The organism is Streptomyces sp. NPDC043876, assembly GCF_056435825.1.
The window spans coordinates 1-41,444 of sequence record NZ_JBWKDV010000024.1; the positions used below are offsets into that span (position 1 = coordinate 1).

The 41,444-nt window shown below is 74.3% G+C and carries 4 protein-coding genes; all 4 read left to right on the forward strand.

Annotated elements, in window-relative coordinates:
* Positions 1-2,382: SDR family NAD(P)-dependent oxidoreductase (locus AC0693_RS37700; RefSeq protein ID WP_478804451.1), on the forward strand; the 2,382-nt coding region annotated here is incomplete at its 5' end.
* Between the two features lie 252 nt (positions 2,383-2,634).
* Positions 2,635-18,291 carry a type I polyketide synthase gene (locus AC0693_RS37705; RefSeq protein WP_478804452.1) on the forward strand — a complete coding sequence of 5,219 codons (15,657 nt, stop codon included), beginning with the start codon at positions 2,635-2,637 and terminating at the stop codon, positions 18,289-18,291.
* Positions 18,292-18,359: 68 nt separating this feature from the next.
* On the forward strand, positions 18,360-34,472 hold the full coding sequence (locus tag AC0693_RS37710; protein WP_478804453.1) for a type I polyketide synthase: 16,113 nt from the start codon (positions 18,360-18,362) through the stop codon (positions 34,470-34,472).
* A gap of 106 nt (positions 34,473-34,578) precedes the next feature.
* Positions 34,579-41,444: type I polyketide synthase (locus AC0693_RS37715; RefSeq protein WP_478804454.1), on the forward strand; the 6,866-nt coding region annotated here is incomplete at its 3' end.

Here is a 41,444-nt window from a genome sequence, read left to right on the forward strand (position 1 = left end):
CGTGAGGCGGCCGTACTCGGGTCGCTGCGCCGTAACGAGGGTGGTCTGGAGCGGTTCTGGCTCTCACTCGGTGAAGCGTATGTGCGTGGTGTCGCCGTGGACTGGGAGGCGGTCTTCGCGGGGACGGGTGCCCGTCGGGTCGACCTGCCCACCTACGCCTTCCAGGAGCAGCGGTTCTGGCCCGAGGCGGCTCCCGTCGAGCCGGACGCCCTGCCCACGGAGAGCGCGGTCGACGCCCGCTTCTGGGACGCCGTCGAACGCGAGGACGTCACAGCCCTGGCCGGAGCCCTGGCCTTGGACACCCCCGACGCCATCCGGTCGCTCGGCACGATCCTGCCCGGTCTGTCCTCCTGGCGGCGCGAGAGCCGGGAGCAGTCCACCGTCGACGGCTGGCGCTACCGCGTCACCTGGAAGCCTTCCGCCGACCCCGCAGAGGCCACGCTCTCCGGTGTCTGGCTGGTCGTCGTGCCCGAGGTGCTCACCGGGCCGGCCGGGGACACCGCAGCCGCTGTGCTGCGTACCCTCGCCGACCGCGGCGCGCAGGTCCGTACCCTCACCGTCGCCGCCGATGCCACCGACCGCGAGACCCTGAAGGCGGCCCTCGACCAGACGCAGGACCCCGCCGGGGTCCTGTCCCTCCTCGCCCTGGGTGGCGAGGGGGCCTTCGCCGCCGGGATCGCGCTGTCCCAGGCGCTCGGTGACGCGGGCGTCGCCGCCCCGCTGTGGTGCCTCACCCGGGGCGCGGTGGCCGCCGGGCGGGCGGACCGGGTCACCGATCCCGAGCAGGCGCTCATCTGGGGTCTGGGCCGGGTCGCCTCCATGGAGCAGGGGGGCCGCTGGGGCGGTCTGATCGACCTGCCGGAGCAGGCCGATGACCGGCTTCTCGTCCGGCTCGTCGGGGTGCTGGCCGGTGACGCTGCCGAGGACCAGGTCGCGGTACGTGCCTCGGGTCTGTTCGTACGTCGTCTGGTACGCGCCCGGCTGGCGGAGGCGGCCCCGGTGCGCGAGTGGCGGCCCACCGGAACCACCTTGGTGACCGGCGGCACCGGTGCGCTGGGCGCGCACGTGGCCCGCTGGCTGGCGGGCAACGGCGCCGAGCACCTGCTGCTCGTCAGCCGCCGGGGTGCAGAGGCCCCCGGCGCGGCCGCTCTGCGGGAAGAACTGGCCGCGCTGGGCGCCGGGGTGACCCTCGCCGCCTGCGACGTCGGCGACCGTGACGCCCTCACCGCACTCCTCGCCGACATCCCCGCCGACCGCCCCCTCGGCGCGGTGGTCCACGCCGCGGCCGTGGTCGACGACGGCGTCATCGAGACGCTCACGCCCGAGCAGATGACCGCCGTCCTACGGGTCAAGGTGGACGCCACGCTCCACCTGCACGAGCTGACCCGTGACCTCGACCTGTCGGCGTTCGTCCTCTTCTCCTCCTTCGCCGCCACCTTCGGCGCGCCCGGCCAGGGCAACCAGGCCCCGGGCAACGCCTTCCTGGACGCCTTCGCCGAGTACCGGCGCGCCGCCGGGCTGCCCGCGACCTCCCTCGCCTGGGGCCCCTGGGGCAGTGCCGACGGAGACGACAGCGCAGCGGGCGACCGCATGCGCCGCCACGGCATCCTGGCGATGTCGCCCGAGCGGGCCCTGGCCTCGCTCCAGCACGCGCTGGACCGCGACGAGACCACTCTGACCGTCGTCGACATGGACTGGAAGCGGTTCACGCTCGCCTTCACCGCCGACCGGGCGCGGCCCCTGCTCCTGGAGCTGCCCGAGGCCCGCCGCGTCATCGAGAGCGCGGAACGGGAGTCCGTCGAGGACCTGTCCGGGGGAGTGCCGCTCACCCAGCAGCTCGCCGGGCTGCCCGAGGTCGAGCAGCAGCGCCTGCTGCTCGACCTGGTCCGCACCGCCGTGGCCGCTGTCCTGGGCCACGCGGACCTGACCTCCGTCGAGGCGGGCCGGGCCTTCAAGGAGCTGGGCTTCGACTCCCTCACCTCCGTCGAACTGCGCAACCGGCTGGGCGCGGTGAGCGGGCTGAAACTGCCGGCCAGCCTCGTCTTCGATCACCCCACCCCGGCTGCTGTCGCCGCGTACTTGCGCGCCGGGATCGTGCCCGACGCGAAGGAGAGCGGGGCACCGCTGTTGGAGGAGATCGACAAGCTGGAGGCCGTGCTGGCCCGGGGGACCGGGGACAACGTCGTACGGGCCCGGGTGACGATGCGCCTGCAGGCCGTGCTGGCGAAGTGGAACGAGAGCGAGGACCCGGCCGGTGTACAGGCCGCCGCGGACACGTCCCCGGCCGCGTCCATGGGCTCGGCCACGGACACGGGGGCTGCGGCCGACGCCAGCGACGAGGAACTCTTCGCGCTCATCAATGAAGGCCTCGGCCGTTATTGACGGCTTGCCGTTTATTGGTGAAGATGGCCCGCCCCCTGTGAATTGACCAGGGGAAACTGCCCTCTGCGCACACCCCCGGTCAGGGGTGCGTAGGGGGCAGTTAGGGGTTGTAGGAGGGATTGATCGGCAAATAGCCTGCCGCCGGGAAGTCGCTCCGCCCGACAGGCGGATCGACGCCTTTTCCGATGACATTCCTCGGCTCCGCGACATGGTTTTCCGATGCCGTCTGCTGCAAATGGGTGGTTGCGTTAAATGGCGAATGAAGAAACGCTCCGGGACTACCTGAAGCTGGCGACGGCGGATCTGCAGCAGACGCGTCAGCGGCTGCGCGAGGTCGAGGCGCGAAACCAGGACCCCATCGCCATCGTGGGCATGGGCTGCCGCTATCCCGGCGGCGCGACCTCTCCCGAGGAGCTGTGGAAGCTCGTCGTGGACGGCGTCGACGCGATCACCGGATTCCCCGCCGAGCGCGGCTGGGACATGGAGATGGTCTACCACCCCGACCCGGAGAACCCGGGCACGAGCTACGCCGACCAGGGCGGCTTCGTCCAGGACTTCGCCCGGTTCGACCCCTCGCTCTTCGGGATCTCTCCGCGCGAGGCCCTCGCGATGGACCCCCAGCAGCGGCTGCTGCTGGAGACCTCCTGGGAAGCCTTCGAGCGTGCCGGGATCGACCCCACCTCGATGCGCGGCAAGCAGGTCGGCGTCTTCGTCGGCACCAGCAACCACGACTACCTGACGGCGCTGCTGAGCTCCTCCGAGAACGTGGAGGGCTACCTCGGCACCGGCAACGCGGCGAGCGTCGCTTCCGGCCGCCTCTCCTACACCTTCGGCCTCGAAGGCCCCGCCGTCACGGTCGACACGGCTTGCTCCTCCTCCCTCGTCGCCCTGCACCTCGCCGTGCAGGCACTGCGCAACGGGGAGTGCTCGCTGGCCCTGGCGGGCGGCGCCACCCTGATGTCCGCGCCGGGTACGTTCATCGACTACAGCAAGCAGCGCGGCCTCGCCACCGACGGCCGCTGCAAGGCCTTCTCCCCGGACGCGGACGGCTTCAGCCTCGCCGAGGGCGTCGGTGTCCTGCTCGTCGAGCGGCTCTCCGACGCGCGCCGCAAGGGCCACCCCGTCCTGGCCGTCATCCGCGGCACCGCCGTCAACCAGGACGGCGCGAGCAACGGTCTGACCGCCCCCAACGGGCCCGCGCAGCAGCGCGTCATCCTCCAGGCGCTGTCCAACGCCCGCCTCACCCCCGACCAGGTCGACGCCGTCGAGGCGCACGGCACGGGCACCGGACTCGGTGACCCCATCGAAGCGCAGGCGATCATCGCCACGTACGGGCAGGGCCGGCCCGACGGGCGGCCGCTGTGGCTGGGCTCCCTGAAGACCAACATCGGCCACGCGCAGGCCGCCGCCGGTGTCGCCGGCGTCATCAAGAGCGTCATGGCGATGCGCATGGGTGTGCTGCCGAAGACGCTGCACGTCACCGAGCCGACCCCGCACGTCGACTGGTCGGCGGGCGAGGTGTCCCTGCTCACCGAGGCGCGGCCGTGGCCGCTCCACGACGGGCCGCGCCGCATCGGCGTCTCGTCCTTCGGCATGAGCGGTACCAATGCACACGTCATCCTGGAGAGCACCGAGGACCCCGTCGGCGCCCCTCCCGCGGCCCCTGTCGGGACCGCGGCCGGTGTCCTGCCCGGCGCCCTGCCCGTCGTCCTGTCCGGCAAGACGGAGGGTGCCCTGCGGGCGCAGGCCGCCGCGCTGCACGCCCACCTCACCGCCCGCCCCGGCCTCGGCCTGGCGGACGTCGCGCACGCCCAGGCGCTCACCCGCTCCGCGCTCGACCGCCGCGCCGCGGTCGTCGCGCAGGACCGCGCCGAACTCCTCGACGGCCTCGCCGCGCTGGCCGCGGGGACCCCGTCGGCCGACGTGATCGAGGGGAGCGCCACGGAGGGCAAGCTCGCGTTCCTCTTCACGGGGCAGGGCAGTCAGCGGCTCGGCATGGGCCGCGAACTGTACGACACCTACCCGGTGTTCGCGGCCGCGCTGGATGCGGTGTGTGCCCGGATGGATCTCGAACTGCCCCTGAAGGATGTTGTTTTCGGGGCGGACGCGGAGTTGCTGGACCGTACGGAGTACGCGCAGCCGGCGTTGTTCGCGGTCGAGGTGGCGTTGTACCGGCTGGTCGAGAGCTGGGGTCTGCGACCGGACTTCGTCGCCGGTCATTCGATCGGTGAGATCGCCGCCGCGCACGTGGCCGGGGTACTGTCGCTGGAGGACGCGTGTGTGCTGGTCGCTGCTCGCGGGCGGCTGATGCAGGCGCTGCCGTCCGGTGGTGTGATGGTCGCGATCGAGGCGTCGGAGGACGAGGTCCTGCCGCTGCTGACCGAGCGGGTCGCCGTTGCCGCCGTCAACGGGCCGCGGTCGGTGGTCGTCTCGGGTGACGAGGACGCCGCCGGTGCTGTCGCCGAGGCCTTCGCGGCCCGGGGCCGCAAGACCAAGCGCCTCGCCGTCAGCCACGCCTTCCACTCCCCGCACATGGACGGCATGCTCGACGCCTTCCGCGAGGTGGCTGAGGACCTCACCTACGACACCCCCCGCATCCCGGTCGTCTCCAACCTGACCGGTGCCCTCGTCTCCGACGAGATGGGCTCGGCCGACTTCTGGGTCCGCCACGTCCGCGAAGCCGTCCGCTTCCTCGACGGCATCCGCTGGCTGGAGAGCCGAGGCGTCACCGCCTACGTCGAACTCGGCCCCGACGGCGTACTGTCCGCCCTCGGCCAGGACTGCCAGAGCGCCACCGGCCCCCGCGCCGCCGCCTTCCTGCCCGCGCTGCGCACCGGCCGCCCCGAGGACCGCACGCTGACCGCCGCCGTCGCCGGTGCCCACGTCCGTGGTCTCTCCCCGGACTGGGCCACCCGCTTCGCCGCCACCGGCACCGCCCACGTCGAGCTGCCGACGTACGCCTTCCAGCGCGACCTGTACTGGCCCCGCGACCCCTTCACCGACCTCGCCGGACCGGCCGACGATCGCGCACTCGGCCTGACCGACGCCAAGTTCTGGGAAGTCGTCGACAGCGAGGACCTGGCCGCCTTCGCCGACACCCTCGGCGTCGACGGCGACGAACCCCTCAGCGGCGTCCTGCCCGCCCTGTCGGCATGGCACCGCCGCCACCGCGACCGCGACACCGTTACCGGCTGGCGCTACCGCGTCACCTGGACGCCGCTCACCGACGCCGTGCCCGCACCCCTCGCCGGGCACTGGCTCCTCGCGGTGCCCGCCGGGCACACGGACGCCCCCTGGACCCTGGCCGCCACCAGCGCCCTGACCGCCCGCGGGGTCACCGTCACCCCCTTCACCGTTGATGCGACCACCGACGACCGGGCCGCCCTGGCCCGGCACCTCACCACAGCCCTGGAGGCGGCGCCCGACGCGCCCGCCGGGGTGCTGTCGCTGCTCGCACTCGACGAGCACCCGCACCCGCAGGACGTGGCGCTGCCCGCCGGGCTCGCCGCCACCCTCGCGCTCGTCCAGGCTCTGGGTGACGCGGGAGTGGACGCCCCGCTCTGGGCCGCCACCCAGGGCGCGGTCTCCACCGGCCGCTCCGACCGGCTCACCAGCACCGCCCAGGCCGCCCTCTGGGGCTTCGGCCGGACCGCCGCCCTCGAACTGCCCGCCCGCTGGGGCGGCCTCGTCGACCTGCCCCCGGCCCCCGACGAGCGCGCCACCGGCCGCCTCGCCGACGTCCTGGGCGGACTCGGCACCGAGGACCACGTCGCCGTACGCTCCACCGGCGTCTTCGCCCGCCGCCTGGCCCGAGCCCCTCAGGACCGCAGCCCCGCCGCCCCGTGGACCGCCTCCGGCACCGTCCTCGTCACCGGCGGCACCGGAGCCCTCGGCGGGCACGTGGCCCGCTGGCTCGTCCGCTCCGGCGCCGCACACCTGCTGCTGGTCAGCAGGCGCGGCCCCGACGCCGAGGGCGCCGCCGAACTCGTGGCGGAACTGCGCGAGATGGGCGCCGAGGTCACCCTCGCCGCCTGTGACGTCTCCGACCGCGACGCCGTGACCCGCCTCCTCGCCACCGTGCCCGCCGAACTGCCACTGACCACCGTCGTCCACGCCGCCGGTGTCCTCGACGACGGTGTCCTCGACGCCCAGACCCCGCAGCGCCTGGCGGGCGTCCTGCGGCCCAAGGCCCACGCGGCCCAGGTCCTGCACGAGCTGACCCGCGACCTGGACCTGACCGCCTTCGTGCTGTTCTCCTCCGTCGCCGCCGTCTTCGGCGCCGCCGGGCAGGCCAACTACGCCGCCGCGAACGCCTACCTGGACGCCCTCGCCGAGCAGCGCCGCGCCGACGGCCTGCCTGCCACCGTGATCTCCTGGGGCGCCTGGGCCGACGGCGGCATGGCCACCGACGAACTCGTCGCCGACCGCCTGCGCTCCGCCGGGCTGCCGGCCCTCGCCCCGGAACTCGCCCTGTCCGCGCTGCATACGGCGCTCGCCCTCGACGAGACCTCCTCCGTCGTCGCCGACATCGACTGGGCCCGCCTCGCGCCCGGCCTCACCGCCGTCCGCCCCTGCCCGCTGATCGCGGCACTGCCCGAAGCCGTCCAGGCCCTCGCCGCCGGACAGACGGCCGACACCCCGGCCGAGGCCGCCGACAGCCTCGCCCGGCGGCTCGCCCGGGCACCGGGCGACGAACGCGACGCCATCGCCCTGGAGTTCGTCCGTACGCAGATCGCCGCCGTCCTCGGCTACCCCGGTCCGCAATCCGTCGACCCGTCCACGGCCTTCCGGGACCTCGGCTTCGACTCCCTGACCGCGGTGGAGATCCGCAACCTCCTCACCGCCCGGACCGGGCAGCGCCTGCCCGCCACCCTGATCTTCGACTACCCCAACTCCGTGGCCCTGGCCGCCTTTCTCCAGGGCGAACTCCTCGGCTCGCACCCCGCCGACGCGGCCGGTGCCACCACGACCGGGACGGGCGGCGGGACCGACGACGACCCCATCGCGATCGTCGCGATGAGCTGCCGCTTCCCCGGCGGCGTCCGCACCCCCGAGGAACTGTGGGAGCTGCTCGCGGACGGGCGCGACGCCATTTCCGGCTTCCCCACCGACCGCGGCTGGGACCTCGACGGTCTGTACGACCCGGAGTCCCTCGCGGAGAACACCACCTACGTCCGCGAGGGAGGGTTCCTCGCCGACGCGGCCGACTTCGACCCCGCGTTCTTCGGGATCTCACCGCGCGAGGCCCTCGCGATGGACCCCCAGCAGCGCCTGCTGCTGGAGACCTCCTGGGAGGCCTTCGAACGGGCCGGCATCGACCCCGCAACCGTGCAGGGCGAGCGCATCGGCGTCTTCACCGGCACCAACGGCCAGGACTACCTCGACGTCATCCTCGCCGCCCCCGACGGCACCGAGGGATTCCTCGGCACCGGCAACGCGGCGAGCGTCGTCTCCGGCCGCGTCAGCTACGTCCTCGGCCTCGAAGGCCCCGCGGTCACCGTCGACACGGCCTGCTCCTCGTCGCTCGTCGCCCTGCACTGGGCCATCCAGGCCCTGCGGGCCGGTGAGTGCACGATGGCCCTGGCCGGTGGTGTGACCGTCATGTCCACCCCCGCCTCCTTCATCGACTTCAGCCGCCAGCGCGGCCTCGCCGAGGACGGCCGGATCAAGGCCTTCGCGGCCGCCGCGGACGGCACCGGCTGGGGCGAGGGCCTCGGCATGCTCCTCGTCGAACGGCTCTCCGACGCCCGCCGCCACGGTCACCCCGTCCTCGCGCTGGTCCGCGGCTCCGCCGTCAACCAGGACGGTGCCTCCAACGGGCTGACCGCTCCCAACGGGCCCTCCCAGCAGCGCGTCATCCGCCAGGCCCTGGCGAGCGCCGGGCTGGCCGCCGCCGATGTGGACGCCGTCGAGGCCCACGGCACCGGCACGACCCTGGGCGACCCGATCGAAGCCCAGGCGCTGCTGGCCACGTACGGGCAGGACCGCCCGGAGGGCCGGCCGCTGTGGCTCGGCTCCATCAAGTCGAACCTCGGCCACACCCAGGCGGCCGCCGGAGTCGCGGGCGTCATCAAGATGGTCCTGGCCATGCAGCACGGGATCCTGCCCCCGACGCTGCACGTCGACGAAGCGACCCCGCACGTCGACTGGACCGCCGGTGACGTCGCGCTGCTCACCGGTGCCGTCGCCTGGCCGGAGACCGGCCGGCCGCGCCGCGCGGGCGTCTCCTCCTTCGGCATCAGCGGCACCAACGCCCACACCATCATCGAGCAGGCCCCCGAGCACGCTGCCCCGGCCCTCGCCCCGGCCGCGCCGGAGCCCGAGTCGGCGCCGGACGCCCCCATGCCGTGGCTGCTGTCCGGCAAGAGCCACGACGCCCTGCGCGACCAGGCCCGCCGCCTGCACGACCACGTCGTCCGCCACCCGGCGGTGAGCGCCGCCGACTTCGGTTTCTCCCTGGCCGCGTGCCGCTCCGCCTTCAAGCACCGTGCGGCCGTGGTGGCCGCGGACCGCGCCGGGCTCCTCTCGGCCCTGGAGGCACTGGCGGAGGACGGCTCGGCCGCCGCACTCGTGACGGGCTCCCCGGCGGGAGGCAGGACCGCGTTCCTGTTCACCGGGCAGGGCAGCCAGCGGCTGGGGATGGGGCGTGAGTTGTACGACGCCTACCCGGTGTTCGCGGACGCGCTGGACGCGGTGTGCGCGCGCATGGACGGCTCGCTCGATCTGCCGTTGAAGGAGGTGTTGTTCGGCGGGGATGCGGTGGTGCTGGATCGTACGGAGTATGCGCAGCCCGCGTTGTTCGCGGTTGAGGTGGCGTTGTTCCGGCTGCTGGAGTCGTGGGGTGTGCGACCGGACTTCCTCGCCGGTCACTCCGTGGGTGAGATCGCGGCCGCGCATGTGGCGGGTGTGTTCTCGCTGGAGGACGCGTGCTCGTTGGTGTCTGCGCGTGGTCGTCTGATGCAGGCGTTGCCTTCGGATGGTGTGATGGTGGCGGTGCAGGCGTCGGAGGACGAGGTCCTGCCGTTGCTGAACGACCGGGTGAGCATCGCCGCCGTCAACGGGCCCACGTCGCTTGTGATCGCCGGTGACGAGGACGCCGTGCTCACGGTGGTGGAGGCCTTCGCCGACCGCAAGAGCAAGCGGCTCACCGTCAGCCATGCGTTCCACTCGCCGCACATGGACGGCATGCTGGGCGACTTCCGTGAGGTGGTGGCGGGGCTGGAGTTCGCCGCTCCCCGGATCCCGATCGTCTCCAATCTGACCGGTGCGTTGGTCTCGGACGAGATGGGTTCGGCCGCCTTCTGGGTGCGACACGTCCGTGAAGGCGTCCGCTTCCTCGACGGTGTGCGGACGCTTGAGGCGGCGGGGGTCACCACGTACGTCGAACTCGGTCCTGACGGTGTGCTGTCGGCTCTGGCCCAGGACTGCACCACCGTCGAGGGCGCCGTCTTCGTGCCCGTCCTGCGCAAGGGCCGCCCTGAGGCGCAGACCCTCGTCACCGCGCTCGCCCGGGCCCACGTCCACGGCGTCCGGGTGGAATGGACCGCTTTCTACGCGGGCACCGGCGCCCGTCGCGTCGACCTGCCGACCTACGCCTTCCAACGCCAGCGCTACTGGCCCGCACTCTCCTCGTACCACCTCGGGGACGTCGAGGCGATCGGCCTCGACGACACCGCCCACCCGCTCCTCACCGCCGGTGTCGCCCTGCCCGACTCCGACGGCATGGTCTTCACCGGACGCCTCGCACTGTCCACGCACCCCTGGCTGGCCGACCACGCCATCCTCGGCAGCGTCCTGCTGCCCGGTACGGCCTTCGTGGAGCTCGCGACCCGCGCCGGTGACCAGCTCGGCTGCGACCACCTCGAAGAGCTGACCCTCGAAGCACCGCTCGTCCTGCCCGAGCGCGGCGGCGTCCAGCTGCGCGTCCGGGTCGGCGCCGACGACGGGACCGGCCGCCGCGCGTTCGCCCTGCACTCCCGCGCCGAGGGCGTCGCCGCAGAGGAGCCCTGGACCCGGCACGCCTCCGGAGTCCTCGCCGAAGGCGCCCGCCCCGCCGCGGACTTCGACCTGACCGCCTGGCCCCCGGCCGACGCCACCGAGATCCCGCTCGACGGCCGCTACGACGCTCTCGACAGCATCGGCTTCGCCTACGGACCCACCTTCAGGGGGCTGCGTACGGCCTGGCGGTCCGACGGAGCCGTCTACGCCGAGGTGGCCCTGCCCGACGGCACGGAGGACCAGGCCGGTCGCTTCGGCCTGCACCCCGCACTGCTCGACGCGGCCCTGCACGCCATCGGGCTCGGCGGCATCGGCGCCGACGACGGCCAGGGGCGGCTGCCCTTCGCCTGGTCCGGAGTGTCGCTGTACGCGGGCGGTGCGAGCGCGCTGCGCGTGCGCCTCACCCCCGCCGGGGCCGAGGGCGTCCGGCTGGAGATCGCCGACGCCTCCGGCGCGCCCGTCGCGGCCGTCGAGTCGCTCGGACTGCGCCCGGTGACCGCCGACCAGCTGCGGGCCGCCCGCGCCACCTACCACGAGTCGGTGTTCCGCCAGCAGTGGTCCGAGCTCGCCGGCCCGAGCGCCCCGGACCCGACGGCCCCGGCCCCGTACGTCCTCCTCGGGGAGACCGAGCCGGGACCCGGCGGGAACGGTGACCTCTACGCCGACCTGGCCGCGCTCGCCGCGGCGGCCGACGCGGGGACCGCCGTACCGGAGGAAGTCTTCTTCCACCTCGCCCCGGCACCGGCCCCGGTCACCCCGGACGCCGTGCACGGCGTCGCACACAGGGTGCTGGCGCTGGCTCAGGAGTGGCTGGCCGACGACCGGTTCGCCGCCGCCCGGCTGGTCGTCGTCACGCGCGGTGCGGTCGCCGCGGCAGCGGGCGAGGACGTGACGGACCTGGCCGGCGCCACCGCCTGGGGTCTGCTGCGGTCCGCCCAGACCGAGAACCCGGGCCGGATCGCCCTCGTCGACGCAGGTCCGGCCGAGGACCGTGCCGGGCTGCGCCGCGCGCTCGCCGCCGCGGAGGAGGAGCGCTTCGCCCTGCGCGAGGGCGCCGTCCTCGTCCCGCGCCTCGTCCGCGTCGAGACCGGCCGGGACGCTGACACCGCCTCCGGAGCCGTCGACGGCGCCCTCGACAAAACGATCGACGGCGCCGACGCCTCCGGCCGGGCCGCTGCCTTCGGGCCCGAGGGCACCGTGCTGATCACCGGCGCCACCGGTGGGCTCGGCCGCCTCGTCGCCCGGCACCTGACCACCGTCCACGGGGTCCGCCGGCTGCTCCTCGTCGGCCGCCGCGGCGCCGACGCACCCGGTACGGCCGAACTGGCCGCCGAGCTCGCCGAGTCCGGTGCCACCGTCACCTGGGCCGCGTGCGACGTGGCCGACCGGGACTCCCTGGCCGCACTGATCGCCGGGATTCCGGCCGACCAGCCGCTGACCGCGGTCGTCCACACCGCCGGTGTCCTCGACGACGGCATCGTCTCCTCGCTCACCCCGGAGCGGCTGTCCGCAGTGCTCCGCCCCAAGGTGGACGCCGCCTGGCACCTGCACGAACTGACCCGCGGCCTGGACCTGTCCGCCTTCGTGCTCTTCTCCTCCACCTCCGGCCTCTTCGGCGGCCCCGGCCAGGCCAACTACGCGGCTGCGAACTCCTTCCTGGACGCCCTCGCCCAGCACCGCCGCGCCCAGGGCCTGCCCGCCGCGGCCCTCGCCTGGGGCCTGTGGTCCGCCGCCGACGGCATGGCGGGCTCCCTCGACGCCGCCGACGTCAACCGGATGCGCCGCGCCGGACTGCCCCCGCTGACGGTCGCCGAGGGCCTGGAGCTGTTCGACACCGCGACCGGACTCGACGAGGCCGCCGTCGCCCTCATGCGGGTCGACGCCGACGCCCTGCGCCCACAGGCCGCCGCGGGCACCATCGCCCCGCTGCTGCGCGGGCTGGTCCGCGGCGTCGCCCGCCGCTCCGCCGCCGCCGGTGCCCTCGCCGCCGGGGCCGAGCCGGAGCTGCGGGCCCGCCTGGCCGGGATGGCCCCGGCCGAACGGGACCGGGCCCTGCTGGACCTGGTCCGTACGCAGGTCGCGGCCGTCCTCGGGCACGCCGGTTCCTCGGCCGTCGAGTCGGGTCGGGCCTTCAAGGAACTGGGCTTCGACTCGCTCACCGCCGTGGAGCTGCGCAATCGCCTGAACGCTGCCACCGGCCTGCGCCTGCCCGCCACGCTGATCTTCGACTACCCGGACCCGACCCTCCTCGCCCGTCACCTGCGCACCGAACTGGTCGACGACACCGAGCAGGACCCCGCACCGGCCACCGGACCGGTCGTCCCCGCCGGCCCCGGCAGCGCCGCCGACGACGAGCCCATCGCGATCGTCGCCATGAGCTGCCGCTACCCCGGTGACGTCCGCACCCCCGAGGACCTCTGGGTGCTGCTGACGGCCGGTCAGGACGGCGTCACCCGGCTGCCCGAGAACCGCGGCTGGGACACCGCGGCCCTCTACCACCCCGACCCGGAGCACCCGGGCACCTCCTACGCCCGCGAGGGCGGATTCCTCCACGACGCCGCGGAGTTCGACGCCGACTTCTTCGGGATCTCGCCCCGCGAGGCCCTCGCGATGGACCCGCAGCAGCGCCTGCTGCTGGAGACCACCTGGGAGGCCTTCGAACGGGCCGGGATCGCCCCGTCCTCGGTGCGCGGAAGCCGTACGGGCGTCTACGCGGGCGTCATGTACCACGACTACGGTGCCCGCCTGCACGCGGTGCCCGACGGTGTGGAGGGCTACCTCGGCACCGGCAGCTCCAGCAGCATCGTCTCCGGCCGCGTCGCCTACACCTTCGGTCTGGAGGGCCCTGCCGTCACCGTCGACACGGCCTGTTCCTCCTCCCTGGTCGCCCTGCACCTCGCGGCGCAGGCGCTGCGTGCGGGTGAGTGCAGCCTCGCCCTCGCGGGCGGTGTCACCGTGATGTTCACGCCGGGCACCTTCATCGAGTTCAGCCGCCAGCGCGGTCTCGCCGCCGACGGCCGCTGCAAGTCCTTCGCGGCCGCCGCCGACGGCACCGGCTGGGGCGAGGGCGCGGGCATGCTCCTGCTGGAGCGGCTCTCCGACGCCCGCCGCAACGGCCACCCCGTCCTCGCCGTGGTCCGCGGCTCCGCCGTCAACCAGGACGGCGCGAGCAACGGGCTCACCGCCCCCAACGGGCCGTCCCAGCAGCGGGTGATCCGCCAGGCCCTCGCCAACGCCCGCCTGACCGGCGCCGACGTCGACGTCGTCGAGGCCCACGGCACCGGCACCACCCTCGGCGACCCCATCGAAGCCCAGGCTCTGCTGGCCACCTACGGCCGCGACCACGCCGAGGACCGGCCGCTGCTGCTCGGATCGGTGAAGTCCAACCTCGGCCACACCCAGGCCGCCGCCGGTGTCGCAGGCGTCATCAAGATGATCATGGCGATGCGGCACGGCGTCGTACCCAAGACCCTGCACGTCGACGAGCCGACCCCGCACGTCGACTGGTCCGCGGGCGCGGTGTCCCTGCTCACCGAGCAGGTCACCTGGCCCGACACGGACCGGCCGCGCCGCGCGGGCGTCTCCTCCTTCGGTATCAGCGGCACCAACGCCCACGCCATCATCGAGCAGGCGCCGGACATCCCGGCCCCCGCCACGGATCCGACCCCGGACCCGGCAGCGGCGCAGCCGCCGTACGTCCCGGTCCTACTGTCCGCCCGCGGCCCGGATGCCCTGCGCGCCCAGGCCCGCCGCCTGCACACCCACGTCCACACCCACGTCCACACCGGCACCGGCACGGGCCCGAGCCCCGCGGACCTCGCCCTGTCCCTGGCCGCCACCCGCTCCGCGTTGGAGCACCGCGCCGCGTTCGTCGCGTCGGACCGTACGGAGCTGCTGCGCGGCCTGGACGCCCTGGCACACGGTGAGGACACGGCCGGGCTGGTGCGCGGCACCGCACGCGAGGGCCGGACCGCGTTCCTGTTCACCGGACAGGGCAGCCAGCGGCTCGGCATGGGCCGCGAACTGTACGACAGCCAACCGGCCTTCGCCGCCGCCCTCGACGAGGTCTGCGCCGAACTCGACCGGCACCTCGAACTCCCGCTCAAGGAAGTGCTGTTCGGAACCGACGCGGCCCTGCTCGACCGTACCGATCACACCCAGCCCGCCCTCTTCGCCGTCGAGACGGCCCTGTTCCGGCTGCTGGACAGCTGGGGCCTGCGCCCTGACGTGCTGGCCGGCCACTCCATCGGTGAGATCACCGCCGCGCACGTCGCGGGGGTCCTCTCCCTCCAGGACGCCGCCGAGTTGGTCGCCGCGCGCGGCCGGCTGATGCAGCAGCTGCCCGCCGGTGGTGCGATGATCGCCGTCCAGGCGTCCGAGGACGAGGTCCTGCCGCTGCTGACCGAGCGGGTCGCCATCGCCGCCGTCAACGGGCCGGCGTCCGTGGTCGTGGCCGGTGACGAGGAGGCGGCTCGGGCCGTCGCCGCCGTCTTCGACGCCCGGGGCCGCAAGACCAAGCGCCTCACCGTCAGTCACGCCTTCCACTCGCCGCTGATGGACGGCATGCTCGCCGACTTCCGCAAGGTCGCCGAGGGCCTCGTCTACGCGGCCCCCCGCGTCCCCGTCGTCTCCCTCCTGACCGGCGCTCCGGTCACGGACGAGATGGGCTCCGCCGACTTCTGGGTCCGCCACGTCCGCGAAGCCGTCCGCTTCCTCGACGGCATCCGCGCCCTGGCCGCCGCCGGGGTCACGGCCTTCATCGAACTCGGTCCCGACGGCACCCTGTCCGCCCTCGCCCAGGACTGCCTCGCCGACGCGGTGGACCCGGCGGACCCGGCCGGTCCCGCCCTCTGCGTCCCCGTCCTGCGCAAGGACCGCCCCGAGGCCGAAGCCCTCATCACCGCCCTGACGCTGGCCCACGTCCACGGAGCCACCGTCGACTGGACCGCGTACCACGCGGGTACCGGCGCCCGCCGCGTCGAGCTGCCGACCTACGCATTCCAGCGCAAGCGCTACTGGCTCGACGTCGGCGTCTCCGTCGAGGACGTCCTCGCCGCGGGTCTCGACACCCCCGGCCACCCGCTTCTCGGCGCCGCCGTCCCGCTGCCGGCTTCCGACGGCCTGGTCCTCACCGGACGCCTGGCCGTGTCCACGCACCCCTGGCTCGCCGATCACACGGTCATGGACACCGTGCTGCTGCCCGGCACCGCCTTCGTCGAACTGGCGCTCCGGGCCGGCGCCGAGGTCGGCTGCGACACCGTCGAGGAACTCGCCATCGAGGCCCCCCTCACCCTCACCGAGCAGGGCGGCGTGCAGCTCCAGCTCGCGGTCGAGGCGGCGGACCCCACAGGTCGGCGGACCCTGACCCTGCACTCCCGCCCCGCCGACGCCCAGACCCAGGAGCCGTGGACGCGGCACGTGAGCGGTGTCCTCGCCCCCGCCGCCCCCGCCCGCCCCGCCGACCTGACCAGCTGGCCGCCGCCCGGCGCCGAACCCGTCCCCACCGACAGCTTCTACCCGGCCGCGGCCGCCGCCGGCCTCGGCTACGGCCCCGTGTTCCAGGGCCTGCGCGCCGCCTGGCGCACCGCGGACGCCCTCTATGCCGAGGTGGCCCTCGACGCCGCCCCCGCCGCCGACGCGGGCGCCTACGGCATCCACCCGGCCCTCCTCGACGCCGCCCTCCAGGCCATCGGCCTCGGCGTCCCCGGTGGGGCCGACCCCGGCGACGGCGCCCGGCTGCCCTTCGCCTGGACCGGCGTCCGGCTGCACGCCGCAGGAGCGGCCGGCCTGCGCGTCCGGCTCACCCCCGGCGCGTCCGGCGGTATCGCCCTCGACGTCGCCGACTCCACCGGCGCCCCCGTCGCCACGGTCGACTCCCTGATCCTGCGCCCGGTCACCGCCGCCCAGCTCGGCGGCGACCGCACCGCCACCCATCACGAAGCCCTCTTCGGCATCGAATGGGCCCGCCTGCCGCTCGTCGCCACGGCGGTCCCCGCCGACGAGCGGTGGGCCGTCCTCGGCGAGGACACCACCGGATTCCGCATCGGTGGCGCCCCCCTCGACACCCACACCGGACTCGCCGCGCTCCGCGGCGCGCTCGCCGCCGGGGCACCCGCCCCGGACGTCGTCATCGTCCCGCTGACCGCCGCCGTGGGTACCGGCGGCCGCGCCGCCACCGCCCGCACCGCCGCGCACCAAGCCCTCGCCCTGGTCCAGGAATGGCTGGCCGAGGAACGCCTGGACGCCTCCCGGCTGGTGCTCCTCACCTCGGGCGCGGTGGCCGCCGTACCCGGGGAGCACGTCACCGACCTGCCCCACGCCCCGGTATGGGGCCTGGTCCGCTCGGCGCAGTCCGAGAACCCCGGCCGGTTCGTCCTCGCCGACACCGACGGCAGCGACGCCTCGCTCGGCGCGCTCGCCGCCGCCCTCGCCGGCGACGAGCCGCAGCTCGCCCTGCGGTCCGGCGAGGCGCACGCCTTCCGCCTGCGCCGGATCGCCCGCACCGCCACCCCGGCCGCCGCCGCCCCGGACAGCGGAGCACCGGAGCTCGACACCACGGGCACGGTCCTCGTCACCGGGGCCACCGGCACCCTCGGCAAGCTCTTCGCCCGCCACCTCGCCCACGTCCATGGCGTACGCAACCTGCTCCTGCTCAGCCGCCGCGGCGACGCGGCACCCGGTGCGGCCGACCTGACGCGCGAGCTGACCGGCCTCGGCGCCGACGTCACCTGGGCGGCCTGCGACGCCGCCGACCGTGACGCCCTCGCCGCCGTCCTGGCCGCCGTACCCGCGGACCGGCCGCTGACCGCGATCGTCCACACGGCCGGTGTCCTCGACGACGGCATCATCGACTCCCTCACGCCCGAACGCCTCGACACCGTCCTGCGGCCCAAGGTCGACGCGGCCTGGAACCTGCACGAGCTGACCGAGGGCCACCCCCTCGCCGCGTTCGTGCTCTTCTCCTCCGTCGCGGGCTCCTTCGGAGCCCCCGGCCAGGGCAACTACGCCGCGGCCAACGCCTTCCTCGACGCGCTCGCCCAACACCGGGCCGCCCGCGGCCTCACCGCCAGCGCCCTCGCCTGGGGCCTGTGGGCGACCGAGGACGGCATGGCCGGCGCCCTCGACGAAGCCGACCTGACGCGCATGGCCCGCGCCGGCGTCACCGGGCTCACCCCCGAGGAGGGCCTCGCCCTCTTCGAGACCTCCCGCACCCTGGACGACGCCGTCCTCGTCCCCATGCGCGTCGAGCAGGCCACCCTGCGCGCGCAGGCAGCCGACGGCACCCTGCCGCCGCTGCTGCGCGGACTCGTCCGCACCCCGGCCCGCCGCGCCGCCGACAGCCCGACCGGCACCCGCCCGGCCGCCGCGGCCTCCGCCACCGAACCGGCCGACGCCCTGAAGGGCCGCCTCGCGGGCCTCCCTGCCGCCGAACGCGACCAGGCCCTGCGCGAGCTGGTCCGCACCCAGGTCGCCGCGGTCCTCGGACACGGCACCCCCGACGACGTCGAGGCCGGGCGCGGCTTCCTCGACCTGGGCTTCGACTCCCTCACCGCCGTCGACCTGCGCAACCGGCTCACCGCCGCGTCCGGGCTGCGACTGCCCGTCACGCTGATCTTCGACTACCCGTCCCCCGCGGCCCTCGCCGCGTACATCGGGGAACGGCTCGGCCAGGGAAACCAGGGCCGCCCGCCGGTCCATGCCGAAATCGACAAGCTCGAATCGATCCTCTCGACCGTCGCCCTCGACGACGTCGACCGCACGGGCATCACCGCCCGGCTGCGAGATCTCCTGGCGAAGTGGAATGACACGCACAGTGCAGCACCGGACACCGCCGCCGACGAGCAGGACATTTCGGCGGCCACGGCCGACGAGCTCTTCGACCTCCTCGACGACGAACTCGGCCTGTCCTGACCGCAGGGACCGGACGACCACCCAGACCACTTTGACCACCACTTCGACCACCGGGATGGCGTAAAGACATGGTGAACGAGGAGAAGTACCTCGATTACCTCAAGCGGGCGACGTCCGATCTCCGCGAGGCGCGCCGACGGCTGCGCGAGGTGGAGGAACGCGACCAGGAACCGATCGCGGTCGTCGCGATGAGCTGCCGCTACCCCGGCGGCGTCGACACCCCCGAACGCCTCTGGGAGCTCGTCGCCGCCGGCACGGACGCGGTCACCCCCTACCCCGACGACCGGGGCTGGCCCGCCGAGGTCCTCTACGACCCCGATCCCGAGAGCAGCATCGAGGCGTACGAGAAGGTCGGCGGATTCCTGCACGACGCCCACCACTTCGACCCCGCCTTCTTCGGGATCTCGCCCCGCGAGGCCCTCGCCATGGACCCGCAGCAGCGGCTCCTGCTGGAGACATCCTGGGAGGCCTTCGAACGCGCCGGGATCGACCCCGTCTCGCTGCGCGGCAGCCGCACCGGCGTCTTCGCCGGCCTCATGTACCACGACTACGCCGCACGGCTGTTCAGCGTCCCCGAGGAGATCGAGGGCTTCCTCGGCAACGGCAGCTCCGGCAGCATCGCCTCCGGCCGGATCTCCTACACCCTCGGCCTCGAAGGCCCCGCCGTCACCGTCGACACGGCCTGCTCCTCCTCGCTCGTCGCCGTCCACCTCGCCGCGCAGGCCCTGCGCAGCGGCGAGTGCGACCTCGCCCTCGCGGGCGGCGTCACCGTCATGGCCACACCGGGAACGTTCACCGAGTTCAGCCGCCACCGCGGCCTGGCGGGCGACGGCCGCTGCAAGTCCTTCGCGGCCGCCGCCGATGGCACCGGCTGGGGCGAGGGCGCGGGCATGCTCGTCCTCGAACGCCTCTCGGCCGCCCGTGCCAACGGCCACCCCGTCCTCGCCGTCATCCGCGGCTCCGCCGTCAATCAGGACGGCGCGAGCAGCGGCCTGACCGCCCCCAACGGCCCCGCCCAGCAGCGCGTCATCCGCGAGGCCCTCGCGGGGGCGCGGCTCTCGGCCGCCCAGATCGACGTCGTGGAGGCCCACGGCACCGGCACCACCCTCGGCGACCCCATCGAGGCCCAGGCGCTGCTGGCCACGTACGGACAGGACCGGCCGCAGGACCGGCCGCTGCTCCTGGGATCGCTGAAGTCCAACATCGGCCACACCCAGGCCGCCGCGGGCGTCGCCGGCATCATCAAGATGGTCATGGCGATGCAGCACGGGATCGTGCCCAGGACCCTGCACGTCGACGAACCCACCCCGAACGTCGACTGGTCCGAGGGCGCCGTCCGGCTGCTCACCGACACCGTGCCGTGGCCGGAGACCGGCGCCCCGCGCCGTGCGGGCGTCTCCTCCTTCGGGATCAGCGGCACCAACGCCCACACCATCATCGAGCAAGCCCCGGCGGAGGGTCCGGCGGCCGCGGAGCCGCAAGCGGCTCCGGCCGCGCCGCCGGTGCCCGTACCGCCGCTGTGGAACCTGTCGGCCAGGACACCGGCCGCCCTGAGGGCCCAGGCCGGGAAGCTCCACGCCCACCTGAGCGCCCACCCCGGCCCGGACGCCACCGACATCGCCGGCTCCCTCGCGAACGGCCGCACCGACTTCGAGCACCGCGCCGTCCTCACGGCCACCGACCGGGCGGGGCTGCTGCGCGGGTTGGAACTGCTCGCAGGGAGCGGCCCGGAGGAGCCCGCACAGGGGGTCACCCGGGGCCGCCCGGTGCCGGGCAAGCTGGCGTTCCTGTTCACGGGGCAGGGCAGTCAGCGGCTCGGGTCGGGGCGTGAGCTGTACGCCGCCTTCCCGGTGTTCGCGGCCGCGCTGGACGCGGTGTGCGAGCGGATGAAGCTCGAACTGCCGCTGAAGAAGGTGTTGTTCGGGACGGATGCCGCTCTGCTGGACCGTACGGAGTACGCGCAGCCCGCGCTGTTCGCGGTCGAGGTGGCGTTGTTCCGGCTGCTGGAGTCGTGGGGTGTGCGGCCTGACTTCCTGTCCGGTCACTCCGTGGGTGAGATCGCGGCTGCGCATGTGGCGGGGGTGTTCTCGCTGGAGGATGCGTGTGCGCTGGTGTCCGCGCGTGGTCGTCTGATGCAGGCGTTGCCTTCGGGTGGGGTGATGGTGGCGGTGCAGGCGTCGGAGGCCGAGGTCCTGCCGTTGCTGAACGAGCGGGTGAGCATCGCCGCCGTCAACGGGCCTGCGTCGGTCGTGATGGCGGGTGACGAGGATGCCGTGCTGGCGGTGGTGGCTTCGTTCGCCGGCCGCAAGACGAAGCGGCTGACGGTCAGTCATGCCTTCCACTCGGCCCACATGGACGGGATGCTCGACGCCTTCCGTGAGGTGGCGGAGTCCCTGACGTACGGGGCTCCGCGGATCCCGGTGGTGTCGAACGTGTCCGGCGCGCGCGTCACCGACGAGATGGGCTCGGCCGAGTTCTGGGTCCGCCACGTCCGTGAGACCGTCCGCTTCGCCGACGGCGTCCGCGCCCTGGCCGCCCACAACGTCGTCCACTTCCTCGAACTCGGCCCGGACGCGGTCCTGTCGGCCCTCGCCCAGGACTGCCTGGCCGCCGACACCGACACCGATGCCGACGACACCGCCGCATTCGTGCCGACGCTGCGCGCAGGACGGTCCGAGACCGAGACCCTGACCGGAGCCCTCGCCCGGCTGCACGTGCGCGGCGCGCCCGTCGACTGGGCCGCCTACTACGCCCACAGCGGTGCCCGCCGCGTCGACCTGCCCACCTACGCCTTCCAGCGCGAGCCGTTCTGGCTCGACGCCGGACGCCCCCACGGCGACGTCTCCGCCGCGGGCCTGGGCACCGCCGACCACCCCCTGCTCGGTGCGGCCGTCGCCCTCGCCGATCTCGACGGGTTCCTGTACACCGGCCGTCTCGCGCTCGACACCCACCCCTGGCTCGCGGACCACAGCGTCATGGGATCGGCCGTCCTGCCCGGCAGCGCCTTCGTCGAACTGGCCGTCCGGGCGGGCGATCAGGTCGGCTGCGACCTGTTGGAGGAGCTCACCCTCCACGCCCCGCTCGTCCTGCCCGAGGACGGCGGCGTCCAGCTCCAGCTGTGGGTCGGCGCCCCCGACGCCACCGGCCGCCGTTCCCTCGGCGTGCACTCCCGCCCGGAGCCCGCCACCGACGCGGCCGACCCCGGCGCGGCCGAGGGGCCCTGGACCCGGCACGCCGACGGCGTCCTCGCCGTCGGCGCCCCGCAGCCCACCTTCACCGCCGAGACCTGGCCCCCGGCCGGCGCCGTGCCACTGGCCGTCGACGGCCTGTACGCCGGACTCGCGGAGGCCGGCCTCCGGTACGGCCCCGCCTTCCAGGGCGTCCGCGCCGCCTGGACGGCCGAAGGCGCGACCTACGTCGAGGTCGAGACGGGGACCGGGACCGGTGGACAGAACGCCGACGCCGCCCTCTTCGGGCTCCACCCGGCGCTCCTCGACGCCGCCCTGCACACCATCGGCGCCGCCGGACTCGTCGAGGACACCGGCCGCGGCCGGCTCCCGTTCTCCTGGAGCGGGGTGGCCCTGCACGCCGTCGGCGCCGCCGCCCTGCGCGTCCGGCTCACTCCGGCAGGCCCGGACACCGTCTCCCTCGCCCTGGCCGACGGCACCGGACAACCGGTCGCCGACATCGCCGCGCTCACCCTGCGCCCGCTCTCGGCGGAGCAGCCGGACACCGGCCGGGGCGGGCCCCACGACTCGCTGTTCGAGGTGGCCTGGCTCCCGCTGGCCCTCCCGGCCCCGGCCGAGGCCGCGGACTCCTCCGACCGGGACGTCCTGGTCCTCGACGGGCCGTCCGCCGACGCCGCCCTCGACACCGCTCTCGACTCCGGCACTCCCGCACCCGCCACCGTCCTGGTACGGCTGCCCGCCGCGCCGGAGCTCACCCCCGAGGCCGTCCACGCGGCCTCCCGCGCCACGCTCCGCCTGCTGCGGCGCTGGCTCTCCGACGAGCGGCTAACCGACAGCCGGCTCGTCCTCCTGACCCGGGGCTCGGTCGCCGTCCGCACCGGCGACCGGGTTCCGGACCCCGTCCACGCGGCCGTCTGGGGGCTGGTGCGCTCCGCGCAGGCCGAGCACCCGGGCTGCTTCGTCCTCGTCGACACCGATGGCGACGACATCGCCGCCCCCGTCCTGGACGCGCTCCTGGCCGCGCGGGAACCGCAACTCGCCCTGCGCGCCGGCACCGCACGCGCCCCCCGCCTGGCCCGGACCACCCCTGGTCGCACGGCCGGGAACACCGGGGAGAGCGTCCCGCAGTACGACGCCGACGGGACCGTCCTCGTCACCGGGGCCACGGGCACCCTCGGTCGGCTCGTCGCCCGCCACCTCGTCGGCGAGCGCGGCGTACGCCACCTGCTGCTGCTGAGCCGCCGCGGCGACACCGCCCCCGGGGCCGCGGACCTGACCCGCGAACTGGCCGGGCTGGGCGCCGAGGTGACCTGGGCGGCCTGCGACGCCGCCGACCGGGAGGCGCTCGCCGCCGCCCTGACCGCGATCCCCGCGGCCCACCCGCTGCGCGGCGTCGTGCACACCGCCGGAGTCCTCGACGACGCCGTGATCGACTCCCTCACCCCCGAACGCCTCGACACCGTCCTGCGGCCCAAGGCCGACGCCGCGCTCCACCTCCACGAACTGACCCGCGGCCTGGACCTGTCGGCCTTCGTCCTGTTCTCCTCGGCCGCGGGCGTGTTCGGCGCCCCCGGCCAGGGCAACTACGCCGCCGCGAACTCCTTCCTCGACGCCCTCGCCCAGCACCGCCGGGCCCAGGGCCTCCCGGCCGTCTCGCTCGCCTGGGGCCTTTGGGAGGACACCGGTGGCATGGCGGGCGCCCTGGACCGGGCCGACCTCGACCGGATGAAGCGCGGCGGCGTGGAAGGACTCTCCGCCGCCGACGGCCTCGCCCTCCTCGACCTCGCCGACGCCCTCGCCGCCGCCGACGGCGGGGCGGACCGGGCGCTCCTCGTCCCCATGCGGCTCATCCCGCCCGCTGCCGGGACGGACGTGGCCCCGCTGCTGCGCGGGCTCGTCCGCACGCCCGTACGACGCGCCGCCGCGGCCGGGACCGGCCGCGGCGGGCGCGCCGGGGCCGAGCTCTCCGCGCTCGAACGCAGCCTCGCCGGCCTCGACGCGGCCGCCCGGGAACGGCTCCTGCTCGACCTCGTCCGCAGCCACGTCGCCGACGTCCTCGGACACGGCACGGTGGACGCCGTCGAACCCGGACAGGCCTTCAGCGAACTGGGCTTCGACTCCCTCACCGCCGTCGAGCTCCGCAACCGGGTCGGCGCGGCCGTCGGCCGCCGCCTGCCCGCCACCCTGGTCTTCGACTACCCGACCTCCCTCGCCCTCGCCCGCCACCTCGCCGCCGAACTCGGCGAGGAACACGCGGCCCCCGCGCGGACGGCACCCACCGCCCCCGCCTCGGCCGGCGCCGGTGACGACCCGATCGCCATCGTCGCCATGAGCTGCCGCTACCCCGGCGGCGTGACCAGCCCCGAGGAGCTCTGGCGGCTGCTGGAGAGCGGCGGCGACGCCATCACCGGCTTCCCCGCCGACCGCGGCTGGGACCTCGCCTCCCTCTACCACCCCGACCCCGACCACGCCGGTACCTCGTACACCCGCCACGGCGGTTTCCTGCACGACGCCGCCGGATTCGATCCCGCCTTCTTCGGGATCAGTCCGCGCGAGGCCGTCGGCACCGACCCGCAGCAGCGCCTGCTCCTGGAGACCACCTGGGAGGCCTTCGAACGGGCCGGCATCCACCCGGCGTCCGTCCGGGGCAGCCGCACCGGTGTCTTCGCCGGTGTCATGTACCACGACTACGCCGCCCTACTGGAACGCTCGGCCGACGGCGCGGACGGGTCGCTCGGATCCGGCAGCACGGGCAGCATCGCCTCGGGACGCGTCTCGTACACCTTCGGTCTCGAAGGCCCCGCCGTCACCATCGACACCGCCTGCTCATCCTCGCTGGTCGCCCTCCACATGGCGATCCAGGCCCTGCGCGCCCACGAGTGCGACCTGGCCCTGGCCGGCGGTGTCACCGTCATGGCCACCCCGGGCACCTTCGTCGGCTTCAGCCGCCAGCGCGGCCTCTCCGCCGACGGCCGCTGCCGGGCCTTCTCGGCCGACGCCGATGGCACGGGCTGGGGCGAGGGCGTGGGCATGCTGCTCGTCGAGCGGCTCTCCGACGCCCGCAGGAACGGCCACCCCGTCCTCGCGGTGGTCCGCGGCTCCGCGATCAACCAGGACGGTGCCAGCAACGGGCTCACCGCCCCGAACGGCCCCTCCCAGCAGCGCGTCATCCGCGCCGCCCTCGCGAGCGCGGGACTCACCACCGCCGACGTCGACGCGGTGGAGGCCCACGGCACCGGTACGACCCTGGGCGACCCGATCGAGGCCCAGGCGCTGCTGGCCACGTACGGGCAGGACCGCCCGGAGGACCAGCCGCTGCTCCTCGGCTCCATCAAGTCGAACCTCGGCCACACCCAGGCCGCCGCTGGCGTGGCCGGTGTGATGAAGATGGTGCTGGCCATGCAGCACGGGGTGCTTCCCCGGACCCTGCACGCCGAGCAGCCGTCCCCGCACGTGGACTGGTCGGAAGGCTCCGTAAGCCTGCTGACCGAGCCGGTTCCGTGGCCCGAGAGGGGCCGCCCCCGCCGAGCCGGTGTGTCGTCCTTCGGCATCAGCGGCACCAATGCCCACACGATCATCGAGCAGGCGCCGCCCGCATCCCCGGCTCCCGCCGACACCGATACCGGGGCCGGAGCCGCCCCGGGCGTCGTCCTGCCCCTGCCGCTGTCGGGCCGCACGGATCAGGCCCTCGCCGACCGTGCCCGCGCTCTGAGCGCGCACCTGGCTGCGCACCCGGGCATCGGGCTGGCGGACCTCGCGTACTCGCTGGCCACGACCCGCGCCGCCTTCGACCATCGCGCGGTGGTACTGGCACGCGACCCCGAGTCCGCCGCCACCGCCCTCGCCGCCCTCGCCAACGGCGGTACCGCCCCCGGGCTGACCCGCGACACGGTGACGAAGACCGGCTGCACCGCCTTCCTGTTCACCGGGCAGGGCAGTCAGCGGCTCGGGATGGGGCGTGAGTTGTATGACGTCTTCCCGGTGTTCGCGCAGGCGCTGGACGCGGTGTGTGCGGCGATGAACCTCGAACTGCCTCTGGAGGAGGTGTTGTTCGGCGGGGATGCGATGGTGCTGGATCGTACGGAGTATGCGCAGCCTGCGTTGTTCGCGGTCGAGGTGGCGTTGTTCCGGTTGCTGGAGTCGTGGGGTGTCACGCCTGACTTCCTGTCCGGTCATTCGATCGGTGAGATCGTGGCCGCGCATGTGGCGGGTGTGTTCTCGTTGGAGGACGCGTGCACGTTGGTGGCTGCGCGCGGTCGTCTGATGCAGGCGCTGCCGTCCGGTGGTGTGATGGTCGCGATCCAGGCCGCGGAGGACGAGGTCCTGCCGTTGCTGAATGACCGGGTGAGCATCGCCGCCGTCAACGGTCCGCAGTCGGTGGTCGTTGCCGGTGACGAGGACGCCGTGCTGGCGGTGGTGGAGGTGTTCACCGACCGGAAGAGCAAGCGGCTCACCGTCAGTCATGCCTTCCACTCCCCGCACATGGACGGGATGCTGGAGGAGTTCCGCACGGTGGTGGTGGGCCTGTCCTTCGCCGCTCCGCGGATCCCGGTCGTCTCCAACCTGACGGGTGCGCTGGTCTCGGACGAGATGGGTTCGGCCGACTTCTGGGTGCGGCACGTCCGCGAGGCGGTTCGCTTCCTCGACGGTGTCCGGACGCTGGAGGCGGCAGGGGTCACCACGTACCTCGAACTCGGGCCTGACGGTGTCCTGTCGGCCCTCGCCCAGGACTGCGTCTCCGGAGAAGGCGCCGCCTTCGCCGCAACGCTCCGTGCCGACCGCCCCGAGGTGGAGACCGTCACCGCCGCCTTCGCCCGGGCCTACGCCCGCGGCGGCGACGCGGACTGGCGGGCACGCTTCGCCGGGACCGGTGCCCGGCGCGTCGACCTGCCCACCTACCCCTTCCAGCGTGAGCGGTTCTGGCCCGAGACCGGTGCCCCACTGCCCGGTGACGCCACCGGCCTCGGTCTCGCGGCCGCCGGGCACCCGCTGCTGGGCGCCGCGGTGTCCCTCGCCGACGCCGACGGGTGCGTCCTCACCGGCCGCCTGTCGCTGCGGACGCACCCCTGGCTGGCCGACCACGCCGTGATGGGCTCCGTACTGGTCCCGGGCGCGGCCCTCGTCGAGCTGGCCCTGCACGCCGGTGAGCGGGCCGGCGCCCCGGCCGTGGAGGAACTGACCCTCCAGGCACCGCTGGTGCTGTCCGACCCCGACGCGGCCGTCCAGATCCAGGTCACCGTGGGAGCCCCCGACCTGTCGGGCCGTCGTACCGTCGCCGTCCACTCCCGGTTCGCGGAGGCCGACGCCGACGCCGACGAGCCGTGGCAGCGCCACGCCGCCGGTCTGCTCACGGCCGAGGTGCGACCCGCGACCGCCGACCTCGGCGTCTGGCCGCCGGTCGACGCGACCCCCGTCCCCGTGGACGATGCGTACGAGCTCCTCGACGCCTCCGGGCTCCACTACGGCCCCCTCTTCCGCGGACTGCGGGCAGTCTGGCGGCGTGACGGCGAACTGTTCGCCGAACTCGGCCTCGCCGGGCGCGGGCAGGCGGACGCCGGGGCCTTCGGGCTCCATCCGGCGCTGCTCGACTCCGCGCTCCACGCCCTGGCACTGGACGCTTCGCTGGCTGCGGGCCCGGATTCCGACAGCGCGGACGGCGCCCGGTTGCCGTTCGCGTGGACCGGCGTACGCCTGCACGCCTCGGGCGCGGCGGCCGCGCGGGTCCGCCTCGCGGGCGCGGGCCACGGCGCGGTCTCGCTCGAACTGGCCGACTCCGCCGGTCACCCCCTCGCCTCGGTGGATTCGCTGGCCCTGCGAGCGATCTCGTCCGGGCAGATCGACGCGGCCGGTGGGGACCGGGGCCCGGACTCCCTCTTCCGGGTCGACTGGACCGCGCCGTCCGCCGATCGGACGGCGCAGGCCGCGGCCGGAGCAGCCGACGACCCGGTCGTCATCGACCTGCGTACGGGCGTCCGCGCGGCCGTGCCGGAAGCCGTGCACGCCGAAACGGCCCGGGTCCTGCGCCTGGTCCAGGACCGGCTGTCGGACCCGTCGGCGGACGGACGCTTGGTGTTCGTGACGCGCGGTGCGGTGGAGGCCGTGCCCGGAGAAGGCGTCCACGACCCGGTCCGCGCCGCGGTGCGGGGCCTGCTGCGGTCCGCGCAGTCGGAGAACCCGGGCCGCTTCGTCCTCGTCGACGTCGACGTCGACGAGGAGCCGGCGGGCCCGCTCGCGGTCGCCCTGGCGACGGGCGAACCCGAGGTGGCGGTGCGGGGAGGCTCGGCGCTGGTACCGAGGCTGGTCCGCGCCGCGCGGCCGGGCCGGACCGGGGAGACGGCCGCCGGTTGGGACACCCACGGCACCGTCCTGGTCACCGGCGCGAGCGGTTCGCTCGGCGCGCTGGTCGTCCGCCACCTGGTCACCGAGCACGGCGTACGGCGCCTGTTGCTGGTCAGTCGCCGGGGCGAAACCCCGCTGCTGTCCGCGGAGTTGGCGGGTCTGGGCGCCGAGGTGACTTGGGCGGCGTGCGACGTCGCCGACCGTGGGGCCCTGGCCGACGTGCTGGCCGGGATTCCGGCGGAGCACCCGCTGACCGGGGTCGTGCACACGGCCGGTGTCCTCGACGACGGGGTGATCGGTTCGCTGACCGCCGAACGGCTGTCGGCGGTGCTGCGCCCGAAGGTCGACGCGGCCTGGAACCTCCACGAGCTGACCCGGGACATCGACCTCACGGCGTTCGTCCTCTTCTCCTCCGCCGCCGGTGTCTTCGGCAACGCCGGACAGGCCAACTACGCCGCGGGCAACGCCTTCCTGGACGCGCTGGCGGCCCACCGGCGGGCCCAGGGCCTGCCGGCGACCTCCCTGGCCTGGGGCCTGTGGTCCGAAGTCGGCGGCATGGGAGCCGCGTTGGGGGCCGACGAGGTCTCCCGGCCCGGTCGCGGCGGCGCCCACGCCCTCACGGCCGCGGAAGGCGTGGCACTGTTCGACGCCGCCTGCGGCGCGCAGGAGCCGCTGCTGGTGCCGGTCAAGCTGGACCTGGCCGCCCTGCGCGCCCAGGCGGGCACCGGCACGCTGCCGCCGCTGCTCACCGGCATGGTCCGGATGCCCGCCCGCCGGGCCGCCGCCTCCGGCACCCCCGCCTCGGCACTGCTCGCGGGCCTGACGGTCGCCGAGCAGCAGTCCCTCGTCCTGGACGTGGTCCGGACCCAGGTGGCGGTCGTACTCGGCCATTCCGGGCCCGAGGCCGTCGAGGCCGACCGGTCCTTCCGCGAGCTGGGCTTCGACTCCCTGACCGCAGTGGAACTCCGCAACCTGATCGGCGCCGCCACCGGGCTGCGCCTGCCCGCCACCCTCGTCTTCGACTACCCGACCCCGACGATCCTCGCCGAGCACCTGCGCGACGAACTGCCCGGCGCCGCATCCGCCGCGCCCGCCGCCCCGGCGACCGCGTCCGCGTCCGCACTCCGCGACGACGATCCCATCGCCGTCGTCGGCCTCGGCTGCCGCTACCCCGGCGGCGTCGAGGGCCCCGACGACCTCTGGCGCCTCGTCCTCGAGGGCCGGGACGTCATCTCCGGATTCCCCGACGACCGCGGCTGGGACGTCGACGGCCTCTTCGACGCCGACCCCGGCCAGGAGGGCACGAGCTACGCCCGCGAGGGCGGGTTCCTCACCGACGCCTCCGCCTTCGACCCCGCCTTCTTCGGGATCTCCCCGCGCGAGGCCGTCGCCATGGACCCGCAGCAGCGGCTGCTGCTGGAAACCGCCTGGGAGGCCTTCGAACGCGCCGGGATCGACCCGAGGTCCCTGCGGGGCAGCCGTACCGGTGTCTTCGCGGGCGTCATGTACCAGGACTACGCGTCCCGGCTCGCGGCCCTGCCCGAAGGAGTGGAGGGCTTCCTCGGCACCGGCAACGCGGGCAGCGTCATCTCCGGCCGACTGTCCTACACGTTCGGCTTGGAGGGCCCGGCGGTCACCGTCGACACGGCCTGCTCCTCGTCCCTGGTGGCCCTGCACCTCGCGGTGCAGGCCCTGCGCAACGGGGAGTGCTCGCTCGCGCTGGCAGGCGGTGTGACCGTGATGGCGACCCCCGCCGCGTTCGTGGAGTTCAGCCGGCAGCGGGGCCTCGCGGTCGACGGCCGCTGCAAGGCGTTCTCCGCCGACGCCGACGGCACGGGCTGGTCCGAGGGAGCGGGAGTGCTCCTCGTGGAGCGGCTCTCGGACGCCCGCCGCAACGGCCACCCGGTCCTGGCCGTCGTGCGCGGTACGGCGATCAACCAGGACGGTGCGAGCAACGGCCTGACCGCCCCCAACGGGCCCTCGCAACAGCGGGTCATCCGCCAGGCCCTCGCCAACGCCGGGCTGTCCGTCGCCGATGTGGACGCCGTCGAGGCGCACGGCACCGGTACGACGCTGGGCGACCCGATCGAGGCGCAGGCGCTGCTGGCCACGTACGGCCAGGAGCGCCCGGAGGGCCGGCCGCTGCTGCTCGGCTCGATCAAGTCGAACATGGGTCACACGCAGGCCGCGGCCGGTGTCGCCGGCGTCATCAAGATGATCATGGCGATGCGGCACGGCGTCCTGCCCAAGAGCCTGCACGCGGACGAGCCCACCCCGCACGTGGACTGGGCCTCCGGGGCCGTGACGCTCCTGGACCGGGCCACCGCATGGCCGGACACGGGACGCCCGCGCCGCGCCGGCATCTCCTCCTTCGGCTTCAGCGGCACCAACGCCCACGCCGTCATCGAACAGGCTCCCGAGCCGGAGGAGCCCGGGACGCGGCCCGCACCCGAGCGGGTGCCGGGCGCCCTGCCGTGGCTGCTCTCGGCGAAGGACCCCCAGGCCCTGCGCGAACAAGCCGCCCGCCTGGCGGCACAGGTCGCCGCGGACCCCGAGTCGTCCCTCACGGACACCGGCTACGCCCTGGCCACGAGCCGGGCCACCCTCGACCGGCGGGCCGCCGTGGTGGCGGAGGACCGCGAGGGCTTCCTCGCGGGCCTGGCCGCACTCGCGGACGGCAGCCGACCCGCCGGAGTGCTGGAGGGTACGCCGTCGGCCGGAAAGCTGGCCTTCCTGTTCACCGGGCAGGGCAGTCAGCGGCTCGGGATGGGGCGTGAGTTGTATGACGCCTACCCGGTGTTCGCGGAGGCGCTGGACGCGGTGTGTGCGGCGATGAGCCTCGGTCTGCCGTTGAAGGAGGTGTTGTTCGGCGGGGATGCGGTGGTGCTGGATCGTACGGAGTATGCGCAGCCGGCGTTGTTCGCGGTTGAGGTGGCGTTGTTCCGGCTGCTGGAGTCGTGGGGTGTCAAGCCTGACTTCCTGTCCGGTCACTCTGTGGGTGAGATCGCGGCTGCGCACGTGGCGGGTGTGTTCTCGCTGGAGGACGCGTGTGCGCTGGTCGGCGCTCGCGGTCGGTTGATGCAGGCGTTGCCTTCGGGTGGGGTGATGGTGGCGGTGCAGGCGTCGGAGGACGAGGTCCTGCCGCTGCTGTCCGAGCGGGTGAGCATCGCTGCGGTCAACGGTCCGCAGTCGGTGGTCGTTGCCGGTGACGAGGACGCCGTGCTCGCGGTGGTGGAGGTGCTCGCCGACCGCAAGACGAAGCGGTTGACGGTCAGTCACGCCTTCCACTCGCCGCACATGGACGGGATGTTGGAGGCGTTCCGCAGGGTGGTGGAGGGTCTGTCCTTCGCCGCTCCGCGGATCCCGATCGTCTCCAATCTGACCGGTGCGCTGGTCTCGGACGAGATGGGTTCGGCGGAGTTCTGGGTGCGGCACGTCCGCGAAGGCGTCCGCTTCCTCGACGGTGTCCGGACGCTGGAGGCGGCTGGGGTCACCACGTACCTCGAACTCGGGCCTGACGGCGTCCTGTCGGCCCTCGCACAGGACTGCGTCTCCGGAGAAGGCGCCGCCTTCGCGCCCGCCCTCCGCAAGGGTCACCCCGAGGAATCCGCCCTCGCCGCAGCCCTCGCCCAGGCGCACCTGCGGGGCATCGCCGTCGACTGGACCGCGTACTACGAAGGCACCGGCGCCCGCCGCGCCGACCTGCCGACCTACGCCTTCCAACGGCAGCGCTACTGGCTGGAGGCCCCGGCCCACGCCCTCGCCGGGGACGTCGCCTCCGCCGGGCTCGGTTCGACCGCGCACCCGCTCCTCGGAGCGGCGGTCGACCTGCCCGACACGGACGGGTTCCTGTTCACCGGGCGGCTCTCGCTGCGCACCCACCCCTGGCTGGCCGGCCACCGCGTCGCGGGCAGCATCCTGCTGCCCGGTGCCGCGCTGGTCGAGCTGGCCGTCCGGGCGGGCGACCACGCCGGCTGCGGCCGGCTGGATGACCTCACCCTCGAAACACCGCTGGTGCTCCCGGAGACGGGCGGGACGCAGCTGCGCCTCGCCGTGGCCGAGGCCGACGCGCACGGCCGACGGGCCTTCAAGGTCTACTCGCGCCCCGAGCAGGCCGCCCCCGACGAGCCGTGGACCCGGCACGCCGCGGGCACCCTGGCCCCCGCCACCGAGGACCCCGGCACCGAGCCCCTGGGCGAGTGGCCCCCCGCCGGGGCCGTCGAATGCCCCGTGGACGAGCTGTACCCCGGCTTCGACGCCATCGGGCTGGGCTACGGCCCCGCCTTCCGCAACCTGCGCCGGGCCCACCGGCTGGGGGACGAGGTGTACGCCGAGGTCTCCCTCGACGAGGACCGCAGCGCAGACGCGGCCCCCTACGGCCTGCACCCGGCCCTCCTCGACGCCGCGCTCCACGCCGTCGCCCTCGGGGACTTCTTCCCCGACGGCCCGCAGGGCGCCCGGCTGCCGTTCTCCTGGGAAGGGGTGCGCCTGTACGCCGCCGGGGCGACCGCGCTCCGCGTCCGGATGGCCCCCGCCGGCCGCGACGCGGTGGCACTGACCCTGTGGGACGCGAAGGGCGAACGCGTCCTCGACGTCGACACGCTGGTCCTGCGGCCCTTCGCCCCGGACACCGGTGCCTCCGGGCCCGTACGGGAGGCGCTCTTCCGGATCGGCTGGACCGCCCTGCCGCTCACCGGAGCCGTGCGGGCGCAGCCGGTCCCCGGCAGCTGGGCCGTGCTCGGCGACGACCCGCTCAAGACGGGCGCCGGTCTGGAACGGGCCGGGGTACTCGACGACGCGGCCGGGTCGGCACATCCCGACCTCACCGCCCTCGGCGAGGCCTTCGACCTGGCCGAGGCCCTCGGTGAGCCCGTTCCCGACACCGTGCTGGTCCCGCTGGCCGCCGACCTCGTCGCCCCGGACGCGCACGCCGCGACCGGCAACGCCCTGGACCTGGTCCACGGCTGGCTGGCGGACGAGCGGTTCGCGGCGGCGCGGCTCGCGGTCGTCACCCGCGGCGCCGTGGCCACCGGCCCCGAGGAGGACGTCACCGACCTCGCGCACGCCGCCGTATGGGGTCTGCTGCGCTCCGCGCAGGCCGAGCACCCGGACCGCTTCGTCCTCGTCGACCTCGACGGGGACGACGCCTCGCACCGGGCCCTGGCCGCCGCGCTCGCCACCGACGAGACCCAACTCGCCCTGCGCGCGGGAACCGTACGGGCCCCCCGGCTGGCCCGCGCCACCCTCACTCCGCCCGCGGACGGCGCCCCCGCCGACCGCGGACCGGACCCCGAGGGCACGGTCCTGATCACCGGGGCCACCGGTACCCTGGGCGGCCTGCTCGCCCGGCACCTCGTCGCCGAGCACGGCGTGCGGCACCTGTTGCTGACCAGCCGTCGCGGAGCCACGGCCGCCGGAGCCACCGAACTCGCCGACGAGCTCACCGCCGCGGGGGCCCGGGTCACCTGGGCGGCCTGCGACGCGGCCGACCGGGACGCCCTGGCCGCCCTGTTGGCCTCGGTACCGGCAGGGCACCCGCTGACGGCCGTCGTGCACACCGCCGGTGTCCTCGACGACGCCACCATCACCTCGCTCGACCGCGAACGGGTGACGAAGGTCCTGCGGCCCAAGGCCGACGCGGCGTGGAACCTGCACGAGCTGACGCGGGACCTGAGCCTCGCCGCCTTCGTCCTGTTCTCCTCCGCGGCCGGTGTCTTCGGCAACGCCGGACAGGCCAACTACGCGGCGGGCAACACCTTCCTCGACGCCCTCGCCCAGCACCGCCGGGCACAGGGCCTGCCGGGCCTCTCGCTCGCCTGGGGCCTGTGGGACGACGAGGCCGGCATGGCGGCCACCCTCGACGAGCAGGACCGCCGCCGCCTCGGCCGCGGCAGCATGGCCGCGCTCTCCGAGGCCGATGGCCTGGCCCTCTTCGATGCGGCCCTGCGGGCGGTGACGGCCGGGCCGGACGAGGACGTCCCCGCGTTGCTGGTGCCCGCCCGCATCGACCTCGCCGGACTCCACGCGCAGGTCGCCGACACCGTCGCGCCCCTGCTGCGCGGCCTGCTCCGTACGCCCGTACGCCGCAGGACCAGCAGCGGGGCGGCGTCCGCCGACGGCCCCGGCACGCTGGCGCGACAGCTCGCCGAACTCCCGCCCGCCGAACGGGACCGGGTGCTCCTCGACACCGTCTGCACCCACGTGGCCCAGGTCCTGGGCCACGTGGGCGCGGCCGCCATCGAACCGGGCAGCGCCTTCAAGGAGCTCGGCTTCGACTCGCTGACCGCGGTCGAACTGCGCAACCGGCTCGGCGCCGCCACCGGCCTGCGCCTCCCCGCCACGCTCATCTTCGACTACCCGACCCCCGAGGGCCTGAGCGCCTACCTGCGCTCCGCGCTGCCCCTCGACGCCGACGGCCCCACCGTCTTCGGTGAACTCGACCGGCTGGAAACCGCGTTGGGCGGGTCCGATGCCGCGGACGCGGACAGCGTCACCCGCTCGCGCATCACGATGCGCCTCCAGGCCCTCCTCGCCAAGTGGAACACCGGCCAGGACACCGGCCGGCACACCGACGACGAGGACCTCGACGGCGACCTCGACACGGCGACCGACGACGAACTCTTCGACCTGCTCGACGACGAGCTCGGCGCCTGAAACCGCCGGGCGGGGCACCTCCGCCCCGCCCGGCCACCTTTTTCGCACCCACCACGGACAGACAGACCCGTACGACCGCCTCTCTGGCATGGAGCCCACGCACATGGTGAACGAGGACAAGCTTCGCGACTACCTCAAGCGGGCGACCGCCGATCTGCGTCAGGCCCGCAGGCGGTTGCGTGAGGTCGAGGAGCAGAACCAGGAACCCGTCGCGATCGTCGCGATGAGCTGCCGCTACCCCGGCGGCGTCCGCACCCCCGAGGACCTGTGGCGGCTCGTCGCCGACGGCGAGGACGCGATCTCCGGATTCCCCGCCGACCGGGGCTGGGACGTGGAGACCCTCTACGACGCCGACCCCGACAGCGCCGGAGCCAGCTACGTCAGCGAAGGCGGCTTCCTCTACGACGCCGCCCGTTTCGACCCCGCCCCGTTCGGCATCTCGCCCCGCGAGGCCCTGGCGATGGACCCGCAGCAGCGGTTGCTGCTCGAATCCTCGTGGGAGGCCTTCGAGCGGGCGGGCATCGACCCCACGTCGCTGCGCGGCAGCCGCACCGCCGTCTTCGCCGGCGTCATGTACCACGACTACACCGCCCGTCTGGACTCCGTTCCCGAGGGCGTCGAGGGCTTCCTCGGCACCGGCAGCTCCGGCAGCATCGCCTCCGGCCGTGTCGCCTACACCTTCGGCCTCGAAGGCCCGGCGGTCACCGTCGACACCGCCTGCTCCTCCTCCCTCGTCACCCTCCACCTCGCGGTGCAGGCCCTGCGGGCGGGGGAGTGCACCATGGCCCTCGCGGGCGGCGTCACCGTCATGGCGACTCCGGCCACCTTCACCGAGTTCAGCCGCCAGCGCGGCCTCGCCGCCGACGGCCGCTGCAAGCCCTTCGCGGCCGCCGCCGACGGCACCGGCTGGGGCGAGGGCGTCGGCATGCTCCTCGTCGAGAAGCTCTCGGACGCACGGCGCCACGGCCACCCGGTCCTCGCCGTGATCCGCGGCTCGGCGATCAACCAGGACGGCGCGAGCAACGGCCTCACCGCCCCCAACGGGCCCTCCCAGCAGCGGGTCATCCACCAGGCGCTCACCAACGCCCGCCTCGCCGCCGCCGACGTCGATGTGGTGGAGGCGCACGGTACGGGTACGACGCTGGGCGACCCGATCGAGGCGCAGGCGCTGCTGGCCACCTACGGCCAGGACCGCCCGGAGGACCGGCCGCTGCTGCTCGGCTCGGTCAAGTCGAACATCGGGCACACCCAGGCCGCGGCCGGTGTCGCGGGCATCATCAAGATGGTCGAGGCCATGCGCCACGGCATCGTCCCGAAGACCCTCCATCTCGACGAGCCGACGCCGCACGTCGACTGGACGGCGGGTGCCGTCTCCCTGATCGCTGAGAACGTCCCCTGGCCGCAGACCGGGGCCCCTCGGCGTGCGGGTGTGTCGTCGTTCGGTTTCAGTGGGACGAACGCGCATGTGATCGTGGAGCAGGCTCCGGTCGTCGACGCCGAGGCCGGGGCCGAGGGTGTGGCGGGGGAGGGTGGGGGTTCGGTTCTGCCGGTTCTGCCGGTGGTGCCGTGGGTGTTGTCGGGTAAGAGTGCGGGTGCGTTGCGGGCGCAGGCGGAGCGGTTGGCCGCGGTGGATGTGGCCGGTGTGGATCCGGTGGATGTGGCGTGGTCGTTGGCGTCGACGCGTGCGGGGCTGGATCATCGTGCGGTGGTTTTCGGTGATCATGTGGCGGGTGTCGCGGCGGTGGCGTCGGGGTCGTTGGCCGCGGGTGTGGTGAGCGGGTCGGTGGTCGGGGGTAAGACGGCTTTCGTATTCCCGGGGCAGGGGTCGCAGTGGGTGGGTATGGCCGAGGCGTTGCTGGGTTCCTCGCCGGTGTTCGCTGCTCGGGTGGATGAGTGTGCGAAGGCGCTGGAGCCTTTTGTCGACTGGTCGTTGGTCGATGTGCTGCGTGGTGTGGAGGGTGCTCCTTCGCTGGAGCGGGTGGATGTCGTGCAGCCGGCGTTGTTCGCGGTGATGGTGTCGCTGGCGGAGGTGTGGCGTTCGGTCGGTGTTCGTCCGGGTGCGGTGATCGGTCATTCGCAGGGTGAGATCGCGGCCGCGTGTGTGGCGGGCATTCTTTCTCTCGATGATGCCGCTCGGGTGGTGGCGTTGCGCAGTCAGGCGATCGGGCGGGTGCTGGCCGGGTTGGGTGGCATGGTGTCGGTGCCGTTGCCGGCCGTGGTGGTCCGGGAGCGGATCGCGCCGTGGGGTGAGGAGAGGATTTCCGTTGCCGCGGTGAACGGGCCTTCCTCGGTGGTGGTTTCGGGCGAGGTGGCGGCGCTGGAGGAGTTCCTGGCCGTCTGTGAGGCGGACGGGGTCCGGGCCAGGCGGATCGCGGTGGACTACGCCTCGCACTCTGCCCAGGTCGATCTCCTGCGTGAGGAGTTGGCCGAGCTGCTTGCTCCGGTCGTGCCGCGGGCGGCGGAGGTGCCGTTCCTGTCGACGGTGACGGGGGAGTGGGTCAAGGGGCCGGAGCTGGACGCTGGTTACTGGTTCCGCAACCTGCGTCAGACGGTCGAGCTGGAGCAGGCCACACGCACGCTTCTGGAGCAGGGTTTCGGGGTCTTCATCGAGTCCAGCCCGCACCCCGTCCTGACCGTGGGCATACAGGAGACCGTGGAGGACAGCGGCCGTGAGGCGGCCGTACTCGGGTCGCTCCGCCGTAACGAGGGTGGTCTGGAGCGGTTCTGGCTCTCGCTCGGTGAGGCCTATGTGCGCGGTGTCGCCGTGGATTGGGAGGCGGTCTTCGCGGGGACGGGTGCCCGTCGGGTCGACCTGCCCACCTACGCCTTCCAGCAGGAGCACTTCTGGCTGGAGTCCGGCATCGCCCCGGACGCCGAGACCACGGCCGCGTACGCGGTCGACACCGCCGACGCCCGCTTCTGGGAGGCCGTCGAGGCGAATGACGTGGCCGCCCTCACCGCCGAGCTGGAGTTCGACGCGGACGACGAGACCCTCGCCGCGCTGCTGCCCGCGCTCTCCTCCTGGCGCCGCCGGTCCCAGGAGCGGTCGGCGGTCGACGGCTGGCGCTACCGGATCACTTGGAAGCCCGCCCCCGAGCCCGCCTCCGCCCGGCTCTCGGGCACCTGGCTGGTCGCACTCCCCGAGGACCGGGACGAGGCCGTCGACGCCGTGCTCCGCACGCTCGCCGAGCACGGCGCCGACGTACGGACCGTCGCCGTCCCCGGCTCCGACGACGCGCGGGCCGTGCTCGCCGAGCGGATCCGTGACGCCCTCGCCGACGGCCCCGCCGCGGTGGGTGTGCTGTCACTGCTGACCCCCGCCGGGACCGGGGCGGCAGCAGGCGTCATCGCCACACTCGCCCTGGTCCAGGCCCTCGGCGACGCCGAGGTCACCGCCCCGCTGTGGTGCGTCACCCGCGGCGCCGTGGCCGTGAACCGCGCCGAGCAGCAGACCGATCCCGCACAGGCCCCCGTCTGGGGTCTGGGCCGGGTCACCGCGCTGGAGCACGGCGAGCGCTGGGGCGGTCTGATCGACCTGCCGGAGCAGGCCGATGGCCGGCTTCTCGTCCGGCTCGTCGGGGTGCTGGCCGGTGATGCTGCCGAGGACCAGGTCGCGGTACGTGCCTCGGGTCTGTTCGTACGTCGTCTGGTACGCGCCCGGCTGGCGGAGGCAGCCCCGGTGCGCGAGTGGCGGCCCACCGGAACCACCTTGGTGACCGGCGGCACCGGTGCTCTGGGCGCGCACGTGGCCCGCTGGCTGGCGGGCAACGGCGCCGAGCACCTGCTGCTCGTCAGCCGCCGGGGTGCAGAGGCCCCCGGCGCGGCCGCTCTGCGGGAAGAACTGGCCGCGCTGGGCGCCGGGGTGACCCTCGCCGCCTGCGACGTCGGCGACCGTGACGCCCTCACCGCACTCCTCGCCGACATCCCCGCCGACCGGCCGCTGGCCGCGGTCGTGCACACCGCCGCCGTCCTGGACGACGGGGTGATCGAGTCTCTCACTCCCGACCAGGTCGAGCGCGTTCTGCGGATCAAGGTGGACGCCACGCTCCACCTGCACGAGCTGACCCGTGACCTCGACCTGTCGGCGTTCGTCCTCTTCTCCTCCTTCGCCGCCACCTTCGGCGCGCCCGGCCAGGGCAACTACGCGCCGGGCAACGCCTTCCTGGATGCCTTCGCCGAGTACCGGCGCGCCGCCGGGCTGCCCGCGACCTCCCTCGCCTGGGGACCCTGGGGCGACGGGGGGATGGCCGAAGGCGCCGTCGGGGACCGCATGCGCCGCCACGGCGTCATCGAGATGGCCCCCGGGCGGGCCGTCATCGCCCTCCAGCACGCGCTGGACCGCGACGAAACGACCCTGACCGTCGCGGATATGGAGTGGAAGCGCTTCGTCCTGGCCTTCACCTCGGGCCGGACCAGGCCCCTGCTGCACGACCTCCCCGAGGCACGGCAGGCCATGGACAGCGCCCGCACCGACACCGCCGAGGACAGCGGGAGCGCCGCCGTGCTGGCCGGGCAAATCGCCGGGCAGCCCGAGGCCGAACAGGAGCGGCTGCTGCTGGAGCTGGTCCGTACGGCCGTCGCCGCCGTCCTCGGCTACGCCGGACCGGAGGCCGTCGAGGCGGGCCGGGCGTTCAAGGAACTGGGCTTCGACTCCCTCACCTCCGTCGAACTGCGCAACCGGCTGAACGCGGTGACCGGGCTCAAGCTGCCGCCCACGCTCGTCTTCGACTACCCGACGCCCACCGTCCTCGCCCGGTTCCTGCGGACCGAACTCGCCGGCCGGAGTGCGGTGGCCGCCGCGCCCCTGCCGACGGCGGCCGGTTCCGGGGGCGACGACGACCCCATCGCCGTCGTAGCGATGAGCTGCCGTTTCCCCGGCGGCGTCCGCAGCCCCGAGGAGCTGTGGCAACTGCTGGCCTCCGGCGGGGACGCCCTGTCGGAGTTCCCGTCGGACCGCGGCTGGGACGTCGAGGCGCTGTACGACCCCGACCCCGACGCCCTGGGCACCTCCTACACCCGTGAGGGTGGCTTCCTCTCCGACGCGGCCTCCTTCGACCCGGCGTTCTTCGGGATCTCGCCGCGCGAGGCGCTCGCGATGGACCCGCAGCAGCGACTGCTGCTGGAGACCTCCTGGGAGGCCTTCGAGCGGGCCGGGATCGACCCCGAGACGCTGCGCGGCACCCAGTCCGGCGTCTTCGTCGGTACCAACGGCTCCGACTACTCCCACCTGGTGCGCGGCGCCGCCACCGAAGGGCTCGAAGGCCACCTGGCCACGGGCAGCGCGGGCAGCGTCGTCTCGGGCCGCCTCTCCTACGTGTTTGGTCTGGAAGGCCCGGCGGTCACCGTCGACACCGCCTGCTCCGCCTCGCTGGTGGCCCTGCACCTCGCGGTGCGGGCCTTGCGGGCCGGGGAATGCTCCATGGCCCTGGCGGGTGGTGTGACGGTCATGTCCACGCCCGGCACCTTCATCGAGTTCAGCCGGCAGCGCGGACTGTCCACCGACGGCCGCTGCAAGGCCTTCTCCTCCGACGCCGACGGCTTCAGCCCGGCCGAAGGCGCGGGCATGCTCCTCGTCGAGCGCCTGTCGGACGCCCGCCGCCACGGCCACCCCGTGCTGGCCGTGATCCGCGGTACGGCGATCAACCAGGACGGTGCGAGCAACGGCCTGACCGCCCCCAACGGGCCCTCCCAGCAGCGCGTCATCCGCCAGGCCCTGGCCAACGCCGGCATGTCGGCCGCGGAAGTCGACGCGGTGGAGGCCCACGGCACCGGTACGACCCTGGGCGACCCGATCGAGGCCCAGGCCCTGCTGGCCACGTACGGGCAGGACCGCCCGCAGGACCGGCCACTGCTCCTCGGCTCGATCAAGTCCAACATCGGTCACGCGCAGGCCGCCGCCGGTGTCGCCGGCGTCATGAAGATGGTGCTGGCCATGCAGCACGGCCTGCTGCCGCGAACCCTGCACATCGCCGAGCCCACCCCGCACGTGGACTGGAGCGCGGGCGAGGTCGAGCTGCTGACCGAGGAGCGGTCCTGGCCCGAGACGGGCGGGCGTCCCTGGCGCGCGGGTGTGTCGTCGTTCGGCTTCAGCGGCACCAACGCCCATGTCATCATCGAGCAGGCCCCGGTGGAACAGGAGGCGCCGGAGCAGGAAACCCCTGTCGCGCCGGCCGCCCACCCCCTACTGACCACCGCCCCCCTGGACGCCGCGGCCACGGACGGGCCGCTCGCGCTGCCCTGGCCGTTGACGGCGAAGACCGAGAACGCGCTGCGCGGCCAGGCGGAACGCCTGCTCCAGCACCTCGGCACCCGTCCTGACCTGCGGCATGTCGATGTCGGCCACTCCCTGGCCAGCACACGTACGGCCCACGGCACGCGTGCCGTGCTGATCGGCCGGGACCCGGAGGAGCACCTCGCGGGGCTCGCCGCCCTGGCCGTCGGGGGCACCACACCCCTGCTCGTCCAGGGGTCGGTCATCGGGGGCAAGACCGCTTTCGTCTTCCCCGGGCAGGGGTCGCAATGGGTGGGCATGGCCCAGGCGCTGTTGGACGCTTCACCTGTGTTTGCTGCCCGAGTGGATGAGTGTGCGAAGGCACTGGAGCCCTTTACCGACTGGTCGTTGGTCGAGGTCCTCCGGGGTGTCGAGCATGCCCCTTCGCTGGATCGGGTGGATGTGGTGCAGCCGGCGTTGTTCGCGGTGATGGTGTCGTTGGCGGAGGTGTGGCGTTCGGTCGGGGTGCGTCCGGGTGCGGTGATCGGTCATTCGCAGGGTGAGATCGCGGCCGCGTGTGTGGCGGGGATCTTGTCGTTGGAGGATGCCGCTCGGGTGGTGGCGTTGCGTAGTCAGGCGATCGGGCGGGTGCTGGCGGGGTTGGGTGGCATGGTGTCGGTGCCGTTGCCGGCCGTGGTGGTCCGGGAGCGGATCGCGCCGTGGGGTGAGGAGAGGATTTCCGTCGCCGCGGTGAACGGGCC

Excerpts from the sequence above, each read along its gene's own strand:
- AC0693_RS37705 (WP_478804452.1), top strand. The coding sequence starts at position 2,635 with ATGGCGAATGAAGAAACGCTCCGGGACTACCTGAAGCTGGCGACGGCG.
- AC0693_RS37710 (WP_478804453.1), top strand. The coding sequence starts at position 18,360 with ATGGTGAACGAGGAGAAGTACCTCGATTACCTCAAGCGGGCGACGTCC.